At 63.8% G+C, this 54,678-nt stretch carries 55 protein-coding genes and 2 pseudogenes (2 of these 57 running past the window's edge); 26 read left to right on the top strand and 31 right to left on the bottom strand.

Translation table 11 applies throughout. From position 1 onward, the window contains the following. The 5 genes from ACMGG8_RS30900 to antA form a co-directional block, all read right to left on the bottom strand. Positions 1–1,072: the 5' portion of a benzoate/H(+) symporter BenE family transporter gene (locus tag ACMGG8_RS30900; protein WP_414158966.1), read on the bottom strand. Its footprint begins 137 nt before the window's first position; the window shows 1,072 of its 1,209 coding nt (coding positions 1–1,072); the start codon lies at positions 1,070–1,072; its stop codon lies beyond the left edge, outside the window. A gap of 183 nt (positions 1,073–1,255) precedes the next feature. Further along, a complete protein-coding gene (locus tag ACMGG8_RS30895; protein ID WP_060837414.1) occupies positions 1,256–2,656 on the bottom strand; it encodes an amino acid permease in 1,401 nt (466 codons plus the stop codon). Positions 2,657–2,735: 79 nt separating this feature from the next. Then, positions 2,736–3,758, bottom strand: coding sequence for an anthranilate 1,2-dioxygenase electron transfer component AntC (antC, locus tag ACMGG8_RS30890; protein WP_414158965.1), 1,023 nt, complete (start codon positions 3,756–3,758; stop codon positions 2,736–2,738). Between the two features lie 18 nt (positions 3,759–3,776). Continuing rightward, positions 3,777–4,268, bottom strand: a complete 492-nt coding sequence (gene antB / locus ACMGG8_RS30885; RefSeq protein WP_414158964.1) for an anthranilate 1,2-dioxygenase small subunit — start codon at positions 4,266–4,268, stop codon at positions 3,777–3,779. Positions 4,269–4,270: 2 nt separating this feature from the next. Further along, positions 4,271–5,659 carry an anthranilate 1,2-dioxygenase large subunit gene (gene antA, locus ACMGG8_RS30880; protein WP_414158963.1) on the bottom strand — a complete coding sequence of 463 codons (1,389 nt, stop codon included), beginning with the start codon at positions 5,657–5,659 and terminating at the stop codon, positions 4,271–4,273. A gap of 338 nt (positions 5,660–5,997) precedes the next feature. Between antA and ACMGG8_RS30875 the strand changes: the two genes are divergently transcribed. Continuing rightward, on the top strand, positions 5,998–7,011 hold the full coding sequence (locus ACMGG8_RS30875; protein WP_414158962.1) for a helix-turn-helix domain-containing protein: 1,014 nt from the start codon (positions 5,998–6,000) through the stop codon (positions 7,009–7,011). A 6-nt stretch (positions 7,012–7,017) separates the two neighbouring features. On the opposite strand, the gene ACMGG8_RS30870 is transcribed toward ACMGG8_RS30875, so the two are convergent. Further along, positions 7,018–7,491, bottom strand: coding sequence for an Lrp/AsnC family transcriptional regulator (locus tag ACMGG8_RS30870; RefSeq protein ID WP_414159997.1), 474 nt, complete (start codon positions 7,489–7,491; stop codon positions 7,018–7,020). Between the two features lie 188 nt (positions 7,492–7,679). Here ACMGG8_RS30870 and kynU point away from each other — a divergent pair, with 188 nt between their 5' ends. Together kynU and ACMGG8_RS30860 are read left to right on the top strand one after the other, a co-directional pair. Continuing rightward, positions 7,680–8,930: a kynureninase gene (gene kynU, locus ACMGG8_RS30865; protein ID WP_414158961.1), complete on the top strand. Its 1,251-nt coding sequence runs from the start codon at positions 7,680–7,682 to the stop codon at positions 8,928–8,930. Between the two features lie 110 nt (positions 8,931–9,040). Continuing rightward, positions 9,041–10,469: pseudogene (locus tag ACMGG8_RS30860) on the top strand (amino acid permease). On the opposite strand, the gene ACMGG8_RS30855 reads toward ACMGG8_RS30860, so the two are convergent. The 3 genes from ACMGG8_RS30855 to ACMGG8_RS30845 all read right to left on the bottom strand — a co-directional run bounded on the left by ACMGG8_RS30855 (position 10,466) and on the right by ACMGG8_RS30845 (position 12,415). Further along, on the bottom strand, positions 10,466–10,837 hold the full coding sequence (locus ACMGG8_RS30855; protein ID WP_414158960.1) for a MerR family transcriptional regulator: 372 nt from the start codon (positions 10,835–10,837) through the stop codon (positions 10,466–10,468). The pseudogene ACMGG8_RS30860 and the gene ACMGG8_RS30855 sit on opposite strands and share 4 nt — an antisense overlap. A gap of 64 nt (positions 10,838–10,901) precedes the next feature. After that, positions 10,902–11,477, bottom strand: a complete 576-nt coding sequence (locus tag ACMGG8_RS30850) for an NAD(P)H-dependent oxidoreductase (protein WP_060837422.1) — start codon at positions 11,475–11,477, stop codon at positions 10,902–10,904. Positions 11,478–11,533: 56 nt separating this feature from the next. Then, positions 11,534–12,415 carry a LysR substrate-binding domain-containing protein gene (locus ACMGG8_RS30845; protein WP_108544102.1) on the bottom strand — a complete coding sequence of 294 codons (882 nt, stop codon included), beginning with the start codon at positions 12,413–12,415 and terminating at the stop codon, positions 11,534–11,536. A 215-nt stretch (positions 12,416–12,630) separates the two neighbouring features. Here ACMGG8_RS30845 and ACMGG8_RS30840 point away from each other — a divergent pair, with 215 nt between their 5' ends. Beyond that, positions 12,631–13,395 carry a sulfite exporter TauE/SafE family protein gene (locus tag ACMGG8_RS30840; protein WP_414158959.1) on the top strand — a complete coding sequence of 255 codons (765 nt, stop codon included), beginning with the start codon at positions 12,631–12,633 and terminating at the stop codon, positions 13,393–13,395. A gap of 9 nt (positions 13,396–13,404) precedes the next feature. Here ACMGG8_RS30840 and ACMGG8_RS30835 read toward each other — a convergent pair whose 3' ends face one another. Further along, on the bottom strand, positions 13,405–13,719 hold the full coding sequence (locus ACMGG8_RS30835) for a putative quinol monooxygenase (protein ID WP_060837425.1): 315 nt from the start codon (positions 13,717–13,719) through the stop codon (positions 13,405–13,407). 203 nt (positions 13,720–13,922) lie between these two features. Here ACMGG8_RS30835 and ACMGG8_RS30830 point away from each other — a divergent pair, with 203 nt between their 5' ends. The 8 genes from ACMGG8_RS30830 to ACMGG8_RS30795 all read left to right on the top strand — a co-directional run bounded on the left by ACMGG8_RS30830 (position 13,923) and on the right by ACMGG8_RS30795 (position 23,913). Further along, positions 13,923–14,513 (top strand): NAD(P)H-dependent oxidoreductase, encoded by a 591-nt coding sequence (locus ACMGG8_RS30830; protein ID WP_060837426.1) that lies wholly within the window; start codon positions 13,923–13,925, stop codon positions 14,511–14,513. Positions 14,514–14,588: 75 nt separating this feature from the next. After that, the gene (locus ACMGG8_RS30825; protein ID WP_108544106.1) at positions 14,589–15,500 is read left to right on the top strand and encodes a LysR family transcriptional regulator; all 912 of its coding nucleotides are present in this window, start codon (positions 14,589–14,591) and stop codon (positions 15,498–15,500) included. 708 nt (positions 15,501–16,208) lie between these two features. Next, entirely contained in the window at positions 16,209–17,876 is a 1,668-nt protein-coding gene (gene ggt / locus ACMGG8_RS30820) for a gamma-glutamyltransferase (protein ID WP_060837428.1), read from the top strand. A gap of 212 nt (positions 17,877–18,088) precedes the next feature. Further along, complete coding sequence (locus ACMGG8_RS30815) at positions 18,089–19,534, top strand: SulP family inorganic anion transporter (RefSeq protein ID WP_060837429.1); 1,446 nt, start codon at positions 18,089–18,091, stop codon at positions 19,532–19,534. Between the two features lie 215 nt (positions 19,535–19,749). After that, the gene (locus tag ACMGG8_RS30810; RefSeq protein ID WP_060837430.1) at positions 19,750–21,099 is read left to right on the top strand and encodes a gluconate:H+ symporter; all 1,350 of its coding nucleotides are present in this window, start codon (positions 19,750–19,752) and stop codon (positions 21,097–21,099) included. Continuing rightward, positions 21,100–21,960 (top strand): MurR/RpiR family transcriptional regulator, encoded by an 861-nt coding sequence (locus ACMGG8_RS30805; protein ID WP_060837431.1) that lies wholly within the window; start codon positions 21,100–21,102, stop codon positions 21,958–21,960. 1 nt (position 21,961) lies between these two features. Beyond that, entirely contained in the window at positions 21,962–23,428 is a 1,467-nt protein-coding gene (locus tag ACMGG8_RS30800; RefSeq protein ID WP_414158958.1) for an N-acyl-D-amino-acid deacylase family protein, read from the top strand. A 116-nt stretch (positions 23,429–23,544) separates the two neighbouring features. Next, positions 23,545–23,913 carry a glyoxalase superfamily protein gene (locus ACMGG8_RS30795; protein ID WP_060837433.1) on the top strand — a complete coding sequence of 123 codons (369 nt, stop codon included), beginning with the start codon at positions 23,545–23,547 and terminating at the stop codon, positions 23,911–23,913. A 6-nt stretch (positions 23,914–23,919) separates the two neighbouring features. On the opposite strand, the gene ACMGG8_RS30790 is transcribed toward ACMGG8_RS30795, so the two are convergent. The 3 genes and pseudogenes from ACMGG8_RS30790 to ACMGG8_RS30780 form a co-directional block, all read right to left on the bottom strand. Next, positions 23,920–24,948 carry an AraC family transcriptional regulator gene (locus ACMGG8_RS30790; protein ID WP_060842417.1) on the bottom strand — a complete coding sequence of 343 codons (1,029 nt, stop codon included), beginning with the start codon at positions 24,946–24,948 and terminating at the stop codon, positions 23,920–23,922. Between the two features lie 319 nt (positions 24,949–25,267). Next, positions 25,268–25,972: a methyl-accepting chemotaxis protein gene (locus ACMGG8_RS30785; protein ID WP_409259064.1), complete on the bottom strand. Its 705-nt coding sequence runs from the start codon at positions 25,970–25,972 to the stop codon at positions 25,268–25,270. A gap of 201 nt (positions 25,973–26,173) precedes the next feature. After that, a pseudogene (locus ACMGG8_RS30780) lies at positions 26,174–27,052 on the bottom strand (methyl-accepting chemotaxis protein); the annotation flags it as partial. A gap of 494 nt (positions 27,053–27,546) precedes the next feature. Here ACMGG8_RS30780 and ACMGG8_RS30775 point away from each other — a divergent pair. Then, complete coding sequence (locus ACMGG8_RS30775; RefSeq protein ID WP_060837436.1) at positions 27,547–28,224, top strand: histidine phosphatase family protein; 678 nt, start codon at positions 27,547–27,549, stop codon at positions 28,222–28,224. Positions 28,225–28,270: 46 nt separating this feature from the next. On the opposite strand, the gene ACMGG8_RS30770 is transcribed toward ACMGG8_RS30775, so the two are convergent. From ACMGG8_RS30770 to ACMGG8_RS30760, 3 genes are all read right to left on the bottom strand, one after another. Next, positions 28,271–28,855, bottom strand: a complete 585-nt coding sequence (locus ACMGG8_RS30770; RefSeq protein ID WP_060837437.1) for a DUF2589 domain-containing protein — start codon at positions 28,853–28,855, stop codon at positions 28,271–28,273. 80 nt (positions 28,856–28,935) lie between these two features. Further along, positions 28,936–29,595, bottom strand: coding sequence for a DUF2589 domain-containing protein (locus ACMGG8_RS30765; protein WP_047283839.1), 660 nt, complete (start codon positions 29,593–29,595; stop codon positions 28,936–28,938). 82 nt (positions 29,596–29,677) lie between these two features. Then, a complete protein-coding gene (locus ACMGG8_RS30760; protein ID WP_016965010.1) occupies positions 29,678–30,061 on the bottom strand; it encodes a hypothetical protein in 384 nt (127 codons plus the stop codon). 168 nt (positions 30,062–30,229) lie between these two features. On the opposite strand from ACMGG8_RS30760, the gene ACMGG8_RS30755 reads away from it, so the two are divergent. After that, positions 30,230–30,787, top strand: a complete 558-nt coding sequence (locus ACMGG8_RS30755; RefSeq protein ID WP_414158957.1) for a pesticin C-terminus-like muramidase — start codon at positions 30,230–30,232, stop codon at positions 30,785–30,787. A 42-nt stretch (positions 30,788–30,829) separates the two neighbouring features. Here ACMGG8_RS30755 and ACMGG8_RS30750 read toward each other — a convergent pair whose 3' ends face one another. Continuing rightward, positions 30,830–31,288 (bottom strand): hypothetical protein, encoded by a 459-nt coding sequence (locus ACMGG8_RS30750; RefSeq protein ID WP_414158956.1) that lies wholly within the window; start codon positions 31,286–31,288, stop codon positions 30,830–30,832. Positions 31,289–31,374: 86 nt separating this feature from the next. Next, a complete protein-coding gene (locus ACMGG8_RS30745; protein ID WP_231979001.1) occupies positions 31,375–31,923 on the bottom strand; it encodes a hypothetical protein in 549 nt (182 codons plus the stop codon). A gap of 228 nt (positions 31,924–32,151) precedes the next feature. On the opposite strand from ACMGG8_RS30745, the gene ACMGG8_RS30740 reads away from it, so the two are divergent. Beyond that, a complete protein-coding gene (locus ACMGG8_RS30740) occupies positions 32,152–32,487 on the top strand; it encodes a lipoprotein (RefSeq protein ID WP_041115848.1) in 336 nt (111 codons plus the stop codon). Between the two features lie 55 nt (positions 32,488–32,542). Here the strand turns inward: ACMGG8_RS30740 and ACMGG8_RS30735 are convergent, their stop codons facing one another. The 3 genes from ACMGG8_RS30735 to ACMGG8_RS30725 form a co-directional block, all read right to left on the bottom strand. Next, positions 32,543–34,009, bottom strand: coding sequence for an ArnT family glycosyltransferase (locus ACMGG8_RS30735; protein WP_060842422.1), 1,467 nt, complete (start codon positions 34,007–34,009; stop codon positions 32,543–32,545). 162 nt (positions 34,010–34,171) lie between these two features. Continuing rightward, positions 34,172–34,660, bottom strand: a complete 489-nt coding sequence (locus ACMGG8_RS30730) for a hypothetical protein (RefSeq protein WP_414158955.1) — start codon at positions 34,658–34,660, stop codon at positions 34,172–34,174. Between the two features lie 83 nt (positions 34,661–34,743). Then, entirely contained in the window at positions 34,744–35,214 is a 471-nt protein-coding gene (locus ACMGG8_RS30725) for a hypothetical protein (protein WP_414158954.1), read from the bottom strand. 200 nt (positions 35,215–35,414) lie between these two features. Between ACMGG8_RS30725 and ACMGG8_RS30720 the strand changes: the two genes are divergently transcribed. Together ACMGG8_RS30720 and ACMGG8_RS30715 are read left to right on the top strand one after the other, a co-directional pair. After that, positions 35,415–35,576: a hypothetical protein gene (locus ACMGG8_RS30720; RefSeq protein WP_164990710.1), complete on the top strand. Its 162-nt coding sequence runs from the start codon at positions 35,415–35,417 to the stop codon at positions 35,574–35,576. Positions 35,577–35,581: 5 nt separating this feature from the next. After that, the gene (locus tag ACMGG8_RS30715; RefSeq protein WP_011059155.1) at positions 35,582–35,899 is read left to right on the top strand and encodes a hypothetical protein; all 318 of its coding nucleotides are present in this window, start codon (positions 35,582–35,584) and stop codon (positions 35,897–35,899) included. 26 nt (positions 35,900–35,925) lie between these two features. Here ACMGG8_RS30715 and ACMGG8_RS30710 read toward each other — a convergent pair whose 3' ends face one another. Beyond that, the gene (locus ACMGG8_RS30710) at positions 35,926–36,708 is read right to left on the bottom strand and encodes an AraC family transcriptional regulator (protein WP_108544124.1); all 783 of its coding nucleotides are present in this window, start codon (positions 36,706–36,708) and stop codon (positions 35,926–35,928) included. Positions 36,709–36,823: 115 nt separating this feature from the next. Here ACMGG8_RS30710 and ACMGG8_RS30705 point away from each other — a divergent pair, with 115 nt between their 5' ends. The 3 genes from ACMGG8_RS30705 to ACMGG8_RS30695 all read left to right on the top strand — a co-directional run bounded on the left by ACMGG8_RS30705 (position 36,824) and on the right by ACMGG8_RS30695 (position 40,523). Then, positions 36,824–37,708: an EamA family transporter gene (locus tag ACMGG8_RS30705; protein WP_414158953.1), complete on the top strand. Its 885-nt coding sequence runs from the start codon at positions 36,824–36,826 to the stop codon at positions 37,706–37,708. A 642-nt stretch (positions 37,709–38,350) separates the two neighbouring features. After that, positions 38,351–39,991, top strand: a complete 1,641-nt coding sequence (locus tag ACMGG8_RS30700) for an ArnT family glycosyltransferase (protein WP_414158952.1) — start codon at positions 38,351–38,353, stop codon at positions 39,989–39,991. A 70-nt stretch (positions 39,992–40,061) separates the two neighbouring features. Then, complete coding sequence (locus ACMGG8_RS30695) at positions 40,062–40,523, top strand: N-acetyltransferase family protein (protein ID WP_414158951.1); 462 nt, start codon at positions 40,062–40,064, stop codon at positions 40,521–40,523. Between the two features lie 177 nt (positions 40,524–40,700). On the opposite strand, the gene ACMGG8_RS30690 is transcribed toward ACMGG8_RS30695, so the two are convergent. The 3 genes from ACMGG8_RS30690 to ACMGG8_RS30680 form a co-directional block, all read right to left on the bottom strand. After that, a complete protein-coding gene (locus ACMGG8_RS30690) occupies positions 40,701–41,756 on the bottom strand; it encodes a hypothetical protein (protein WP_414158950.1) in 1,056 nt (351 codons plus the stop codon). Positions 41,757–41,855: 99 nt separating this feature from the next. Beyond that, the gene (locus ACMGG8_RS30685) at positions 41,856–42,233 is read right to left on the bottom strand and encodes a RidA family protein (protein WP_414158949.1); all 378 of its coding nucleotides are present in this window, start codon (positions 42,231–42,233) and stop codon (positions 41,856–41,858) included. Between the two features lie 26 nt (positions 42,234–42,259). Beyond that, complete coding sequence (locus ACMGG8_RS30680) at positions 42,260–43,396, bottom strand: NAD(P)/FAD-dependent oxidoreductase (RefSeq protein ID WP_414158948.1); 1,137 nt, start codon at positions 43,394–43,396, stop codon at positions 42,260–42,262. A 166-nt stretch (positions 43,397–43,562) separates the two neighbouring features. On the opposite strand from ACMGG8_RS30680, the gene ACMGG8_RS30675 reads away from it, so the two are divergent. The 5 genes from ACMGG8_RS30675 to ACMGG8_RS30655 all read left to right on the top strand — a co-directional run bounded on the left by ACMGG8_RS30675 (position 43,563) and on the right by ACMGG8_RS30655 (position 47,109). Continuing rightward, positions 43,563–44,192, top strand: a complete 630-nt coding sequence (locus ACMGG8_RS30675; RefSeq protein WP_052470386.1) for a helix-turn-helix domain-containing protein — start codon at positions 43,563–43,565, stop codon at positions 44,190–44,192. A 420-nt stretch (positions 44,193–44,612) separates the two neighbouring features. Further along, complete coding sequence (locus ACMGG8_RS30670) at positions 44,613–44,897, top strand: PqqD family protein (protein WP_060837450.1); 285 nt, start codon at positions 44,613–44,615, stop codon at positions 44,895–44,897. After that, positions 44,894–45,307, top strand: coding sequence for a lasso peptide biosynthesis B2 protein (locus tag ACMGG8_RS30665; RefSeq protein WP_082729164.1), 414 nt, complete (start codon positions 44,894–44,896; stop codon positions 45,305–45,307). The genes ACMGG8_RS30670 and ACMGG8_RS30665 overlap by 4 nt, the downstream gene beginning before the upstream one ends. A 10-nt stretch (positions 45,308–45,317) precedes the next feature. Then, positions 45,318–46,274 (top strand): hypothetical protein, encoded by a 957-nt coding sequence (locus tag ACMGG8_RS30660; protein WP_129405362.1) that lies wholly within the window; start codon positions 45,318–45,320, stop codon positions 46,272–46,274. 325 nt (positions 46,275–46,599) lie between these two features. Next, positions 46,600–47,109 carry a sulfotransferase domain-containing protein gene (locus ACMGG8_RS30655; RefSeq protein WP_414158947.1) on the top strand — a complete coding sequence of 170 codons (510 nt, stop codon included), beginning with the start codon at positions 46,600–46,602 and terminating at the stop codon, positions 47,107–47,109. Between the two features lie 31 nt (positions 47,110–47,140). Here the strand turns inward: ACMGG8_RS30655 and ACMGG8_RS30650 are convergent, their stop codons facing one another. The 3 genes from ACMGG8_RS30650 to ACMGG8_RS30640 all read right to left on the bottom strand — a co-directional run bounded on the left by ACMGG8_RS30650 (position 47,141) and on the right by ACMGG8_RS30640 (position 50,080). Then, positions 47,141–49,066 (bottom strand): asparagine synthetase B family protein, encoded by a 1,926-nt coding sequence (locus tag ACMGG8_RS30650; protein WP_414158946.1) that lies wholly within the window; start codon positions 49,064–49,066, stop codon positions 47,141–47,143. 37 nt (positions 49,067–49,103) lie between these two features. Beyond that, positions 49,104–49,262, bottom strand: coding sequence for a hypothetical protein (locus ACMGG8_RS30645; RefSeq protein WP_159426267.1), 159 nt, complete (start codon positions 49,260–49,262; stop codon positions 49,104–49,106). Positions 49,263–49,330: 68 nt separating this feature from the next. After that, the gene (locus tag ACMGG8_RS30640) at positions 49,331–50,080 is read right to left on the bottom strand and encodes a hypothetical protein (protein ID WP_060837454.1); all 750 of its coding nucleotides are present in this window, start codon (positions 50,078–50,080) and stop codon (positions 49,331–49,333) included. An 81-nt stretch (positions 50,081–50,161) separates the two neighbouring features. Between ACMGG8_RS30640 and ACMGG8_RS30635 the strand changes: the two genes are divergently transcribed. After that, entirely contained in the window at positions 50,162–50,878 is a 717-nt protein-coding gene (locus ACMGG8_RS30635; protein WP_181321570.1) for a class I SAM-dependent methyltransferase, read from the top strand. A 51-nt stretch (positions 50,879–50,929) separates the two neighbouring features. On the opposite strand, the gene wecB is transcribed toward ACMGG8_RS30635, so the two are convergent. The 3 genes in view from wecB to ACMGG8_RS30620 are tightly spaced (each overlapping or abutting the next) and all read right to left on the bottom strand, a layout consistent with a single transcriptional unit that may run on beyond the window. Further along, positions 50,930–52,024 carry a non-hydrolyzing UDP-N-acetylglucosamine 2-epimerase gene (gene wecB, locus ACMGG8_RS30630; protein WP_414158945.1) on the bottom strand — a complete coding sequence of 365 codons (1,095 nt, stop codon included), beginning with the start codon at positions 52,022–52,024 and terminating at the stop codon, positions 50,930–50,932. After that, complete coding sequence (locus ACMGG8_RS30625) at positions 52,015–53,799, bottom strand: ATP-binding cassette domain-containing protein (protein WP_414158944.1); 1,785 nt, start codon at positions 53,797–53,799, stop codon at positions 52,015–52,017. The genes wecB and ACMGG8_RS30625 overlap by 10 nt, the downstream gene beginning before the upstream one ends. Continuing rightward, positions 53,796–54,678, bottom strand: the 3' portion of a protein-coding gene (locus ACMGG8_RS30620; protein WP_414158943.1) for a glycosyltransferase. 869 nt of this gene lie beyond the right edge of the window; 883 of the gene's 1,752 nt are visible here — the last part of the coding sequence; its start codon lies off the right edge, out of view; it ends in the stop codon at positions 53,796–53,798. Before ACMGG8_RS30620 ends, ACMGG8_RS30625 begins: the two co-directional genes overlap by 4 nt.

Genomic DNA, 54,678 nt, shown 5'->3' with positions numbered 1-54,678 from the left:
TGATCAACGCGGTTTCCCGGGTGGCCGCGTCGGCCATGGCATTGGTCAGGCTGCCGCCGATCGCCCCCAATAGCGCCAGGCCCGCGAGGGTGCTGACAAAGGTCTTGGGCAGCACCATGAACAGGCTGGCCAGGGTCACGCCGAAGGTGCCCACCAGGATGTAGAACAGCCCGCAGGCGATACCGGCGATGTAGCGTTTTTTCGGGTCAGGATGGGCGTCCTTGCCGGTACAGATCGCCGCGGTAATCGCCGCCACGTTGAAGGCATGGGCGCCGAACGGTGCCATTAGCAGCGACCCCAGGCCGGTGACCGTGAGCACGGGATTGGCGCTGGTGCCGTAGCCGTCATTGCGCAACACCAGCATGCCGGGCATGTACTGGCCGGTGAGGGTGATGACGAACAGCGGCAAGGCCACTCCGAGCAAGGCCTGCAGGGAGAACTGCGGCGCGGTGAATACCGGCGCGGCCAGGCTCAAGTGCACTGCAGAAAAGTCGATCCGCTGCTGAGCGATGAGCAGCCCCAGGCCGATGACCAGGATGCCCACCACGGCAAAGCGCGAGGTGAAACGCCGCAGCAAGGCGTAGGACACCAGCAGCACGATCACCAGCAGCGGGTCGGCGCTGGCGCCGCCAAAGGCATTGATCCCGAACTGCAACAGAATGCCCGCCAGCAGGCCGGCGGCAATGCCCTTGGGGATCATCCGCACCAGTTTGTCGAAGGCCCCTGATGCGCCCAGCAGGATGAACCCCAGAGCCGAGATCAGATAGGCACCGATCACCTCGGCGTAGGGCGTGAATGGCATCACCGTGGCCAGGAAGGCCGCGCCGGGTGTGGACCAGGCCGTGATGATCGGCGCCTTGTAACGCAGGCTCAGCCACAGGCCGGAAAGCCCCACGCCCACCGACACCGCCCAGACCCAGGACGCGGTCTGGGCCGGTGACAGGCGCGCCAGTTCGGCGGCCTGGAACACCAGGACAAAGGTTCCGCCGTAGTTCACCAGCACTGAAATCAGCGCCGCCACGGTGGGTGAGAAAACATCGCTCCAGCGCAGGCTTGTCGCCGTTCTGTTCATCAGCCGCTCTCCATCCAGAAACAGGCTCCCAGGCTCGGGTGCCGGGAGGGAGTCGATTCTAGGGAACGGGTGGACTGTTGTTTCAGGCCGCATTTGCCATTGCTGGCAGACCGCTTTGCGAGCGCCGACAAAAAAGCCCGGCCTTGATTCAGGCCGGGCTTTGGGGTGTTGCAACCGTGCGGCTTAGTGCAGGGCGGGCTGCCCGGCCTTGCGCGCATGGCTCAGGCGGTAGAAGCCCCAGATCACCAGGACCCATACCGGAATCGCATACACCGAGGCGCGGATGCCCGGGATCATCCACATCACGCCGACGATCATCAGCATGAAGGCCAGGCACAGGTAGTTGCTCAAGGGCGACCAGAAGGCCTTGAACGACGGCACCACGCCACGCTCGGCCATGGCCTTGCGAAAGCGCAGGTGGGTCAGGCTGATCAGTGCCCAGTTGATCATCAGCGCGGCCACCACCAGGGCGAACAGCAGCTCCAGCGCTTCATGGGGCGCCAGGTAGTTGACCAGTACGCAGAGCAGGGTGATGAGGGCGGAGATGCCCAGGGCCAGGATCGGCACGCCTTGTTTGTTGAGCTTCATCAGCGCCTTGGGCGCGTCGCCCTGTTCGGCCAGGCCGAAGAGCATGCGGCTGTTGCAGTACACGCCGCTGTTGTACACCGACAGCGCCGCGGTCAGGACCACGAAGTTGAGGATCTGCGCCGCCGCATCACTGCCGATCAGCGAGAAGATCTTCACGAAGGGGCTGCTGCTGTAGGCGTCGCCGCCGGCATTCAGACTCACCAGCAGCTCGTCCCACGGGTACAGCGACAGCAGCACGGCCAGGGCGCCGACGTAGAAGATCAGCACCCGGTAGACCACCTGGTTGATCGCCTTGGGAATCACCTTGCGCGGCTCGGCGGCTTCGGCGGCAGTGATGCCCACCAGTTCCAGGCCGCCGAAAGAGAACATGATGAAGGCCATGGCCATCAGCAGGCCGGTGCCGCCGTTGGGGAAGAAGCCGCCGTGGGACCAGAGGTTGCTCACCGACGCCTGGCTGCCGCCGCTGCCGCTGAACAGCATGTAGCAGCCCAGAACGATCATGCCGACGATGGCCACCACCTTGATGATGGCGAACCAGAACTCGGCCTCGCCGAAGAACTTCACGTTCATCATGTTGATCAGGTTGACCAGTACGAAGAACACCGCCGCACTGACCCAGGTGGGGATTTCCGGCCACCAGAACTGCACGTATTTGCCCACTGCGGTGAGTTCGGCCATGCCTACCAGGACATACAGCACCCAGTAGTTCCAGCCGGCGAGAAAGCCGAAGTAGCCGCCCCAGTACTTGTGGGCGAAGTGGCTGAAGGAGCCGGCCACGGGTTCTTCGACGATCATCTCCCCCAGCTGGCGCATGATCAGGAAGGCAATGAATCCGGCAATCGCATAGCCGAGGATCATCGAGGGGCCGGCGGACTTGAGAACCCCGGCCGAGCCGAGGAAGAGTCCGGTGCCGATCGCCCCGCCCAGGGCGATCAACTGAATATGGCGATTCTTCAAGCCACGCTTGAGTTCACCTTGCTTCAAGGTTTGATCCACTAACTTGCGCTCTCTTCTAGTTGTTATCAGGACCGATCCCAGGGTGAATGGGAACGATCGCGGCTGAATGCTGACGGGATCAGATATTACTCTCGGTAAACCGCTCGTAATACAGCTGAACGCGGTTAAGTTGCTGTTCTTGCAGCCAGATTCGGATCGAATCGACCATCGGTGGCGGTCCACAGACATACAGGTCGCTGTCGTGGTCGCGCAGCTCGCTGCTGTCCAAGTGCTCGGTGATGTAGCCGCGCTTGCCCGACCACTGCGGGTCGGCGTCGCTGATCACCGGGGTGAAGCGGAATGCCGGCAAGCGTTCGCCCAGGGCCTGGATGCGCGCCAGTTCGCACAGATCGGCACTCTGGCGTACCCCGTAGTACAGGTGCACCGGTTGCTGGCAGCCCTGCTCGACGACCTGTTCGAGCATCGCCAGCAGCGCCGACAGCCCGGTGCCGCCGGCCACCAGCAGCAGCGGCCGGCTGATCTGGCGCAGGTAGAAAGCCCCCAGCGGCGCCTCCAGCTCGATGCTGTCGCCCACCAGGCAGCGCTCGCGAATGTAGTTGCTCATCACCCCGTCGGGCAGCAGGCGGATCAGGAACTGCAACTGGTTGTCCGCCCCCGGCCGGTTGGCGAAGGAGTAGGCCCGGCTGCTGTCGGTGCCGGGAATCCGCAGGCGGGCGTATTGACCGGGGAGAAACTCCAGCGGCGCCTCGTGGCGGCCCAGGTCCAGGTGCAGGATCGCGGTGCTGTCCGACACCTGGCGCACATCGATCACCGAGCCGGTGCGTCGCACCGGATCGGCGTTGTGGCACAGGCTGGAATCGAAGTCGAAATAGAACGCCGCGTCGGACTGCACCCGGGTCTGGCAGGTGAGCATCTTGCGTTGCTCCAGGTCCTGGGGCGAGAGGGCTTCCTCGTCCACGTAGTCCTGGCTGTACTGGCCCGATTCGCAACGACCCTGGCAGGTGCCGCAGACGCCTTCGCGGCAGTCCAGGGGAATCTTGATGCCGTTGCGCAGGGCAGCGTCGAGCAGTATTTCATTGGCCTTGACCGGGAAGAACAGGGTCTTGCCATCGGCAAAGCTGAACGCGACCTTGTGCGTCATGAAGGGATGTCCGTCGAGTCAGAGGTGGTAGAAGTCGAGCACCGAGTTGATCGTGTCGTTGAGCAGCAGCACGTGCTTGCGCTGGATCAGCCAGCTGTCGCCATGGGGCTTGAGGTCGTAGGTGGCGTGACCGTAGAAGTCCTCGGAGGTGGCCAGGCGATAGAACAGCGTGTGCCAGTTCAGGCGCACCAGCAGCAGCCCGTTGGCGCCCTCGCTGATGCGCAGGTTGCTGACCATGTGCAGGGTGCGCGGCATGGGAATGGTCGAGGCCGCCTTGCCGGTGCGCAGGCGGAACACCCGGTCTTCCAGCCCCGAACGGTTGGCGTAGTAGATCAGCGACATCTCGCGCTTCGGGTCCCGGGTGTAGACGTGTTCCGAGTCCCATTGCGGCAGGTGGAACTCGCTGTCCACGGCGAACAGTTGCAGGTAGGCGTCCCAGTCCTGGGCATCGCAGAGCTCGGACTTGCGATAGAAGAATTGCTCGATCTGGTACTGCAATTGCGCATTCATGTTCATACCTCACGCAGTTTCAGGGACTGGCGCTGCAGGCCGTCGAGGAGGAATTTCTGCCAGTTGCGGTGCTGGTTGACGTACAGCCCTTCATGGGTGATTTCGGTGCCGGTCATGGCCGGCTGGATGCCCAGGTTCTCGCTGTTGGCGGTGGGGCCGGTGGCCCAGCGGTGATGGCCGCGCGAGACATCGCTCCAGCGCTCCAGGCGTCCCTGGAAGCCGCGCTGGGCCTCGCGAAACTCCACCAGGTCATCCGGCGTGCCCATGCCCGAGACGTTGAAGAAGTCCTCGAACTGGCGGATGCGGTTTTCCCGGTCGGCGTCGCTCTCGCCCTTGACCCCGATGCACTGGCTGATGATCTCGGTCTTGTTCCAGGCGATGGGGCGGATGATCCGCAGTTGGGAGCTGATCTGGTCGAGGAAGAACAGGCTGGGGTAGATGTTCAGGTTGCGCAGGCGGTGCATCATCCACTCGGCCTTGGCCTGGCCGTGCTCTTGCACCAGGCGCGGCATGATGCTGGCGTAGCCGGAGCGCACCGCCGGGTTGGGCATTTCGCTGAACAGCACGCTGTGACCGTTGTTGAAGGCGAACCAGCCATCGTCGGTGCTGGCGTCGCCGGCGCCGAGCTTGCTGTAGTCCAGGGTGGCGCTGCTGCCGCTGCCGTTGTCGCGGTTGACCTGCTGGCGGTGCTGCACCGTGGCCACGTAGTTGTAGTGCACGGTGCTGACGTGATAACCGTCCAGGCCGTTCTCGTTCTGCAGCTTCCAGTTACCGTCGTAGGTGTAGGCGGACTTGCCCGGCAGCACCTCCAGCTCACCGTTGGGGGACTGGGCGACCATCATGTCGAAGAAGATCCGCGCGTCGCCCAGGAAGTCTTCCAGGCTGTTGTCGGCGGCCACGTCCAGGCTGATGAAGACAAAGCCCTTGTAGCTGTCGATGCGGGCCTTCTTCAGGCCGCGGGTGGCCTTGTCGAAGCCCTCGTCGTATTCCCCCGGGGCCTTGACCTTCACCAGGCGCCCGTCGCTCTTGTAGCACCAAGCGTGGAACGGGCAGGTGAAGGTCGACTGGTTGCCCTTGCCGACCCGGGTCAGGGTAGTGCCGCGGTGCTGGCAGGCGTTGATCAGGGCATTGAGCCGGCCCTCGCCGTCGCGGGTGATGATCATCGGCTGGCGCCCGGCGCGCAGGGTGATGAAGTCGTGATTGTTGGGCAGTTCGCTTTCGTGACAGGCGTAGATCCAGTTCTTCTCGAAGATCAGTTCCATCTCCAGATCGAACAGCTCGGGCTCGGTGAACATCTCCCGGGCGATACGGAACACTCCGTCCGCGGGGCGAAAATCCAGGCAGCCGTGGATGAAGTCCTGCCACTGCTCGACGCTTCTTGCACCACTCATGAGTCGGTACCTTTCTTATTCAGGTCAATCGGGTGCCGTCATTAGAGAGAGTGCGGGGCGCCGGTGGCTATCCGCTTAGTCGGCCAAGGCCATCCATAAAATTGCCTGGGTAGTTGCGACCCACCTTCGAGCGGATAAGCGATCGACGGCTGCATCCCGGGGCGCCGATCGGCTACTGTGAGCCCGACCAGATGAGGACGATGGGGTCGGGTTATCCACTTAGTCGGCGATTGCTATCCACTGGGTTGGCAGCGTTGCCGGCTGGCGCAAAACTTGCCCTGTCACACAAGACGCGCCGTCAGAGCGCGCTGAATAACAATTGCCGTGGGTGCGCCGTGATGAATAGCAAGGCTGATGGGCTGTTTCGCGAGATTCGTATCGATCGCTATGACCTTGAAGGGGCCAGGAGCTGGATGTCGGGTATCTGTGGGCCGCATCGCCTGGAAACCGCGACCCCCGAACGGATCCGTTTTCACCACAGTGCCAACGTGCTCAGGTCACGCTCCACGACCCTGGGCATCATCGAGTACGGCACCGATGTGACCGTCGATATCGAGGACACCGAGCGCTTCAGCAGCTACAGCCTGAGCCTGCCCCTGTGCGGCGAACAGGAACTGAGCAAGGACGGTCGGCTGCTGCGTTCGGACCGCGACCAGGGGGTGATCGTTGCCCCCAACGAAAGCCAGGTGCTGGCCATCTCCGGCGACTGCCGCAAGTTGCAGGTGGTGATTTCCCGGCCGGCCATGAGCGAAGCCCTGGAGGCCCTGCTGCAACGCCCGGTCGAGCAGCCGCTGCGCTTCGAAGCGGCGATGGACGCGCGGCAGGGGGCCACCGCGGCCTGGTGGCGCATGGCCCAGCACTTCATCGGCGAGCTGACCCAGGGCAACGAGCTCTATGAACAGCTGGCCTTCACCCGGGAAATCGAAAGCTCCCTGATCAAGGGCCTGATCCTGGCCCAGCCCAACAACTATTCCAGCGAGCTGCGGGCGATGCTCGGGGTCAAGCTGCCGCATTACCTGGTGCGAGCCCGCCAGTACCTGCACGAGCATGCCCGTGAAGCGGTGCACCTGGAGGACCTGGAAACCGCCGCCGGTGTCTCGCGCTTCAAGCTGTTCGAGGCCTTTCGCAAATACTTCGCCCTGTCGCCCATGGCCTATCTCAAGCGCCATCGGCTCAACGGTGTGCGCCAGGACATTCTCGAACACGGCGCGGCGCGCAATATTTCCGAGATCGCCCTGGGTTGGGGCTTCACCCACCTGGGACGTTTTTCCGCCGAGTACCGCAAGCTGTTCGACGAGGCGCCCAGCGCCACCGCGCAGCGCCATCCGGCACGGCGCCCGGTGGGGTTCTAGGGCGGACTACTTGCGCAGTACCAGGTCCAGCAGGCCGTCCTGCTCCTTGATCTTCTGCAGGACGATTTCCGAGCGGATGTCGGTGACCCCCGACGCGCGGTTCAGGTGATTGACGATGAAATCCGAGAAGTGCTTGAGGTTGCGCGCATGCACCCGCAGCACGTAATTGCTGGCGCCGGTGATCACGTAGGCGGCCACCACTTCCGGCCACTGCTGGACCTTGCCGATGAACGTCTCGTGCCAGCCTTCCACGTCCTGGCGCAGGGACACGTGGACGATGGCTTCCAGCTCGATGCCCAGGCGCTCGGCATTGAGCTGGGCGCGGTAACCGCTGATGATCCCGTCGCCTTCGAGCATGCGCAGGCGGCGCAGGCAGGCCGAGGGTGAAAGGGCCACTTTCTCCGCCAGTTCCTGGTTGCTGATACGTCCATCCTGTTGCAGGAAGTAGAGGATGCGCAGGTCGGTGGAGTCGAGGGTCATGGCTGGCATAAATCCGCGTTTTTTATTGGAGGATTAGAATTTTATTCGAGATTAGTACGGTAACGCGCTGCACTTTGCACGAAAATTCTAGCTGGCTTCGTCCATTATTTCCTGAGTTTGCGGGTCGTCCAGACCCCGTGCCCGGCCTGTTCCAGGCGGGCATGACCTTGACCAAGACAGGACTTCCAATGATCGATAAAAACCACTGCCTGCGTCTCGATGAACAGGACCCACTGGCGCCGCTGCGCCAACAGTTCGCCCTGCCCGAGGGGGTGATCTACCTCGATGGCAACTCCCTGGGTGCCCGCCCTGTGGCGGCCCTGGAGCGGGCCCGGCAAGTGATCGAGCAGGAGTGGGGCGACGGCCTGATCCGCAGCTGGAACAGCGCCGGCTGGCGTGACCTGTCCCAGCGCCTGGGGGACCGCCTGGCCCCGCTGATCGGCGCCGGCAGCGGCGAAGTGGTGATCACCGACACCACGTCCATCAACCTGTTCAAGGTGCTCAGCGCCGCCCTGCAGGTGCAGGCCGGGCGCGCCCCCGAGCGGCGGGTGATCGTTTCCGAGAGCAGCAACTTTCCCACCGACCTGTACATCGCCGAGGGCCTGACCCGGATGCTTGAGCAGGGCTATTCCCTGCGCCTGGTGGACAGCCCGGACCAACTGCCGGCGGCGATCGACCAGGACGTGGCGGTGGTGATGCTCACCCACGTCAACTACAAGACCGGCTACATGCACGACATGCAGGCCGTCACCGGACTGATCCACGAAGCCGGCGCCCTGAGCCTCTGGGACCTGGCCCACTCGGCCGGCGCGGTGCCGGTGGAGCTGACTCGCAGCGGCGCCGACTACGCCATCGGCTGCACCTACAAGTACCTCAATGGCGGCCCGGGTTCGCAAGCCTTCGCCTGGGTCGCCCCGGCCCTGTGCAACCTGGTGACCCAGCCGTTGTCCGGCTGGTTCGGCCATGCCCGGCAGTTCGACATGGCCACCCAGTACGAACCCGCCAGCGGTATCGCCCGCTACCTGTGCGGCACCCAGCCGATCACCTCCCTGGCCATGGTCGAGTGCGGCCTGGAGGTCTTCGAGCAGACCGACATGCAGAGCCTGCGGCGCAAGTCCCTGGCCCTCACTGACCTGTTCATCGAACTGGTGGAACAGCGCTGCGCCGGCCACGACCTGAAGCTGGTGACCCCGCGTGATCACGCCAAGCGCGGCAGCCACGTGAGCTTCGAGCACCCCGAAGGCTACGCGGTGATCCAGGCCCTGATCGCCCGTGGCGTGATCGGCGACTACCGCGAACCGCGGATCATGCGTTTCGGCTTCACCCCGCTGTACACCCGCTTCAGCGAAGTCTGGGACGCGGTGCAGATCCTCGGTGAAATCCTCGATCAGAAAACCTGGGCCCAGGCGCAGTTCCAGGTACGTCACAGCGTGACCTAAGGCGCGCTTCATCCCCTGGTCGCCGCCGCTCGCGGCGACCAGGCAAGCGGCACAAGGACGGGCCGTCACAACGATTCATACGTGCACACAACAATAAAGAGGCACTCAAAGTGACCACCTCCAACAAGGGTTTCGAAGCGATCTCCAATCGCGAGCACGGCCTCAGGCGCCAGCTGACCGCCGGCCAGATGAGCATGATCGCCATCGGCGGGGCCATTGGCACCGGCCTGTTCATGGGCAGTGCCTATGCCATCGGCTATGCCGGCCCCAGCGTGCTGCTGAGCTACGCCATCGGGGCCTTGATCACCCTGATCCTGATGGGCTGCCTGGCGGAAATGACCGTGGCCCACTCCACCTCCGGCTCCTTCGGCGCCTATGCCGAGTTCTACGTCAGCCCGCTGGCCGGTTTCCTGGTGCGCTACGCCTATTGGGCGGCCATCGTCCTGGCGGTGGGCGCCGAAGTCACGGCCATCGCCATGTACATGAAGTACTGGTTCGCCAACGTTCCGGAATGGGTGTGGATCATCTCCTTCTCCAGCGTGCTGATCCTGCTCAACGCCATCAGCGTGAAGACCTTCGGCAACTTCGAATACTGGTTCTCCACCATCAAGATCGCCGCCATCGTCGGCTTCATCATCCTTGCGGTGTACGTGGTGTTCGGTTCCGGCAACCCCGACTACGGGCTGCACAACTACAGCGCCCACGGCGGCTTCTTCCCCAACGGTTTCGAGGGCATGTGGATCGCGGTGATCGTGTCGATCTTCAGCTACCTGAGCGTGGAGATGATCGCGGTGGCGGCGGGGGAGGCCAAGGACCCGCAGCGCGCGGTGAAGCAGGCCTTTCGCGCGACCATCGTGCGCCTGGTGGTGTTCTACCTGCTGACCCTGGCGCTGATGCTGGCCATCGTGCCCTGGGTCCAGGCCGGCAAGGCCCAGAGCCCGTTCGTCACGGTGATGCAGACCATCGGTATTCCCGGGGCCACCGGGGTGATGAATTTCGTGATCCTGATCGCCGCGCTGTCGGCGATGAACAGCCAGCTCTACATCACCACGCGGATGATGTTCAGCCTGTCCCGCGCCGGCTACGCCCCCAAGTCCATGGGGGCCTTGAGCAAGAGCGGGATTCCGCTCAATGCCCTGTTGCTGTCCAGCTCCGGCATCGCCCTCGCGACCCTGGTCAACGTGCTGTACCCGGAAAGCTCGTTCACCCTGATGATGGCGATCTCGATGTTCGGCGCGATCTTCACCTGGTTCATGATCTTCCTCACCCACTACTGCTTCCGCCGCTATCACCAGCGCCATGGCGAGCAGCAGCTGTCGTTCCGCATGCGTCTGTTTCCCTACAGCACCCTGCTGGGGCTGGTGCTGATGGGGGCGGTGATGATCACCACCTTCTTCACCGAGGCGTTCAAGATGACCCTGGTGTTCGGCGTGCCGTTCCTGCTGTTGCTGACCCTGGTCTACTTCCTGTGTTTCCGTAAGCCGAGGACGGTCGCCGGGTTGTCCGAGGTCTGAGGCCACGCCTCCCGGGTCGCCCTAGAGGCTGCCCAGGGGGCACTCCTCGCGAGCCTGTTGCAGGCTGGTCTCGAAAATTTCGAGCCGGCCCTGCAACTGTTGCAAATCATCGATCTGCCGTTGCAGCTCGCGCCTCTTTTGCGCCAGGGCGGCCTGCGCGCGGTCCCAGGGAAAGGCCTGATCCTGGTGCGTGGCGAACACCTGCTGCAACTCCTTGAGCTTGAACCCCAACTGCTGCGCGCACTTGATGAACATCAACTGCTCGACGCTCTGCGCGTCATACAGGCGGTAGCGACCCTGGCGCGGAGCTGCGGGCAACAGGCCGATGGCTTCGTAATGACGGATACTCTTGACCGTGGTTCCGGACAGTTGCGCGGCTTGGCCGATGTACATGAAGGCTCCTTTTCCAGTACCGGGCCGTCCGGCGGTGGACGGCGTTGCGCATTATCCGGCGCTTTCACTGCCTGGCAAGGTACTGCGCCTGCATCAGCCAATCGGCCTTGCGTTCTTCGCTGGCGTCCAGCACCGGGCCAAAGGTCAGGGTGCGCAACGGCTTGATGCCGCAGAAATCCAGGGTGGTGCGGCGCATCTGCTGCAAGCCGGGCATGCGGTAGAACCAGCGGAAATACCAGGGCGGGGTGTCCATGGTCACCATCAGGTGGGCGGTGCGGCCCTTGAGCAGTTGCTCGGGAAAGGCCTTGCCGGGGCGGTACTTGAAGGCGAAGCCCGGCAGCAGCACGCGGTCGAGAAAACCTTTCATCAGCGCCGGAATTCCGCCCCACCAGATGGGGAAGACCCAGGTCAGGTGCTCGGCCCAAAGGATGTCGGCCTGGGCTTGGCGCAGGTCCTCTTCCAGGGGCTGGATCTGCCGGTAGCCTTCATGCAGGACCGGGTCGAAGTGCAGGTCGCCGAGCCTGAGCTGGCGCACCTCATGCCCGGCCTCCTGCGCCGCTTTCACGTAGCGCTCGCTCAATGCCGCGCACAGGCTGTGGCGCGAGGGGTGGCCGAGAATCACCAGGATGCGTTTGCTCATTACCGTGGTCCTTGAGGAATAAACCCCAAGGCTAAAGTCTGCCCCTAGGGGGAGAGTCAAGGTTCCAGCAGCGCGCGACACAAACCCTGTGCGTACAGCGGCAGGGCCTCGAAGTCGCGGGCGCACAGCAACAGCCGGCGCCGTGCCCAGGCCTCGTCCAGGGGGCGGCTGTGCAGTTGCAGATGCGGGTTGCGCTGCAGGGCGGCCAGGGGCACCAGGGCCAGCCCGGCGCCACGGGCGACCATGCGCAGCAGCGCGTCGAAACCCTCGGCGCGGATGCGCAATGGCATGCGCCGGCCCAGGTGCAGGGCCTGTTCCTCCAGGTACACCGCCAGGGCGCTGTGGCTGGCCAGGCCGACATAGTCGTAGGCCAGGCTGTCGCTGAAGCTGGGGGCCGGCTGGGCGCTCAAGGGGTGGTCCGGGGGCATCGCCAGCACCAGTGGATCGTCGCGAAATGCCCGGGTCATCAGGCCCTGGGTGTCGACCGCGTCGGAGACGATCCCCAGGTCCGCGGCGCCCTGGCGCAGGGCATGGGTGATGCGCTGGCTGGGCAGCTCCTGCAGCTCGATATCGACCTGTGGATGGCTGTGCAGGAAGTCCGCCAGCAACTCCGGCAGGTACTCGCTGAGGGCGGTGGTGTTGCACAACAGGCGCACCTGGCCCTTGACCCCCCTGGCGTACTCACCAAGGTCCTGTTGCAGGTGCTCGGCGTACAGCAGCAGCGTTCGCGCGTGCTGGGCCAGGGCCTTGCCGGCGGCCGTCGGACGGATGCCGCGACGCCCGCGTTCGAGAAACTCGATGCCCAGGGAGGCTTCCATGGCGCGGATTCGAGCGCTGGCGGCGGCCAGGGACAGATGGCTGCGAGCGGCCCCGGCGGTGATATTGCCGGCCTCCAGAATATTCAGGTACAGGCGCAGGTCGATCAGATCGAAGTGCATGGGACATCCCTCGGCGAACATCATCTCTGTAGGAGCCGGCTTGCCGGCGAAGAGGCCTTCGGATTTTGCATCGGGCTTGAGCGCGCCTTCGCTGGCAAGCCAGCTCCTACGGCGGTGGCGGGCAATAGGTTTTGGCATGTGCCTCTTGCTGGGCAAGAGGCTGGCTCAGTATATGGCAGATTTTCAGCACGCCGCTGCGGGTGCAGGATTGGCCCATGAACAGCTCACTCGCGTTTTATCAGCATCTCGGAATGGCCCTTTCACTGCTGGTCATCGGCACATTCTTGCTGGCCGGCATGGTCAAGGGGGTGATCGGTCTCGGCCTGCCCACCATTGCCATGGGGCTATTGGGGCTGGCTATGGCTCCGGCGCAGGCTGCGGCCTTGCTGATCATTCCGGCGACCCTGACCAATCTCTGGCAACTGGCCTTTGGCGGGCACCTGCCGGCGTTGCTCAAGCGTCTGTGGCCGATGTTGCTGGCGATCTTCGTCGGCACCGTCGCCGGTTCCCTGTGGCTGGGCATCGAGGGCGGGCATTGGGTGGTGCGCGGGTTGGGCGCGGCGCTGCTGCTGTATGCCCTGAGCGGCCTGCTGCTGCCGACCTTGCGGGTATCGGCGGCCCAGGAGCGCTGGCTGGCGCCGCTGTGCGGGCTGGTCACCGGGGTGATCACCTCTGCTACCGGGGTGTTCGTGATCCCGGCGGTGCCTTATCTACAGGCCCTGGGCTTGAACAGGGACTCACTGGTGCAGGCCCTGGGCCTGTCGTTCACCGTCTCGACCCTGGCCCTGGCCGGCGGCCTGCTATGGCGTGGCGCCCTGGGCGGCGCCGAACTGGGGGCGTCCGTGCTGACCCTGGCTCCGGCGCTGCTGGGCATGTGGCTGGGGCAATGGTTGCGCCAGCACATCAGCGCCGTGCTGTTCAAGCGGGTGTTCTTCATCGGCCTCGGGCTGCTGGGCGGGCACTTGCTGATCAGTGGCTAGAGCTTGTGCTCAGCGGCCAGCCGAGGCCGGGCTGAGCATGTCGATGGCGCGGATCTCGAAGTCGCGCTCCAGGTAGTCCATGCGCGCGGCGAGAAACTGCTGCATGTGCGGCAGGCCCGAGTGGCTATCCAGCGCCTCCTGGGAGGCCCAGACCTCGTAGAAGATAAACAGGCTCGGGTCTTCCCGGTCCCGCAGCATGTGGTACTCGATGCAGCCGGCTTCAGCGCGGCTGGCGGCAACGTGGCTCAGGAAAAACGCCTCGAAGGCGTCGGCGCGTTCGGCGCGGGTCTTGGCGTGGAGGATAAAGGCCTGGGGCGTGGACATGCACAAAGCACTCATTGACGGGAAAGGTGCTGAGAATCCTAAGGCAAAGATCGGCTGTCGATTCGTGCATTTTGGTCAAATGTATTTTGAGCAACCCGGGCTTATTCTCCGCGCCCTGCCTGATTAACCTGCCGCCATCGTTTGCAACCTTCACAGCCCGCCGCTGCCAATGCGCGATGGGGTGTCCCCGATGAGGCCGGATCATGAAAAAAGTACTGCTGCTCAATGGCGCCAAACAGTTCGCCCACTCCGATGGCCGCTACAACGCCACCCTGCACGACACCGCCCTGGCGGTGCTGGATCGCGGTGGCCTGGAGGTCAAGGTCACCCATATCGACGAGGGCTATGACATCCAGGAAGAAGTGGCGAAGTTTCTCTGGGCCGACGTGATCATCTACCAGATGCCCGGCTGGTGGATGGGCGCGCCGTGGATCGTCAAGAAGTACATCGACGAAGTCTTCACCGAAGGCCACGGCAGCCTCTACGCCAGCGATGGCCGGACCCGCTCCGACGCCTCGCAGAAGTACGGCAGCGGCGGCCTGATCCAGGGCAAGCAGTACATGCTGTCGCTGACCTGGAACGCGCCGCAGCAGGCCTTCGACGACCCGACCGACTTCTTCGAAGCCAAGGGCGTGGACGCGGTCTACTTCCCGTTCCACAAGGCCAACCAGTTCCTCGGCATGAGCGGTTTGCCGACCTTCCTCTGTGTCGATGTGATGAAACGCCCGAACATCGAAGGCGATGTGCAGCGTTATGCGCAGCACCTCAAGGCGGTGTTCAATCTCCAGGGCTGAATCCGGCTACTATTGAGCGCCTTGAAGCGGGCCTGCGGTTTATCCAGGGCCCACCTGCGCCGATAAAGGACTCCTGTGAAAGCCCGATCCGACGAGTTGCAAGTCTTGGTTTGCGTCATCGAGTGCGGTTCGATTTCCGCCGCGGCCGAGCAATTGGCCCAGACCCCTTCGGCGGTCAGCCGCAGCTTGTCGCGGCTGGAGGCCAAGCTCGAGACCACGCTGATCAACCGCACCACTCGACGCATGGACCTGACCGAAGAAGGGCGCTACTTCTTCGAACAGGCCAAGCGCATTCTCGATCAGATGGACGAGCTCGAAGAGCGCCTGTCGTCGCGCCAGCGCACCCCGTCCGGGCGCTTGCGGATCAACGCCGCAGCGCCCTTCATGCTGCATGCCATCGTTCCCCATGTGGCCGAGTTCCGCCGCCTGTACCCGGACATCCAGCTGGAGCTCAACAGCAACGACCTGATCATCGACCTGCTGGAGCAAAGCACCGACATTGCCATCCGCATCGGCGTGCTGGCGGATTCGACCCTGCATGCCCGCTCCCTGGGCTGCAGCCCGTTGCACATTCTTGCCAGCCCCGATTACCTGGCCCGCCACGGCACCCCGCAGAGCGTGGCGGAACTGGCCGGGCACACCTTGCTCGGGTTCACCCAGACCGAAACCCTCAACCACTGGCCGTTGCGCCATGTGCATGGCGACCGCTGGCAGATCCAGCCGGACATCAGCGCCTCCAGCGGCGAGACCTTGCGCCACCTGGCACTGGAGGGGCAGGGCATTGCCTGCCTGTCGCATTTCATGACCATCGACGACATCCGCGCCGGGCGCCTGCAACCGCTGCTGGCCGCGTTCAACAGCGGCTATCGCCAGCCGATCAACGCGGTGTACTACCGCAACTCGCAACTGGCCCTGCGCATCCAGTGCTTCCTGGATTTCATCCAGGGCAAGCTGGCCGATTACGCCCACCCCGAATTCCAGGGCTGAAAGCCCCGTTCCCCGCCTATCACCCGTAGGAGCCGGCTTGCCGGCGAAGGGGCCCCCGGTTTTGCGCACGTCTTGAAATCGCTTTCGCTGGCAAGCCATCTCCTACGGTGGCTGTGTGTATCGGGTCTGTCCGGCAATCGATCCCTTGTAGGAGCCGGCTTGCCGGCGAAGAGGCCCCCAGGTTTTGCGCACGTCTTGAAATCGCTTTCGCTGGCAAGCCAGCTCCTACGGTGGCTGTGTGCATCGGGTCTGTCCGGCAATCGATCCCTTGTAGGAGCCGGCTTGCCGGCGAAGAGGCCCCCAGGTTTTGCGCACGTCTTGAAATCGCTTTCGCTGGCAAGCCAGCTCCTACGGTGGCTGTGTGCATCGTGTCTATCCGGCAATCGACCCCTTGTAGGAGCCGGCTTGCCGGCGAAGGGGCCACCGGATTGGCGCCAGTCCCGAGATCGCTTTCGCTGGCAAGCCAGCTCCTACGGTGGCTGTGTGTATCGGGTCTGTCCGGCAATCGATCCCTTGTAGGAGCCGGCTTGCCGGCGAAGGGGCCAGCGGATTTGGCGCCAGTCCCGAGATCGCCTTCGCTGGCAAGCCAGCTCCTACGGTGATCCATGGCTGAGGCTTGGGACGTTCGTGCCACGATTGGCGATTGCTCAACCCCCCGTCTCGGGCCTAAGGTTCTTGCCGTTCAAAAACAAGAAAAGGAAGGACTTTATGCGCATTCTGTTGTTCAAGTCCCTGGCCCTGACGGCTGCCATCGCCGCCAGCGGTTCGGCCTTTGCCGTGACCCTGGAAGGTGGCGCGGTAGCGGCGCCCAACCAGTACGGCGCCGATGTCGCGGCGCAGATCCTGAAGAAGGGCGGCAACGCGGTGGATGCGGCGGTGGCCACCGCGTTCACTCTGGCGGTGACCTACCCCGAGGCCGGCAATATCGGCGGCGGCGGGTTCATGACGATGTACATCGACGGCAAGCCCTACTTCCTCGACTACCGGGAAACCGCGCCCAAGGCCGCGACCCGGGACATGTACCTGAATGAAAAGGGCGAGGTGATCGAGAACCTGAGCCTGGTGGGCGCCCGCGCCGCCGGGGTGCCGGGCACCGTGATGGGCCTGTGGGAAGCCCACCAGAAGTTCGGCAAGTTGCCGTGGAGCGAGCTGATCACCCCGGCCGTGGGCTACGCGAAAAACGGTTTCAAGGTGGCGGACAAGCAGTACCAGTACCGCGAAGATGCGCTGAAGCTGTTCAACGGCAGCACCAACTTCGGCGACTACTTCGGCAGCATGAAACCCGGTGAAACCTTCCGTCAGCCGGAGCTGGCCGCGACCCTGGAGCGCATCGCGGACCAGGGCGCCAAGGAGTTCTACAGCGGCAAGACCGCCGACTTGCTGGTGGCCCAGATGCAGGCCGACAAGGGCCTGATCACCAAGCAGGACCTGCAGGACTACAAGGTCCAGTGGCGCCAGCCGCTGCAGGTGACCTTCCGGGGCAACACCCTGTACACCGCGCCGCCGCCCAGCTCCGGCGGGGTCGCCCTGGCGCAGCTGATCAGCCTCAAGGAAGAGCGCGCCGCGGACTTCAAGGGCGTCGAGCTGAACTCGGCCAAGTACATCCACCTGCTGGCGGAAATCGAGAAACGCGTATTCGCCGACCGCGCCGACTACCTGGGCGACCCGGCGTTTTCCGAGGTGCCGGTCAAGCAACTGACCGACCCGGCGTACCTGAAAAAACGCGCCGCCGAAGTCAACCCGAATGCCATCTCGGCCACCGAGAAGGTGCGTCCCGGGCTTGAGCGGCACCAGACCACCCACTTCTCCATCGTCGATGCCCAGGGCAACGCGGTGAGCAACACCTACACCCTGAACTGGGATTACGGCAGCGGCGTGGTGGTCAAGGGCGCGGGCTTTTTGCTCAACGACGAAATGGACGACTTCAGCGCCAAGCCCGGCGTCGCCAACGCCTTTGGCGTGGTCGGCGGTGACGCCAACGCTATTGCTCCCGGCAAGCGCATGCTGTCGTCCATGAGCCCGAGCCTGGTGACCCGTGACGGCAAGGTCACCCTGGTGCTGGGCACCCCCGGTGGTTCGCGGATCTTCACCTCGATCTTCCAGGTGCTGAACAACCTCTACGACTACCACCTGCCCCTGGAGAAGGCCGTGGCCGCGCAGCGCGTGCATCACCAACTGCTGCCCAAGGACACGATCTACTACGACGCCTACGCGCCGCTCACCGGCAAGGTCGCCGACGAGCTCAAAGCCATGGGCTACACCCTGGAAGACCAGGGCTGGGAGATGGGCGACATCCAGGCGATCCGGGTCAACGGCACCGCGCTTGAAACCGCTTCCGACCCCCGTGGTCGTGGCGTCGGCAAGGTCGTCAAATAACCACTGAACCGCTGTAGGAGCCGGCTTGCCGGCGAACGGGCCCGTCAGCCTGGCGCCCGATCGAGCGCCGCTTCGCTGGCAAGCCAGCTCCTGCCTTTGTTGCTCACGCGCCGACGAGCGGCTGTTCGGCGGCGCTTCAATTCCGTACCATTGCGCGCCTTTTTCCGCTCTCCCCCAGGACCGCGTCCGCCGGTCCGTCGATCAGGTCAACCATGAAAGCAAAACGTCTGCGCGCCGATGTCCTGGCCGGACTCACCACGTCCTTCGCCTTGCTCCCCGAATGCATCGCCTTCGCCCTGGTGGCTCACCTCAACCCGTTGATGGGCCTGTACGGCGCCTTCTTCATCTGCACCCTGACCGCACTGTTCGGCGGTCGCCCCGGGATGATCTCCGGTGCTGCCGGTTCCATGGCGGTGGTGATCGTCGCCCTGGTGGTGCAGCACGGGGTGCAGTACCTGCTGGCCACGGTGTTGCTGGGCGGGTTGGTGATGGTCGCCTTCGGCCTGCTGCGCCTGGGCAAGCTGGTGCGCATGGTGCCGTACCCGGTGATGCTGGGCTTCGTCAACGGCCTGGCGATCGTGATTGCCCTGGCCCAGCTGGAGCATTTCAAGAGCGGCGAACACTGGCTCAGCGGCCGGCCGCTGTACCTGATGGGCGGCCTGGTGGCGCTGACCATGGCCATCGTCTATCTGCTGCCGCGCCTGACCCGCGCCGTGCCGCCGGCCCTGGTGGCGATCCTCGGCGTCGGTTTGCTGGTGTACCTGCTGGACCTGCCGACCCGCACCCTGGGCGACATGGCGCACATCGCCGGCAGCCTGCCGGGCCTGGCCGTGCCCCAGGTGCCGTGGAACCTGGAGACGCTGTCGATCGTCGCGCCCTACGCGCTGCTGATGGCCATGGTCGGCCTGCTGGAAACCCTGCTGACCCTCAACCTCACCGATGAAATCACCGAGAGCCGCGGCCATCCGGACCGTGAATGCGTGGCCCTGGGGGCGGCCAACATGGTCTCGGGGATGTTCGGCGGCATGGGTGGCTGCGCGATGATCGGGCAGACCGTGATCAACCTCAGTTCCGGCGGCCGCGGGCGCTTGTCCGGGGTGGTGGCCGGTGGCCTGATCCTGCTGTTCGTGCTGTTTGCGGCGCCGCTGATCGAAGGCATTCCCCTGGCGGCGCTGGTGGGGGTGATGTTCGTGGTGTCACAGCAGACCTTTGCCTGGGCCTCGTTGCGGGTGATCCGCAAGGTGCCGCTGAACGATGTGCTGGTGATCTTGGCGGTGAGCGTGATCACGGTGTTCACCGACCTGGCCATGGCGGTGTTCTGCGGCATTGTCATCGCCGCCCTCAACTTCGCCTGGCAGCAGGCCCGGGAACTGTATGCCGACGCTCACCTGGAGGCCGACGGCAGCAAGCGCTATCAGTTGCACGGCACTTTGTTCTTCGCCTCCACCACGCCGTTTCTCAACCAGTTCGACCCGGCGGGCGATCCGCAGCACGTCACCATCGACTGTCGCCACCTGAGCTTCGTGGATTACTCGGCCATCGCCGCCCTGAAAACCCTGCGCGAGCGTTATGCCAAGGCCGGCAAGCACCTGCAGGTGCTGCACCTGTCCGAACGTTGCAGGCAGCTGCTGAAACGGGCTCGGGTGCAGCCCGACTGAAGCCCTCGGGCGAGTCGTTCCGCTCGGCGGTTTGTCAGGGCCGTGGAGTGAAAATATCCACTGCCGATTTTCATCGAGCGGCGTTTTACTTAGCTGTTCGCGACAAGGCCTGCCTCTTTACGAAAATTAGTTTCACTGGGTTTGAAACCCGCCTCCTTAAGTGATTAAAGCGTTTCACAACCATTCGAAGTGACGCTGTCTTCAAGGAGGGTCCCATGGCTCCTGCATCGGGTTTTTGGCTGCTGGGCTACGCCGCAGTCGCCATCATTGCGTTGATCGTGTTGATCGCCCGCTACCGGCTCAATCCCTTTATCGTCATCACCCTGGTGTCCGTCGGCCTGGCGCTGATGGCCGGCATGCCGCCGTCCGGCGTGGTGGGTGCCTATGAAGCCGGGGTCGGCAAGACCCTGGGCCATATCGCCCTGGTGGTGGCCCTGGGCACCATGCTCGGCAAGCTGATGGCCGAATCCGGCGGCGCCGAACAAGTGGCGCGGACCTTGATCGACCGCTTCGGCGAGCGCAACGCCCATTGGGCCATGGTCTGTATCGCCTTTCTGGTGGGGCTGCCGCTGTTTTTCGAAGTGGGTTTTGTACTGCTCATCCCCATTGCCTTCACCGTGGCACGGCGGGTGGGGGTGTCGCTGCTGATGGTGGGCCTGCCCATGGTCGCCGGGCTGTCGGTGGTCCACGCCCTGGTGCCGCCGCACCCGGGGGCGATGCTGGCGGTGCAGGCCTATCAGGCCTCGGTGGGGCAGACCCTGCTGTACGCGATCCTGATCGGCGTGCCCACGGCGATCATCGCCGGTCCGGTGTATGCCCGGTTCATCGTGCCGCACATCCATCTGCCGGCCGAGAACCCCCTGGAGCGTCAGTTCATTGCTCGCGAACCCCGGGCGCGCCTGCCCAGCTTTGGCCTGACCATGTTCACCATCCTGCTGCCGGTGGTGCTGATGCTGATCGGCGGCTGGGCCAACCTGCTGGCCGAGCCCGGCACCGGGCTCAATCAGTTCCTGCTGTTCATCGGCAACTCGGTGATCGCTCTGCTGGTGGCGACCCTGGTGAGTTTCTGGACCCTGGGGCTGGCCCAGGGCATCAACCGTGAATCGATCCTCAAGTTCACCAACGAGTGCCTGGCGCCCACGGCCAGCATCACCCTGCTGGTGGGGGCCGGGGGCGGCCTGAACCGGATTCTGATCGACTCCGGGGTCACCGAGCAGATCGTCGGCCTGGCCCATGAATTCCAGCTGTCGCCGCTGTGGATGGGCTGGTTGTTCGCGGTGCTGATGCGGGTCGCCACCGGCTCCGCCACCGTGGCCCTGACCACCGCCTCGGGGGTGGTGGCGCCGGTGGCCGTTGGCCTGGGCTATCCGCACCCGGAACTGCTGGTGATCGCCACCGGCGCCGGCTCGGTGATTCTGTCCCACGTCAACGACGGTGGCTTCTGGCTGGTGAAGGAATACTTCAATATGACCGTCACTCAAACCTTCAAGACCTGGACCGTGCTGGAGACGCTGATTTCGCTGATCGCCTTCGGCCTGACCCTGGGTCTCGCGGAGCTGCTGTAGATGGACATTCTTTACAAGATCCGTTCGGGGCTGAACGACTTCAGCGCCGGGGAGCAGCGGATCGCCCGTCTGCTGCTGGACGACGTCGGCTTTGGCGCCTCCGCCAGCCTCGACGAACTGGCCCGACGCGCCGAAGTCAGCGCCGCCACCCTGTCGCGGTTTGCCCGCAGCGTCGGGTGCCGCGACCTGCGTCAACTGCGCCTGCAACTGGCCCAGGCCAGCGGCGTCGGCAGCCGCTTTCTCGACCCGGGCAGTACGCCCGAGCAGTCCGGTTTCTACCGGCAGATCGTCGGCGACATCGAGTCCGTGCTGCATCGGCACCTGGCCGGTTTCACCCAGGCGCAGTTCGCCGACGCGGTGCGCTTGCTGGGGCGCGCGCGGATGATTCACGCCTTCGGCAGCGGCGGCTGCTCGACCCTGTGCAGCGATGAACTGCAGGTGCGCCTGGTGCGCCTGGGCTACCCCATCGCCGCCTGTCACGACCCGGTGATGATGCGGGTCACCGCCGCCGCCCTGGGGCCGCAAAACGCGGTGATCGCCTGTTCCCTGACCGGCATCACCCCCGAGCTGCTGGAGGCGGTGACCCTGGCGCGCACCTACGGCGCGGGGATCCTGGCCATCACCTTGCCCGACTCGCCCCTGGCGCAACTGGCGGATGTGCTGCTGCCCCTGCACAGCGCCGAAACCCCGTTCATCTACAAACCCACCGCCGCCCGCTACGGCATGCTCCTGGCCATCGACGTGCTGGCCACCGAGCTGGCCCTGGCCCAGCCGGACGACAACCAGGAGCGCCTGCGGCGGATCAAGCTGGCCCTGGACCATTACCGTGGCGGCGAAGACTGCCTGCCCCTGGGAGACTGACATGCGCTACGACACGCTGATCCGCAACGCCCTGATCATCGACGGCAGCGACCGCCCGGGTTACCCCGCCGACCTGGCGATCGGCGACGGCCGCATCGCCTGTATTGGCGATCTGTCCACGGCCACAGCCGAGGTCGATATCGATGCCGCCGGGCGTGTGCTGGCCCCGGGTTTCATCGACGTGCACACCCACGACGACACGGTGGTGATCCGCCAGCCGCAGATGTTGCCCAAGCTCAGTCAGGGCGTGACCACGGTGATTGTCGGCAACTGCGGGATCAGCGCCGCGCCGGTGAGCCTCAAGGGCGACCCGCCGGACCCGATGAACCTGCTGGGCGAGCGCGGCATGTTTGTCTACCCGCGTTTTTGCGACTACCGCGCGGCGGTGGACCAGGCGCAGCCAGCGGTGAATGTCGCGGCCCTGGTGGGGCACACGGCGCTGCGCAGCAACCACCTGCCGGACCTGTACCGCAGCGCCAGCGCCGATCAGATCGCGGCCATGCGCGGGCAGTTGCGCGAGAGCCTTGAGCAGGGGGCCCTGGGCCTGTCCAGCGGGCTGGCCTACGCCAGCGCGTTTTGCGCCGACACCGATGAAGTGCTGCAACTGGCCCAGGAACTGACGGCATTCGGCGCGGTGTACACCACCCACCTGCGCAGTGAGTTCGAGCCGGTGCTGGAGGCCATGGACGAGGCCTTCCTCATTGGTCGCGCGGCCCGGGCGCCGGTGATCGTCTCCCACCTCAAATGCGCCGGGGCCGGCAACTGGGGACGCAGTCCGCAACTGCTGGCGGCCCTGGAGCGGGCGGCCCAGGATCATCCGGTGGGCTGCGATTGTTATCCCTACGCCGCCAGCTCTTCGACCCTGGATCTCAAGCAGGTCACCGATGCGTACCGCATCACCATCACCTGGTCCACGCCGCACCCCGAACAGGGCGGTCGTGATCTGAACGAGATTGCCGACGAGTGGGGCGTCAGCCTGCTGGCCGCCGCCGAGCGCCTGCAACCGGCGGGGGCGGTGTACTACGGCATGGATGAAAGCGATGTACGGCGCATCCTCGCCCATCCGCTGTCGATGATCGGCTCCGATGGCCTGCCGGACGATCCCTTCCCCCATCCGCGCCTGTGGGGCGCCTTTCCCCGGGTGCTCGGGCACTTCAGCCGCGACCTGGGCCTGTTCCCGCTGCACACCGCGGTGCACAAGATGACCGGGCTTTCCGCCGCGCGCTTCGGCCTGCAGCAGCGCGGCGAGATCCGCGAAGGGCACTGGGCGGATCTGGTGCTGTTCGACCCGGCGCGGGTGCGCGACGTGGCCGACTTCAAGCACCCGCAGCAAGCGGCGCAAGGGATCGACGGGGTTTGGGTCAACGGGGTGTGCAGTTATGCCCAGGGCCGGGCCAACGCTCAGCGCGCCGGGCGCTTCCTGCCGCGGGAGGGGGATTTGCGCCGGGGCTTTCGTACCGCGGGCTGATTCTTTGATCTTCGTCACAGTGATGGCGCGGTGCTATTAAAGAATCCCTGAGTGGCGCCGAAGTGCTGGGAACCGCCGTCGCTACAGGCGGCTTATTTCGGTCAGGGAGTCGTGCAATGAGCTTTGGCAAAACCACCCCCATCCTGCGGATCTTCGATGAAGCCAAGGCCCGGGAGTTTTACCTCGACTTCCTGGGGTTCAACCTGGATTGGCAGCATCGTTTCGAGGATGACTTTCCGCTGTACATGCAGGTGTCCCGGGGCGAATGCGTGCTGCATCTGTCCGAGCATCACGGCGATAGCACCCCGGGTGCGGCGCTGCGGATCGAGACCGACGAGCTGGAAGCCTTCCAGCAGCAATTGCTGGCCAAGAACTACCGTTTCTCCCATCCGCAGATCCAGGCCATGCCCTGGGGCAGCCAGGACATGACCGTCAGCGATCCATTCGGCAATCGACTGGTGTTCACCAACGCCATTTGCGTCTGAGGGGGCTCAGGCCTTGCCGGTGCTCAGCGTGGCCTGACGGAATTGCCCCGGGGTCAGCCCGGTGCGGTTCTTGAAGCTGCGGTGAAAGGAACGGGATTCGCTGTAGCCCAGGCAATCGGCGATGTCCTGGATCGACAGGGCGCTGTGGCGCAAGTGGTGCTCGGCCAACTCCTGGCGCAAGTCATCGAGAATCTGCTGGTAGGAGGTGCCGGCCTGTTGCAGCTGGCGCTGCAGGGTGCGTTCCGACATCTGCAACTGCTCCGCCACCTGCTCCTTGCGCGGCAGACCGTCCTTGAGCAACTGGCGCAACAGGTTCTGCACCTGCAACGCCAGGGGCGCATCGCCCAGGGACGCCATCATCGCCTGGGCATGTTCTTCCAGGGTCTTGAGCAGGCGTGCGTCGGCCTGGCGCAGGGGCAACTGCAGGTAGTCCAGTGGCGCCACCAGCGCTGAGCAGGGTTGCTGGAACAGCACCGGGCAGCCGAACAACGCCTCGTACTGCGCCGCCTCGGCCTGGTCCGGCAGGGCGTGCTCGAACCACACTGCGCTGGGCGACAACTGCGAGTCGGCGATCCAGCGCGCGTACAACAGCCAGGAGGCCAGGACGTTTTCCACCAGGTGCCGGCGAATGTCCGGGCGCTGATGGCGGCAATTCCAGATCAGCCGCACCTGATCGCCTGCCGCCTCGGCGCGACTGGTGCCCATGTCCCCCACCAGTTTTTCGAACGGCATGATGCGGCCCATGGCTTCGCCCAGGGTCGCGCAGTTCATGGTGATGTAGCCCAGCACGTTCCAGGAGCTGGGTTTGACGAAGCGCGCCGAATTGAGCCCGAACAGCGGATCGCCGGAGTGCTGGCAGAAATAGTCCAGCAGCCGTTCATGCACCTCCATGGGCAGGCGCAGGCTGGTGTCGTTCAACTGCGCGGCTTGCAGCCCGGCCGCCGCCAGCGCCGGCTCGGTGGCAATACCCAGTTGCTCGGCATAGAGCAGGTATTTCAGCAGGGGCGGGACCGAAGTAAAACCGAGGCTGGGCATGTACGGGTTCCTGGTGACTAATCCCTAGGACAGCAGGACGAAGAGCGGGAAAGGTAAGGGCAAACCCCAAGGGCTGTAAATGGCCGGCGCCCCCGCTTCTTGTAGCCGCTGCCGCAGGCTGCGACCGGCCCCGAAGGGGACGCCGCTCTTGAGGGCCCAGGAAGGCCCTGCGGGCCTTGTCGCAGCCTGCGGCAGCGGCTACAGAGGTAGGGCGTCCATGCGCGGGGCACCTTGCGTGCGCCGGTTGTCTGGAGTACCGGTCTACCAACCCGCGTGTGGCCGCCACCCTGGTTCAAGGGGGGCGGCGACGGGGCGCAAATCAAACGCGGAAGTGGCTGACCATCATCTGCAACTGGCCGCCCAGGCGCGCCAGTTCAACACTGGAGGCCGCGGTTTCATCGCTGGCGGCGGCGGTCTGTTCGGACACGTCGCGCACGTTGATGATGCTGCGGCTGATCTCTTCGGCCACGGCGCTCTGCTGTTCGGCGGCGGCGGCGATCTGCTGGTTCATCGATTGGATGTTGGACACGGTGCGGGTGATGCTTTCCAGCGAGGCACCGGCCTTGCGGGTCAGCTCGACGCTGCTGTCGGTCAGGCTGCGGCTGTTGTTCATCACCGTGGCCACTTGCTGGGTGCCGTTCTGCAGGCCGGCCACCAGTTCCTCGATCTCTTCGGTGGACTTCTGGGTGCGCTGGGCCAGGGCCCGCACTTCGTCGGCGACCACGGCAAAACCACGCCCGGCTTCACCGGCCCGGGCGGCTTCGATGGCGGCGTTCAGCGCCAGCAGGTTGGTCTGTTCGGCCACGGCCTTAATCACGTCCATGACGCTGCCGATCTTGTCGCTTTCCTGTTGCAGCACGGTCATGGCGTCGGTAGAGCGCACCACTTCGCTGGCCAGGCGCTCGATCTGTTCGATGGCCTGGGCCACCACCTTGTCACCCTGGCGGGCTTCGCCGTCGGCGGCGGCCGCGGCCTGGGAGGCCTCTTCGGCGTTGCGTGCGACTTCCTGCACGGTGGCGGTCATCTCGTGCATGGCGGTGGCCACCTGGTCGGTCTCGACTTTCTGGCTGTTGACCCCGGCGCTGGTTTCCTCGGTCACGGCCGACAGTTCTTCGGCGGCGCTGGCGATCTGGGTCACGCCGTCGCGGATGCCGCCGATCAGCTCGCGCAGGGTCACGCCCATGCGGGCGATGCCCTGTTGCAGCACGCCCAGTTCATCGCGACGGGTAACCCGCAGGTTTTCGGTGAGATCGCCGGAAGCGATGCGCTCGACCACGGCCAGGGTTTCCTGCAGCGGGCGGGTGATCTGCCGGGTGATGATCACGGCGGCCAGTACGCCCACCAGCAGCGCCAGCAGGGTGCTGATCAACTGCAGGCTGCGGGCCTGGGCGCTTTCGATGTCGCGACGGTCCAGCTGGATCTGGTACAGGGCGTCGCTGCGGCTGACGATGTCGGCGCCCTGGTCGGTCATTTCCTTGCGCGCCTGCACGGCATCGCTGAAGGCCAGCTTGAAGGCCTGCAGCGAACTGCGGTAGCCGCTCAGGGCCGCTTCCAGCTGTTTCATGGCGTCGCGCTGGGTGCTGCCGAAGTGCGCATTGAGCTGGTCCAGCTCGGCAATCGCCGCATTGAGCTGGGTCGCGGCTTTCTGTTCGGTGTCCGGGTTGTTGGTGGTGACGTAGCCGCGCACTTCATAGCGGGCCAGCTGGAAGGCGTCCTTGGCCTGGGTGATGGCCTGGAACTGCTCGAAGCGCTCGTCGCTCAGGGGCATCTGCTTGACCCGGGCGTTGATGGCGTTGATCAGGTCGTTGGCGCGCTCGGCGTTTTGGTTCATCGCCTGGCGCGCGGCGTCGCCGGTACGGTAGGCATTGCGCATCTTGTTCAGCGAGTCCTGGTAGGCGCTGATGGTCGTGCCCAGGCCTTGCAGGAGCTTGATGTTGTCCGGGCTCTGGAACGAGGCCAGGAGCTTTTTCTGCTGCGCGCTGAAATCGTCCAGGGTGCTCTGCACGCCTTGGGCGGCGGTTTCGTCGCCGTTGGCCAGCATGTACTGCAGGCGGGTGACCCGCAGTTTGGTCAGGCCGCTGTTGAGCTGGGTGATGTCGCTCATCCAGTTGCTGCGGTCGATCAGGTTGCCCAGGCTGGTCCAGCCGGTCAGTGCAAGGACGGTGGTCAGGGCCAGGACGAGGCCGAAACCCAGGCCCAGCTTAAGGTTGACGCTGATGTTGGCAAACCAACTACTCATTGAATTCCTCCAGGAACGTAGCTCTTCTTGATCTTGAGTTGGCTGGAAGATTGTTGTTGTTGGTGACCAGCAAGGTGTTTTGTAGGGGGTGTATCGGCGGGACGTTCCATAGCTGAAACGATTTCGTCGGTATTGTCCCAGGACAATGTTTGATGCGATGGACGGTCATTTTGCGGGATCACCGTCGGTCCGTTGAGCTTTTTTTCACATTCATTTCACCCGCGCCCCACGCTTGCCGCCCTAGAGTCCGACGAGTCGATGCCGCCGGCATTCGGCGGCGCTCGTTTGTCATCAGCAGGCGCTAGCCTGATGGCGCGTCGCTCAACACATCGGATCATTCTCAGAGGGGCGGTTGGACAGTGGCCACAAGACTCGCTTTGCCGCCGGTCAAACGCTCATTCGCGATGGGCGGCCTGACGCGTTACAAGAACCGCCTGGGGTTGCTGCTGGCGGCCTTTTTGCTGATTCCCCTTGGCCTGCTGCTGTTGCAGCCGACGGCGGTGCCCGACCTGGCTCACGGCAATGTGGCCGGGATCAAGGCGGTGACCAGCAGTTGGGCCAAGGGCGACACCATTGTCCTGGTGCGGCATGTGGAGCGCTGCGACCGTTCCAGCGCGCCCTGCCTGGGGCCCGCCGATGGCATTACCGATCGTGCCCGGGAGGTGGCGGTAGCCATCGGCGCGCGATTCGAGCAGTTGGGCCTGGAACGCACCGACCTCTACAACAGCCCCATGACCCGTACCGCGCAGACTGCGGGCTACATGTTCAGCAAGGTCAGCAGTGGCGATGGCTGGCTGTACGACTGCAAGGGCAATCTGTTGCGCGACGTGCTGGCACACAAGGTGGCCGGGCGCAATCTTGTGCTGGTGACCCACAGTGAATGCATGGATGAACTGGAGCAGGAACTGAAGCTGGCGACCCCGACCCTGGGCTATGGCGCTTCCCTGTTCATCACCACCGATACCCTCAATGGCGCGCCGAAGATGCTTGGCATGATCGAGGCCAGCGACTGGCGTTCGGTGAACCTCAAGCCTTGAGGCGCCTCGGGGCTGACCGCTGCGGTCAGCCGGGCGCGCCCCGGGCTCAGGGGGCCAGCAGGTCCGGATCGGCTGGCGGGCTGCCGGCGGGCGCGATCGCCGTCGGCGCGGGGCCGTCCTCGATCCGTTGCGGACTGATCAGGTTGGTGAACTCTTCGATCAGGCGCTGGATCGCTTCCGGCGGCTCGCAGTCGCGAAACTCCATGCTGATCTGCACTTCGTCCGGGTCGCGTTCCTGGCCCTCGCGCTTGCCGCTGCCGAAGGTGACGAAGAACTTCTCGCTTTGCAGTTCGCCATTCTCCAGGTCGTGGCTGGCCTTCTGCAGTTCGGTGCCATGCATGCGTACCGACAGGTCGACGGTCATCTTGTGCAAGGCCAGGCCCTTGGGCGAAACCAGGGCGATCAGCGGCACATTGATGATGTGCTGCTCGTTGAGCGCCACCTCGACCATCTTGGCCTTCATCGGCGTGCCCAGGTCGTTGACGTTGTAATCGAAGAACTGGTCGAACAGCTTGATGTACTGCTGGGCGATCAGGTTGTGGGTGGCGGCGGCGGCCTGGTGCATGCCCCGGGTGATGTGGCTCAGGTCGCTGGCCGACATGGGCTCCTTGCGGCGGGAAAAGAATGCCATGGATCACGCTCCTTGTTCGGTGGCTGGAGAACCCCGCCGTGAAGGCGGGGCGGGTTACTGGGTCGAAGGTGCCGCGTGGATCAACCGCCGGTGCCGGTTTTCTTCTCGGCCGCAGCGCCCGGCATTGCCAGCGTATTAGCGGTTGGCAGCTTGTCCGGGTCGGTCGGTTGAGTGCTCGGCAGCCGCACCGGCTTGGTGGCGGCGTCGGTGAGGAAGTCGATGACGCGCATCAGGGCTTCCGGTGGGTCCTGGCGGACGATCTTGGTGCTGATGGCGTAGCGCGCGCGGGTGTCGGTCTTGCGGGTCTGGGTGGATTTGTGGCTTGCCGCACCCTTGACCGACACACTGAACGGGCCCCAGCCCAGCTTCGCCTCGAAGCTGCCGGAGGCTTCGGTGGAGCTGGTGTCCTCGGCCATCTGGCTGATGGTCAGCTCGAACTCGATGGAGCCTTCCTCGATGGTGATGTTGGGGTGACTGATGGCCGCCAGCAGCGGAATGCGCATCGACTTCTTCACCGTGCCCTTGTAGACGCCCTGTTCATCCACCAGGGTTTCGTCGTAGTCGAACTGCACCGATACCGCCTGGCCGTCCTTGATGCACACACCCATGAGGAAGTCCGCATAGGCTTTGCTCGCGGCGACCTGCGCCTGAATCATCGCCATCAGTGGGCCGGTGATCATCTTGTCCAGGGGCAGCGCGGCAATCACGCCGCCGATCAAGCCCTTATCAATATCTGCCATGGTCTAGCTCCTTGTTCTTCGTTGCGCGAAATGCGCCCCTGCACCTTAAGAAAGCCGTGACGGCCGATTCAGCGGGAATCGATTACCGGTGAGTGTTGGCTTCCAGGCGACGGATATTGCCGATCTGCCGCAGGCTCAGGCCGTACTTGTCCGCCAGCACGCTGCGGGAGATGCCGCCCAGGCTCTCCAGCTGGATGTGCTGGTTGCGGATCTGCCGGCAGAAGTGATCGGCCTTGGGGATTTCCAGGGCCAGGCCGGCAAAGCGTTCGATCAGGGCGTTGAGGGCGTCGGGGGGCAGGATCAGGGCCAGCGAGGTGCGTTCGGCGTGCTTGGGAATGTACTTGGGACGGCCGCCGTATTCCCGGGTCAGGCGGTAGGCGTTCTCCAGGCCGATGCAGTCGATGAGGGCCTGGAGCGAGTGGGGTAGTTGGCGAACATCAATGAGACTGAGGTCTTTCACGTCCATTTGGTACCTCCTTGGAATTATGGATAACGCTGGTTCGATCCTAAGGAGGTGCCTCGTCCGTTGTTCAGTGGGAAATTTCCCCCCTATTAAAGGGAACTATTACATTCTGATGTTGTATCGGTCGCGGGTGGTGCACTGGATTTTCTTCAACCGTTGGAGGAAATATCCATGTCACGTTATGCGATTGATTTCAGTTTTATCGCCGCCCTCGAAGGCGGTGCCATGACTCGCGGTTATGTGCCCGATGCGGCCAACAGCAAGAGCGGGGTGACGGTGGGCACCGGGTTCGACCTGGGGCAGCGCGGGGTCCAGGATCTGCAGGCGCTCAACCTGCCGGCGGATCTGGTGCGGCGGCTGACGCCCTACCTGGGGCTGACGGGACTCAAGGCCAAGCAGTTTCTGGTTGACCAGCCCCTGAGCATCAGCAGCGCCGAGGCCGAGCTGATCGATGAGGCGTACAAGGCGCCCTTCGTCGATCGCCTGGCCGCGGCCTACACCCAGGCCAGCGGGGTGGATTTCGCCCAGCTGCCGGCGCCGATGCAGACCGTGATCGCCTCGGTGGCCTTTCAGTACGGCAGCCTGGCCAGCCGCACGCCGAAGTTCTGGGCCCAGGTGGTGGCCCGCGACTGGAAGAGTGCCCTGGTCAACCTGCGCAATTTTGGCGACAGCTACGGCACTCGGCGGCGCAAGGAGGCCGATCTGCTGGCCTCGCAGCTCGGCTCATGAGCGGTTGCCGCCCAGGCCCCGGGCCTGGGCGGCTGGCCGGTTTCAAGGGCAGGGGTAGGTGTGCAGCAGGCTCACACTGCCCATGTAGTGGGTGTCATCGGGCTGGGTATTGCTGGGCAGCGTACGCCAGTCCACCAACAGGCACATGGCCCTGAGGGAAATGCCCTTGGCCTGGCCGATGGGGTTGGAAAACTCGTAGCGGTACAGCGCCTGAGTGGTGTTTTGCGGGGTGACGCTGCCGGCGTTGAGCAAGGTGCTGCGGGCCATGTCCGGCAGTTTGTCCTGGCTGACGGTAAAGCGCGGTTGCTCGCCCTGGTGGACGAACACGCCCTGGTCACGAGAGCGTTTCCACAGTTGCTGCCACTGGCTACTGCCGGCGACGGTGCTCAGGGTGGCGGCGTAGGCCTTGAGGGTGGCGGGCGGCACCTGGGCGGTTTCCAGGGCGTGGGCAGCGCTGGCCAGCAGGCTCAGGCCGATGATCAGTGAACGCAGAATCAACATGGGAATAACTCCTTTTCCAGGCCGCACGGCCCGACACGAACACGGGGGAAGTCCCCCGGCGACAGGCTGTCGCCGGGGAGCAAGGCTTAGCGGGCGTCGAGGTAATCCCAGCGCAGGCCTTCCTTATTGTTTTTAGCGGTCAGTTCCTTGGCCACGGTGTTCTCGATGGCGTTGACGTTGATGTTTTCCACTTCGAGGATGTTTTTGTTCGCCAGTTGCTGGCGGAACTCGGCCTTGTTGGTGAGGAACTGGCAGGCGTGTCCCAGCTCGTGCATCAGCACCAGGGCCGGGGACAGGCGCTCGACCCGGTCGCTGCTGAACAGCGCGAGGAATTTCTGGAAATTGCTCAGGTCCGGCTGCTTGTATTTTTTCTCGATGGCGTACACCTGGGACTTGAGGTTCCACACCACGCGCCCGGCGGAAGTGGTGGAGTTGGCAGCCGGAGGAATCCAGCGGTCGGTCTTGTCCGCTGCCGACGAGTTGGTGACTTCCACGATCAGCTCTTCCTTGACGGCGATCAGTTCGTCGATCAGGAAGTTGGCCAGGTCGGATTGGCGCAGATAGTGGCAGGCATCGTCGAAACGCTTCTGGGCGACGGCCTGGTCCAGGGTCGTGGTGGTAACGGTGATGGTCATGACTGACTCCTTTGAGGAAATGCCCGTCAATGGGCAGGAGTCATGGTTTCAAGGGCGGTGAGCGGGTATCAGCGGGAAAGGATTCAAGGGGTAGCGTTCAAGGGGTGGCGTTCAAGAGGTGGAGCTCAAGGGATGGCGGGGCGAATGGGATGGGCATTTCAATGTCCCGCGAGTAAAGTGCCGCGCCCGGGAAATGAATCCCGGACGCTTTTTCCATGGAGTTACGTCGTGAAGCACATCAGCAAAGTCGTTGCCTCTGCCTGCCTCGGTCTGGTTCTTGCGGGCTGCACCGGCACCCCGATGAAAACCCAGCAGTTGGACAGCAGCCAGTACACCGTGATCGGTCACAGTGAAGCGACCGCCACCGGCATCATGTTGTTCGGGGTGATCCCGATCCAGCAGAACAGCCGTTTCGTCCGCGCGCAGACTGCGGCGATCAAGGCCAAGGGCGGCGACGCCCTGATCAACACCCAGGTCCAGGAAAACTGGTTCTGGGCCTGGGTCCTGAGCGGCTACACCACCAAGGTCTCCGGTGATGTGGTCAAGCTGAAGAACCCTCAGTAAGCCTCGCCCGGATAGACAAACGGCACCTGATTCAGGTGCCGTTTTCGTTGGCGGGTCAGTGGCCCGGTGCGAGGCTGACGAAGTGGTAGGCCTGGCGGCTGACCATGAGGGTCTTGAGGATCTGCAATGGCGGCTTGGGCGTCTGGTCACCGCCGATGACGGCGACATGCTGCGGCGACTCGGCGAGAAAGGCCTGCAACTGCGCTTCGGTCTGCAGGTCCTTGAGCAGGCTCTGGGTGTAGAACACGCTGGCCCCGGCAATGCGCTCGTTGGCCTGATACAGCGCCAACTGATGCCCGCTGGCCTGCAGCGCCATGATCTGGTCGGTCACCGGGACGAACGACAGCTCACGGTCGGCCCGGGGCGCGGCCCATTGGGCGTTCACCAGATAACCGCCGATGATCAGGCTCATGAGGGCGATCGCCAGGCCCTGGCGCCGACGCCCCACAGCACTCCAGAAACCGCTGCCCGCAGCCCGCTGCGCGAGACGCTGGTACAGCACCGCGCCATATTCCGCCGCCAGCACCGCCGCTGCCGGGGTCAGGGACATCAGGTACACCGTGCGTTTGCTGGAGGCCAGGCACAGCAGGGTGAACTGCGCCAGCAACCAGAGGCTGAAGAACAGCAGGTAGCGGTTTTGCACCAGGGTTTTGCGAAAGTGCCACAGGCCCAGGTAGACCAGGATGTTCCACGGCAGGAAGGCCTGGGGCAGCTTGGCCAGGTAGTAATAGAAGGGCTCGTAGTGCCCGGCCTCGACAAATGAGCCGTCGAAGCGCCCGACACTGTTGGTCCACAGCACTTCGCCCAGGGCTTGCAGGCCGCCGCGCTGATAGAGCATGTACAGCCAGATCATCAGCGGCACCAGGCCCAGCAGGGTCAGCAAGCCGGGGCGCAGCCACTGGCCGAAGCTGAAGCGTTTTTCGATCAGGCTGTCGGCCAGCAGGTAGGCGAAGATCACCACCCCCGGCATGGCCAGGCCCAGCACGCCCTTGCTCAGGGTGGCGATGGCAATGCCGCCGGCGAAGGCCAACCAGGCCAGCAACGCCGGTTGCTGTTCGGCCTGACGGCGCTGGGCCTGAAAGAACGCCAGCAGGGCCAGGGTCACTCCGAGGCTGAGCAGGGCATCTTCACCCACGCCACGCACGTTGCTCCAGTAACTGGCCATGGTCGCCAGCATCAGTCCGGCCACTGCCGCCAGGGTGGCCGGGCGGCCAAAACGGCGCAGCATGGCGTATAGCAGCATCACGCTGAACAGCCCGGCAAAGGCCGAGGCCAGGCGCACCGCCAGGGGCGTGCCGCCGAAGGCGCGGATGGCGCTGGCGTCGAGCCACAGGCTCAGCGGTGGTTTTTCCAGGAACGGCGTGCCGAACAGGCGCGGCGTGACCCAGTCATCGTCCAGGTGCATTTCCATGGCGATCCCGGCGACCCGGGCCTCGGTGGAGCCTTGCAACTGGTGATTGCCCAGGGCGAAGAAGAACAGCAGGCAGGCCAGCAGGAACAGCAGCGGAGCGGGTCGTGACATGAGTTGTGCGCCGGCAGATCAAGAGGCGCAGCCGGAAGGCTGCGGGCAAGCGCCAAAGTATACGGAGGCAAGTCTTAACAAATTGTGAACAAGTAGGGGGAAAAGGTGCGGTTCGGTCTTGAGGGCTCAGTCGGACCGGATCGGGTGGTGTAGGGGCGTTGATCAGCGCAGGTGACGGCCGCTGCGCCACCAGAAAACCAGCCCCAGAAAAGCCCCCGAGCAGCCGAACAATGGCGCCAGCGGCAGGTAGCGCGGCAAGCCCTCGGGTAGCGGTTCATCCTCGTAGCGGTCGGTATAGAAGCTGGAGGGCGCCAGGCTTGCGACCACGGGAATGGTCGGCATGGCGGCCACAGCGCCGCTGAACAGGTAGATCAGCACGTTGCGCCAGGCAAAGCGCTGGGCCAGCCAGAAGAACAGGGCGCAGGGCAGGGCTGTGATAATGCCGGTCAGCACGCCACTGACCACCAGGGTCAGCAGGCCCACGAACAGCGTCTGCAGAATGATGTCGCCGTTCAACGAACCGGCGCTGGCCAGCATCGTCAGCATCAGCAGCAGGGCCAGCACCGTGGCCAGGGCCGTGACGCCGATGAAGTAGGCGGCGAACCAGTCTTCCGGCTGCACGCTGCGTGGGGGTGGAGTGGTTACGGACATGGCAAAGGTCGCTATATGGGTGGCTGCTCTGGCCCTGCTCAAGGGTGCCTTGGCGTCGGGCCGCTGGTGAATAAAGGCTCGGCTCAGCGCAAGTGACGCCCGCTGCGCCACCAGAACACTACCCCCAGAAACACCCCACAGCCGCCGAACATCGATGCCAGCTGCAAATAGTGCAGCGCAGCGCTGACGCCGTGCGGGAGGTTGAAGAGTTCAGGGAGCAGTTGGGTCATCACGGGTATGGCGAACTGCGCCGCCAGGGCTCCGCTCACCAGGTAGATCCACAGGCGGCGCCAGGTAAAGCGCTGGGCCAGCCAGAAGAACAGGATGCACGGCAAGGCGGCGATCAGGGTAATCAGCACCAGGCTCACCATCAGCACCGCCACGCTGAACGACAGGGAGTCGAGCAGCGCCCTCCACGGGTGCTGGCTGGTGGTCAGCAGTATCAGGTTGACCACCAGCACCAGGGACAGGGCCAGCCCGGCGACGCCGATGAAATAGGTGGCGATCCAGTGACCGCGGTTCAGGGTGCGAACGGATTGGGGCGCTTGGGACATGGTGGGCACGGGCTTCAGGCAGAGGATGACCGGACCCAGGCTATCGGCAAGCAGGCGGTTTGATTGTGGAGTTTGCGTGGTTTTTTTGCGGTCAATGTTCTTTGGTGGATGACGTCGGGGCAGAAAATCCCTTATACAGGCAGCGGCCCGTCGACTGTTCACGGGCCCGGCTTGCGTCACCCACCCAGAAGGAGATGGACATGTTCAAGTTCCTGACGATTACCGAGTTGCCCCGTACCCCTGCGCATCGTGATTCCGGCTCCATCAGCGGAGCGATCAATGCCTGGGAGCTGAAAAATCGGGCTCTCAATACCAAGGGGTTTGTTACATGTCCAAAGAATTACTCGGAGTTTCTGCTGTAGGGCTGATGGTGCTGGGCGAGTTCTGCGCCATCTACAGTGAAGTGGTGGTGGCGCGGCTGGCCCATTCCGGCAACACCTCCGGTGCCGAACTGGCGCTGCCGGTGCTGATCATGTGCCTGGGCGGTATCTGCCTGCTGGCGGCCTACTGGCTGGGTTACGTGGCGGTGGGCGATATCTGGATCATCACCGTGGTCTCGGTGACCTCGCTGCTGCTCCTGGAGCCGCTGGTGATCTGGGCGCTGTTCCAGCAGGCGCCCGGGCGCGGTGCCTTGATCGGTTTCTGCCTCGGTGCGCTGGGGATGTTGTCCGCCGTGTTCCTCTAGCACGGCCTAGCTCTGGCTCGGGTCCTTCAGGCCCGGGCCCGGGCAAAGTAACGGCTGGGCGCCTCGCCCAGGACCTTGCGAAACACACTGCTGAAGGCGCTCGGGCTGCTGTAGCCCAGGTCGCTGGCGACCCGGGTCACGGCCTCGCCACGGCCCAGGCGCACCACGGCCGCCAACAGGCAGGCCTGCTGGCGCCATTCGACGAAACTGATGCCGGTGTGCTGGCGAAACAGCCGGGTGAAGGTGCGACGGCTCATGCCGGCGCGCTCGGCTATGGCATCGATCCCCAACTCCAGCGACGGCTGTTCCAGCAACGCGCGACAGACCCTGGCCAGCCGCGGCTCGTCCGGCAGCGGGGCGTTGAGGGTCAAGGCCGGCATGCTGGCGATTTCATGCAGCAGCAGGTTCATCAACTGCCCCTGCACGCCGTCCCTGGCGTAGAGCGCGGGGAGGTGCATGGCCCGCAGCAGCAGTTGGCGCAGCAACTCGGACACTTCCCGTACCTCGCATTGCGCCGGCAAGCCCAGGCGCAGTGCCGCCCGGGGGCGCACATAAGTGTTGAGCAGGGTCACCGGGCCGCGCATGTGCATGGCGTGGGTCACCCCGGCCGGCACCCAGATCGCCCGTTGCGGCGGCACCACCCAGTTGCCCTGTTCGGTGTAGACGCTGATCACCCCGGTGGCGGCGTAGGCGAATTGCCCGCGTCGATGCTGGTGTTCGGCGAAGTGCTGGCCGTCCGCATAGTCGACGGCCGTGACCCGCGCGTCTCGGGGGATGTTTTCGTAGGGATCGATAGCGATAGATTGCATGGCCCGAATCTACTGATAGTTGACCTGATACTGCAAGCGGGCCATGGCATGCTGCGGCGATAGTTCGGTCCCGGCCGGGGATTTGCTCGCGGCCGCCTTTCCTGGACCGCGCGACATGCAGAAAAAACACCTGTTCCTGGCCCTGCTGGTGACCGCCTTGTGGGGCCTGAACTTTCCCATCACCAAGCTTGGGCTGGCGAGCATCGATCCGTTGCTGCTCACTGCCTTGCGCTTCACCCTGGCGGCCTTGCCCTGGGTATTTCTGGTGCCGCGCCCGCCGGTAGGGTTTGGCTGGCTGGCGGCCTACGGGCTGATATTCGGCGTGGCCATGTGGGCCCTGATCAACCTGGGGATCGATCAGGGCGTGGCGCCGGGCACGGCGTCGCTGTTGATCCAGTTCAGCGCCTTTTTCTCCCTCGGCTGGGGCGTGCTGCTGTTCGGCGAGCGCCTGCGCTGGCAACAGGTTCTGGCCACGGCCATTGCGCTGTGGGGGCTGCTGCGAATCATCGGCGACAGCCCCGGGCACGCCACCAGCCTGGGTTACGCCTTGCTGCTGGTGAGCGCCTTCAGCTGGAGCGTGGGCAACGTCATCATCAAGCGCTGCGGGGTTCGCGAGGTGTTCGCCTTCGTGGTCTGGGCCAGCCTGTATGCGCCGTTGCCGCTGCTGGCGGTGACCTGGGTAAGCCACGGGAGTGCGCCGTTTCTGCAACTGGCCGGGCAGGTGTCCGTCAGTGCGCTGCTGTCGCTGATGTTCCAGGTCTATGCGGCAACGCACTTCTGTTACTGGGGCTGGAACCTGTTGCTGCGCGAGTATCCGGTCTCTCGGGTGGCGCCCTTGTCGTTGCTGATCCCGGTGTTCGGCATGGCCGGGTCGGTGTTGATCCTGGGGCAGCGGGTCGGGGTCGATGAGGCTGTATCCATGGGTCTGATCCTGCTGGCGCTGGCCGTGGGGCAGCTCGACTGGCGCCGGTTTTCAGCCCTGGGGCGGCGGTCTCTGTAGCCGCTGCCGCAGGCTGCGAACGGCTCCGGAGGAGACGCAGCGATCTTGAAGGCGCCGGAGGTTCGTCGGTCAATCGCCAAGCAAGGCCCTGCGGTCCTTTTCGCAGCTTCGCGGGCTCAGCAGCGGCTACAGGCGGCTTTGTGTAGCCGCTGCCGCAGGCTGCGAACGGCTCCGGAGGAGGCGCGGAGATCTTGAAGACGCCGGAGGTTCGTCGGTCAAACGCCAAGCAAGGCCCTGCGGTCCTTTTCGCAGCTTCGCGGGCTCAGCAGCGGCTACAGGCGGCTTTGTGTAGCCGCTGCCGCAGGCTGCGAACGGCTCCGGAGGAGACGCGGCGATCTTGAAGGCGCCGGAGGTTCGTCGGTCAATCGCCAAGCAAGGCCCTGCGGTCCTTTTCGCAGCTTCGCGGGCTCAGCAGCGGCTATAGGCGGCTTTGTGTAGCCGCTGCCGCAGGCTGCGAACGGCTCCGGAGGAGACGCGGCGATCTTGAAGGCGCCGGAGGTTCGACCGGCAATCACCCAGTCGCTGACAGTCGGTGGGGCAGGCGGGTTTTTTATCCTCGTTCAGTCACCGTTCAGGGGGTGCGCGCGCACCATGTTCAGCCTTACGCCGGGCCATGGCGCGGCACTTTCTGACGGGGCGAAGATGGTTCGAGAAACGCGTTTCGGGATTGAGTCCTGGGGGATCTACCTGGCGGCCCTGCTGCTATTCACCTTTGGCATCTGGGACCAGCAGCCCCAGGGCTTCGATGGGCGCTGGGCGCTGTTTCTGCAGGAGATGTTCCGCCACGGGCCGAGTCTGTTCCCCACCACGTATGGCCAGCCGTATCCGGATTACCCGGGCACGGCGACCTATTTCAGCTACCTGTGCGCCCAGCTGTTCGGCGCGCCCAACCACCTGGCCAATGTGCTGCCCACGGCCCTGGCCTCGGCGGGGGTTCTGGCGCTGCTGTACCGCTTGCTGGCGCCCATGGGTCGCACCTGGGCGCTGCTCGCGGTGCTGCTGACGGCGCTGACCAGCCAGCTGTTGGACAAGTCCCGTTCGGTGTGCCTGGACCAGATGATCTCGCTGCTGTGCCTGGGGGCCTTCTACCTGCTGCACAGCGGCGAGCAGCGCGGCTCGCGACTGCGGCCATGGCTGGTGCTGCCGCTGTTCGTGCTGGCCTTCGCCATTCGCGGACCCCTGGGGCTGGTGGAAGTCTGCGGCGTGGTCTGCACTTACTGGCTGCTGGGAGACAGCCGCACCCAGGAGGCGCGCCGCACCTTGTTCAAGCGCGTGCTCGGCTACGGTTGCGGCGGCCTGCTGGTGCTGGCCGGCTGTTGGTGGCTGTTGATGCAGCTGGCCTATGTCAGCGGCGGCGAGGCCTTTGTCCATCAGGTCTACAACATGCAGGTGAGCGGGCGCCTGGATGAAAGTGGCGAGCCGTTCTACTTCTACTTCCAGCTGGCGCTGTACCGCTATTTCCCGGTGGTGCCCCTGGCCCTGGTGACCCTGTGGATGCTGCGCAGCCAAGTGTTCCGGCGCCATGCCGACCCGCAACTGCGTCTGGTGCTGCGGCTCGGCGCCTGCGGCCTGATGATCCTGCTGGGCTTGTCGGTGCCGCACTTCAAGCGCGCCTATTACATCCTGCCCATAGTGCCGATGTTCGCCGCGGTGGCCGCCTACGGCCTGCTCATGGTTCGGGGCCAAATGGGCAAGGTGCGCAGTGCCTACCTGTGGCTGGTGGGTGTGCTGCCGGGGCTGTGCATCCTGGTGCTGTTCGTGCTCAAACACAGCTGGCACAAGCACGGCTATTGGCCGCCGGTGTCGATGCCCTTGCTGATCGCGATCTTTGCCCTGCTGCAACTGCTGGCGCTGTACTGCTGGCGCCACACCCGGGGCAGCTTCGGGCGGCGCCTGGTGTTGCTCAGCGCCCTGGCCCTGGCGGCGCAATGGACCCTGCTGGTGGCGGTGGTGGACCCGGCCAAGGACCGGCAATTCGACACCCAGGGCTTCGTCAGCGACGTGGAGCAGCTGCGCGCGGCCGAACACGGTCCCCTGGTGTTCTTCAACCTGGGCCAGGACACCTGGGCGGTGCGCTACATGATGAACCTGGACCACGACGAACAGCCGCTGTTTGTCGCCGGCGACGCCCCCGGGCAACTGGACGCGCTGCCCCACGGCTCCTGGGTGATCGTGGCGCGCAAGGATCGAGAGAAGCTGTTGGGCACCTCGCTGGAAAACCAGCAGCCGGTGTACGAGGGGCGCTTGAATGACAATCCCTGTTTGGTGTTTCAGTTGCAGTAAGTCCTTGGCAGCGAGGGGGGCGGGTCGTATTTTTGGCCCCTGCGATCCGCGTTGAAACCAGGGAGTGGTCATGGAATGCCAAGTTCGTCCGGCCCTAGAGGCCGATGCCGCGAGGGTCAGCCAGGTGATCCTGGCGGCCCTGCTCACCAGCAATGCCCAGGACTATCCCGCCCATGTGATCGAGCGGGTGCAAGACAGCTTTACCCCAGACGCCGTCCTGCAACTGATGCGGCGTCGGCAAATGTTCGTCGCCCTGGTGGACGGGAAACTGCTGGGCACCGCCAGCCTTGACGGGCGCGCGGTGCGCTCGGTGTTTGTCGATCCGGCGTACCACGGCCATGGCCTGGGCCGGCAACTGATGGCCGCGGTCGAGCAGGCGGCGCTGGACTCGGGTTTGACCTCGCTGGTGGTGCCCTCGTCGGTTACCGCCGAAGGCTTTTATGCACGCCTGGGGTTCGTTCGGGTACGCGAGCATTACGAGGGTGAGGAGTTGACGCTGATCATGGAGCGGGGCCTGTCCGGGCTGGCTTGACCTTTCCCGCCATGAGCCTTGTAGGAGCGCGCTTGCTCGCGATGGACGTCAGCGATAACGCGCGTTCGCTGGAGGAATGCGGCGCTCTTGGGAGCTTCGCGAGCAAGCTCGCTCCTACAGGGCTGGGTTGAGCTCAAGGCACCTGGATACCTCCCGGGTGCCAGAGCCATCAAGTGCTTATGCCACCGCCAGCCGCCGGGGCCGCAGCCAGCCGATCACCACCGCGGCAATCAGCAGGACCCCCAGGTAGCCGAAGAACGGATAGACCTGCCCCACCAGGCTGATAAAGCCCACCAGGCTGCCGACAAACGCCAGGGCACCGGCGGCAATGGAGCCGAGGCGGAACTGCCGGGTGCCGGCCGGCAACAGCCGCGCGGAGAAGGAGTACAGGGTGCCCACGGCGGTGTTGAGGATCATGCAGAAGATGATCAGCGCCATCAGCAGCCCCAGGGCCGGGGAGACTTCGCCGGCGATCGACAGCATGGGCATCGGCAGGTCCGCCACGCTGTCCAGGCGCGACAGCAGGCCCAGGCTCATCACCAGCATCAGCAGGCCCAGCAGCGCGCCGCCGAGAATGCCGCCCCACATCGCCTGTTTCTCGCCCTTGGCCGCGCCGCCCATGATCGCCAGGATCGGCACACCGGCCACGATGTTGTAGGACACATAGAGCAAGGCCCCCAGCAGCCAGTGGCTGGCGCCGGCTTCTTGCTTGGCCGCCAGTTGATTGAGTTCACCGAAGCTCAGGTCGCGGGTGGCGGCGCCATACAGGGCCACGCCCACCGCGGTGATGATCAGGAAGGGCGTCACCGCGCCGATCATGCCGATGACCTTGTGCACGTCCAGGCACACGATGGCGACCACGATCAGGGTCACCAGCACGCTGCCGGCAATGGCTGGAATGCCGAACTGCTGCTCCAGCAAGGCACCGCCGCCGGCCAGCATCACCACGGTCACGGCGAACATGAAGAAGGTGATCATCAGGTCCACCAGCGCGCCCAGGTGCTTGCCGCACAGGGCTTGCACCACGTCCTTGTGCGACGCTGCCCGCAGGCGGCTGCCCATGCTGGCCAGGGCCATGCCGAGGAAGGTGAACAGCGCCGCGCTGACCACCGCGCCCGCCAGGCCCCAGGCGCCGAAGTCGACGAACATCAACAGCAATTCACGACCGGAGGCGAACCCCGCACCGACAATCACACCGACGAAGGCGCCGGCGATCTTCAGACTTTCTTTCATGACGATTAGCCTCGATTTGTTGTTGTTATGTGGGGTGGACGGCCGCGTCATCTGGCGTGGCGGTCCTGGGCATCGCACTTGAGGGCTGGGGCGGGTGACTCAGCTTTCGCCGACCCAGGCCTGGACTTCGATCTCGACATCGACCCCCAGCGCCAGTTGCGCGCTGACGGTGGAGCGCACCGGGAAACCGATCTTGAAGTGACGCTGGTAGACCTCGTTGAAGCCGGCGAAGTGCTGCATGTCGGTGAGCCAGACGGTGCTCTTCACCACCTGGTCGAAGCTGGCGCCGCACGCGGCCAGGGTCTCGCCGATGCGCGCCATGGCGGCCTCGGTCTGCACGCGGATGTCGCCGTGCACCACTTCGCCTTCGGCGCTCATCGGCACCTGGCCGGAGAGGAACAGGAAGCCGCCGACGCGGATCGCCCGGGAGAAGGGGTAGGGCAGGTGGCTGGGGTAACGCTGGATATCAGTGGACATGGCAAGGGCCTCGTGGGCTGGGTGGGTTAACGCAAGCGAGCGGGGGCCAGGGCCTGGGCATCGACGCCCTGGCTCAGCAGTTCTTCGGGGACCGGGTGGCCCAGCAGCAGGGCGCAGGCCAGTTGCGAGACGCCGGCCGCCGACTGGATGCCGTAGCCACCCTGGGCGGCGAGCCAGAAAAAGCCTTCGCAGTTGTCATCCCAGCCCACCACCAGATCGCCGTCGGCGACGAAGGAACGCAGGCCGGCCCAGCTGTGGCGCGGGCGGCGGATGCTCAGGGAGGTGACGTTCTCGATGTGGTAGATGCCGGTGGCGATGTCCAGCTCTTCGGGCATCACGTCCTGGGGCGGCACCGGGTCGGCATTGGCCGGGGAGCCGAGCAACTGGCCGGCGTCGGGCTTGAAGTAGAAGCTTTCGTCGATACCGATCACCGCCGGCCAGCGGCTGAAGTCTTCATCCGGTGGGCCGTCGAAAGTGAAGGCGCTGCGCCGGCAGGGTTGCAGGCCGATGGGGGCCACGCCGCACAGCTGGGCCACGTCATCGACCCAGGCGCCGGCAGCGTTCACCAGATTGCGCGCCTGCAGGGAACGGCCATCGCTGAGTGTGAGGTTCCAGTGGCGGTCTTCGCGGCTGGCTTCGACGATGTGCGTGTCGCACTCCAGCTGCCCACCGGCGCGGCGCATGGCCCGCAGGAAACCCTGGTGCAGGGCGTGCACGTCCAGGTCCTGGGCGGCGGTTTCCAGCATCGCCCCGGCAACGGCGTCGGGGCGCAGGCAGGGCACCAGGGCCCGGGCCTGCTCGGCCGTGATCAGGCGCACGTTGGCGGAGCGGGCGCGGGTTTCGTCGTAGGTCTGCTGCAACTGGTCCAGCTGTTCCTCGCTGGCCACGTACAGGCAGCCACGGGGCTCCATCAACGGGTGTTCGCAGAAACCCTGCGGCGGCCGCTGGTAGAACGCCCGGCTGGCGCGAGTCAGGGCCTGGATCTGTGGAGTGCCGTAGGCCTCCATGAACATCGCCGCAGAGCGCCCGGTGGCGTGATAGCCCGGCTGCGATTCACGTTCCAGCACCAGCACGCTGGCCTGCCCGGCCAACCGATAGGCCAGGGAAGCACCGGCAATACCGGCGCCGATGATGACGAAGTCGAAGCATTGGTTCGCGTGCATGCCGGGGTTCCTGAATCACTGGAAAATGACAGGGGTTGAAAATTCTCACATACGAGAAATGTAAGATATGAGAATTTTCCAGTCAACCCGGGGTCATGGGTTAATATTTCGCCACGTGCCCCGGCCAGCGTCGCGGTTGCCCTTATTTGCCTGACAGAGAGCCCCAATGAGTTCCGACCGAGCCCAGCCCGCCTCGAGCTCCCACGCCCATCCACTGATCGACCGGACCCAGGTCGGCGCACGCCTGCGGACCATCCGCAAAAACCAGAAGCTGACCCTCAAGCAGCTCTCGGAACGCTCCGGCGTCGCGCTGTCGACCCTGTCGAAAATGGAGCTGGCCCAGGTTTCGGTCAGCTACGAGAAACTCGCCGCGGCGGCACGCGCCCTGGGCGTCGACATCGCCCAGCTGTTCACCCCCGCGCCGAACCTGACCCAGACCCGCAGTGCCCAGGTGCAACCGACCGTGGTCAGCACCACCATCGCCGACGCCCCCGGCTACAGCACCGGCAACTACGACTACCACCCCATGGCCGGCGACTTTCCCGGGCGCAGCATGACCCCCATGTACGCGCGGATCTTTGCCCGCGAGCTGCAGCAGTTCGAGGACTACATCCGCCACCCGGGGCAGGAATTCGCCCTGGTGCTGTCGGGGCGGGTGCGGATTCAGTTTGAGACCGGGGAAGCCGTGAGCATTGGCCCGCAGGAGACCGCCTACTTCAACAGCAGCGTCGGCCATATCTACCTGGCGGAAGGGGAGGAGGATGCGGAAGTGATGGTGGTGATGTCGGAGCGCTGAAGCCCTTCATCATCAAGCAACAGCGCGACAGGTCCAGCTGCCGCGCCGTGCTTTCGTGGGGTGTTCTACTTCAGCGTTGGCGTGTGGCGACTGCCATCGAGCAAGGCATCCACCACGGCCCGGGCCATCTTCACTGAGTGCACCTGATACCGGGGGAGTGCTTATCGCTGCGCCATCTGCCTTGGCAATTTGGGCTTCCATGCATGTGGATGTATGCCCCTGGATAGCACCTAATCCCGGAATTTGTCCCCCTCTGTTTATGGGCAAGATCGACACCGCGGCATAGCGCTCTTGTCCGCTGATCTTGAGACGTAATCTGGCCAGCGTTGACAGACCCTGGCTCGGCCAGTCTGCGGGCTTGTAGATACATGGAAGGCTCGGCATTATGAGCTGCGTTTGACTGGGGCGACGGAGCCAAGAATGAGCGATATCACGGGAGAGGCGACTGTCATCAGGAATGCCAGCGTGCTGGCAGCCGAAATCGGTGGAGAACTGGTGCTAATGAGCGTGTCCCAGTGGCATTACTTCGGCCTTAACTCCGTGGCCAGCGATATTTGGGAGCGACTCGCATCGCCTGTGCGTGTAGATACCTTGTGTGAGGCACTGGTAGCCGAGTATGACGCAGACATCCAGGTGATTCGCCAGGATGTCATGGAGTTGCTGAGCAAGCTGGTGAGTCGTGAGCTCATTGAGGTCCAGGCTTGATCAGCGCTCACCGTCTTCGTGTCATTGAAGCCGCCCTCTTTTTTTCGCTCACGCCTATCTTCTGCCGACTGTTTTCGTGGCGCCTTTTGCTGAGTTTGAGTGGCGCCCGCATTGAGCCGGCATCGTCTGATTTGAATCCCGCCTTGTCGCCCATGGCTCGTGCAGTGGGAGATGCGGTAGCCGTCGCGGCCAGGCGCCTTCCCTGGAAACCTCTTTGTCTGCGCCAAGCGTTGGTGGCGGCCTGCATGTTGCGCCTGCGGGGGAAGCGTTCCGTACTATGCCTGGGTGTACGCAGAGACGGTGAATCTATAGGCGCACATGCATGGCTGGTGTTACCGGGGCAAGACGGTGGGATCGTTTGCGGGGCGGAGAATATTGGCAACGTTCGCGCTTTGCGGCGGCAAGACTAGGTGTCACACCATGTATGACGATTACTCTCTTTGCGGCTGGCGTGTGCGCAGTGATTTGCCGTTGCCGGAGCTACTGCCCTGGACAGGGGACCTACAGGCTCCGATAGACCTGAATATCGAACTTGGAGCAGTTGAGGCGCGACTGCTGGACCCTCAATACGAAGGTCCGGTTCTGCAAATGAGCACTGATGGAACCTGTCGTTTCACTATCGAGTCAGTTGCGACTTACCGAATAGCACACGATGGCCGTACGATTCGGGTACAGCCCAGCCTCTCTGCGGATCTCCCTGCAGTAAGGACATTTTTGTTCGGTACCGTGTTTGCAATTGTTTGCCAGCGCCGTACCGTCTTACCTTTGCATGCCTGTTGCGTGAAACTGCCTTCTCCCCAGGGGGATATTGCAGTTGCCTTCACGGCGCCTTCGGGAACAGGTAAATCGACCCTGGCATCTGCCTTCATGCGGCGGGGTTACCCGATTCTGGCAGACGATGTCACGGTGGTCAGCCTCGACCAGGAGCGAGGTGCTGTTGCGTTGCCCACCTTCCCCAGGGTCAAGCTCTGGCGGGATGCAATGAGCCAGTTTGGCCATGGCATGGGTGACGCAGAGCGTGTACGCCAGGATATGGACAAATTCTCCGTTGGCTTAGGGGCCGAGCACTTCGCCGTAGGCGCTCCTCTGAAGCTGGCAGCGTTGTACCACCTTGAGCGAGTCGAAGATGCCAGGCATGCAGGTCTGGAAGAGGTCGGCGGTTTACCCGCCTCGGTTCGGTTCTCCAAGGCCCTGTATCAGGAGCGGATTCTCATGACGGTTGCCTCTGGTAAGGGCGCCCACTTCTCACTGGCAATGCGATTGGCGGCTGGCGTTGCGCGACATGTTCTGGTTCGACAGCTTTCTGGCTTTGAACATTTGGATGAACTTGTCCAGCGCATCGTCGCGTTTCACGCCGGGACGGCCCATCAGGCATGAGTGGCTTTTACTGGCTGGCGTCCTACCCCAAGTCTGGCAACACTTGGCTGCGCTTGGTCCTCAACAGTTATCGCCTCGGCGGATCGAAGCCAGACTTCTCGCAGAAGCAGAACTTCGCTCCTATCGCCAGCAGTCGTCGCCGCTTCGACGAGCTTCTGGGCGTCGCCTCGTCTGACTTGCTGCCTGATGAGTTGTTGAGATTGCGTCCGCGCATGTATGAGCTGCAGGTGACAGAGGCCCGCGAACCTTTGTTCAACAAGGTGCATGACGCCTGGCAATTGACCCCTGGGGGGAGCCACTGTTCCCGGCCACCAATACCCTGGGAGTGGTCTATATCGTGCGTGATCCTCGAGATGTGGTGTTGTCGCTGGCCGGGCACATCGGTTTCAGTGTGGATAGGGCGATCGACCTTCTCCTGGACGAGACAGCTATCCTGTGTGACCAAAAGCTCGGACTCATGGATCAGCTGCCGCAACGACTGGGGAGTTGGAGTCAGCATGTACTGAGCTGGATCGATCTGCCCGCGCCTTGGAGTCCTTTGCTCATTCGCTATGAAGACATGTTGGAGAAGCCCTGGGAAAGCTTTGCCTGTGTCATCAAATATTGTGGTTGGCCGTTAGATGACGAGCGCCTGGAGCAAGCCTTGGATGCCACTCGCTTCGACCGGCTGCAGGCTGCGGAGGCCAGCCATGGTTTCAGTGAGCGGCCGCAACGCGCCTCTCGCTTCTTCCGAGAGGGGCGTGCTGGAGGGTGGCGTGAGCGATTGAACGATGCGCAGCTACGCCGTATTGAAGAGGCCACCGAGTCGGTCAGAGCGCGCCTTGCTTATTGTTAGACAAGGGCCTGGGCGCTTGAGTCGATGAAGGTCAACCCTGGAACTGGCGGCCAGTTTCGATCCAACGCAGGAATGCGCCAAAGTGAAGACCTCGGTGTAGAACGATCAGATGCTCAGGACTCGCTGGTCGGTTCGGCCAGTTCGAAAGGAGGGCCTTCATTCGTTTAAGGTCCAGCAGGCGTTGGGCCAGCGGGGAAGCCTCCAGCTCTTCGAGTCGTTCGCCGAGGAAAGGGCGCACCATACTCATTCGATGAAGGTATTCAGGACATTGCATGCCGCGTTTGCGGTTGTTGACCACCTCGCCAGGCAGGCGATCCGCTGTGACTCGACGGGCGAGTAGACGAGTTACGCCACCTTGCAGGTAGAGGCTATCGGGAAGTGAAAAGCAGAATTCCAGCAAGCGCCGATCAGCCATCGGATCGCGAACCTCGAAGCCATGCAGGGCACGTACAAGTCCCGTTGCCTGTAACGCTGACTGGCGCTCCCGGAACCACGCCTGGCGTAGCTGCCAGCTAGCCATAGAAGCCATTTGCTTGCGCCGCTTGGCCCCCTCTTCGGTTCGAATGCGCGCCTTTATCATCGGGTCAATTGGATAGAGATGCCCCCACTCGGAAGCGCTCGACCTGGCTTGCAGTTTTGCTATTGACTGCTGAATGATCTCTGGCGCGAACGGGGCCAGGGTGGAGCGCCATATCTGGCGCGCAATGGCCGCGTTTTGTCCGCTCGTGCGGGCCAGGGCGAGTGATTCCTGAAAGGCCTTCAGCCAGCGGCCATCCCTCATCAAGCCAGTAAGGGTGCCCTGTCCATCCCAAGACAAAGTCACATTGCCGAGCGCTCCGGTCAGCAGCACACGCCCACCTTGCCGCCTTATGTGATCCCGGGCGGAGCCCATCCAGGCCAGGTTCATCACATTTCGCCAAGGGACGCCTGTCAGTTGGAACATCTGTAGCCAGTCGGTATCCCATCGATGCTGCACTGGCCCATTGAAAAACAGAGGCTGCAATCCGGGTGTCTGTTCGCAGATGCTCTCTACATAACGTCGCTCACTCATGTAGTGCTGATTTGAATCCAGCAGCTCGGTGTTGGCGGCGGGCAGGCAGGTGATGGTGGTCAATGAGTTGCCTGGCAGGTGTTTCACGGCCGTCACCGACACGGCGGAGGAGTCCAATCCTCCTGTGAGCGAGGAAAATGCCGGGCCTTCGATCCTCAGGCAGTCTTTGACTGCACGCTCGAACAATTCGCGTGCTGCCTCGACGTATTCCTCTTCTCTGGGCAAGCGGAGCTCGGTTCGTTGCTCAGGCGTCCAGTAGAAATGTTGCTTGAGTTGGCCCGAGCGCAGTATTGCCACCGAGCCTGCAGGTAGAAGGCGCAGATGCTTGTAAGGTGTGCCGTTGTCGGCCACGGGCAAGTCCGAGAGCAGGGCGACGAAGTGCTCTTCGTTTAGCTCGCGATCGATGCCGGGAACTGCCAGTAGGGCTGCCGGGTTCGTGGCGAAAGCAAAGAGCCCGTCCTTCTGGTGATAGTACAAGGGGCGCTGACCAACTGCGTCACGTGCGAGCAGTAGACTACGATCAGCAACATTCCACACCACTAGCGCAAAATCTCCGAGCATGCGCTCGGGACCGCGCGCTCCCCAGCGCGCCATTGCTTCAAAGGCAATGGCGCTGTCGGCCCAGCCATGTGCTTCCCTGGGTAGCGCCAGAGCGTCTATCAGCTCGATGCGATTAATCAGGTAACCGTCAAATACCAACACCAGAGGGACATCATGCCGAAGTGCGGGCTGATGATCCTGATGATCTTCCGGGGCTGTTATACGTAGACGATGGGTAAAGTGAAGGCCCGGGTGAGACCAGTGCCGGGATTGCTCGAGCCCTGGCGCATCCAGTGCTGCTGCAAAATGCTCAGGTAGTTCCGCAGGGATGGCCTGAGCGGAAAGCAGACCGGCAAATGCGCTCATCGATGAGCCAGGGATTTACAGTGACGGAGCATGCCGGTCAGGAGACGTTCGAAAAGCCAACCGTACCGTCATTGCCGCTTGTGGCGAAAATAGAGGTGGTCACATCCGATATGGAAACTTCAACGATTTCTGGCTTCTCCCAGGCTTTACGTTGGGACTCGGTTTCGTTGGATTCATTAGTGTCTTGTTCGGCCATCTTCTTGCTCCTGTAAGTCCGGTGATCAAGCTATATCAACTGCTCGCATTTTGGCAATTGGGGATTGGCTAAGGTTTTGCCGAGTAACAGACAGGCTCAGGGTACAAAGGTCTGCCCTGGGTGAATTTCTTGTAGCTTTCGTCACCTAACTGATAGGCAACCTGCATCCAGTTCATCATCGTCAGTGTGTGCTGCTTCGGCTTTGGCGGAGCAGGCTGACGCAGTCGCTTCAGCAACTCCAACTCGGCGGCGGCGAGATCATCGCTGAAGGTGAATTCGCTTGAAGGGCCGCAATGGACCTCATATTCGGAGCAGCCACGCTTTATGCTGACCGAGACGCTGGCGCCAAGCTCAGGTGTATCGAGTACTTTCTCAAGTACCTGCTGGTAAGCTTCGCGGGCATTCTGCAGTCCATCCAGATGGAACAGGACTCGGTAGGGACCGGCCTGGTAGCGTGCATTCAGGCTGGCGCCGGCCTTGTAGGCATAGGGTAGGTCATGCGCGATCTTCTGGGTCGCAATCAGCTGTTCCAAGTTGGCTGGGCGTATCTGGACCTTGAAGCAGTGGCGGCAGCCTACCGGGACGGCCGCTCGACCGTAGGCCTGACGGAACAGGAAGCCCAGGAGCTTCCCGCAGGGGAATGGTGTGCGGATGGGACCAACTACCCAGGTTTCATTCAATTGGACAGGACGCGACAGTTCCCAGGTGTCATCTTCATGCAGAACTACATCGCCTCTTTCGCGTGCGATCAGGAGATTTTGCCCAATAGTGGACTTACCCAATTTGAGGTTCAGAAAGTCCGTGCTGGTGGTGGTCAAGGTAACCCGCTCCGCATCGTTTGTTGGTGGACAGTTTCCTTGTCGTGGAGATTACGGTAAAGCGAAATGAGGAGTCTTTGGTTGTTTCACGAATGGGTGCGTTTCTTGGTGCAGGTTTTGCGCGGCGGTGAACGACGGAGCTCTGCACTCCTGATGCGACGGCGTCCACAAGGCTTGTTTCAGCCATACGGCACGACGCGAGAAGATCGCTACCCCGAGTTGTTCCAGTCAATTCGCCAGGTACTGGCAGACACTCCGCAAACGCGCCTCCTATCGTTCGGCTGCTCTACCGGCGAGGAAGTGTTCAGCCTGGCCCGCTATTTTCGACAGGCCCATATCCGTGGCGTGGATATCGATGCGGGCCGTATTGGCCGGTGCCGGGCGCGATGGCAGCGTGAGGGGCGAGAGCCCCGCCTGAGCTTCTTATGTGCAGGTGACGTTGCGCTGGAAACGACCGCCAGCTATGACCTGGTGATGGCGATGGCCGTCTTCCGCCATGGCGCGTTGGGCGAGAGCCCCACCGACTGTTCTGCCTGGATTCGCTTCGCTGACTTTGATCGCGTGCTTGGCGACCTGGCCAGGGTGCTCAAGCCGGGTGGTTTGCTGGTGATCCGCCACGCCAACTTCCGTCTCGGCGACACGGGCGCGGCGGGTCTGTTCGAGTGCCTGCACGGCGAAGCGGCGCAGGCTTCGCCGATCTATGGACGGGACGACCGCTTGCTGCCCGGCGTACCGGGGGACGACGGCATCTACCGCAAGCGAACAGCGCTCCTTGCCTCATCGAACATGACGCGCTAGCGCTTATCTGCAGTCTGGACCCGCGGGGTTCGCTGCGGGCCTTCACTGGCGTTATGCCCGGCGTGTGCCGAAGTCATCTCGCAACACCTGCAAAATCCGTTGCCAGGCCTGACCGTCGCCAAATGGATTGCTCCAGGTAACGCTTGAATGACGCAGTTCATCTGCAGCATCGATCAAACTGTTTTGCGTCACCACGGGCGCCAGTCTGGAGCCCCCGCTGTCCAGGCTTTCCGGGCGCTCGGTATTGGCTCGCAGCACCAGGCAGCGGCGCTGCAGTACGCAGGCCTCCTCCTGCAGGCCGCCACTGTCGGTCAGTACCAGGTCGGCGCCTTGTAGCAAGGCCAGCATGTCGATATAGCCAAGGGGATCTGTGGTCTTTATAGGCAACGAGCTGTCGATGATTTTCCAGTGCTCCCGGCCCAGCCGTGGGTGGACGGGGAAAATCACTGGCCTGTTGCGCGCTTCAGCCAAGCGCTGAACGGCTTCGATCAGTCTGGCGAAATGCGCGATGTCGTCGGTATTGGAAGGCCGGTGACAGGTCAGCAGCAGGTAGCCTTCGGCTTGCACCCCCAGCCTTTCCAGGATTCCCGAGCGTGCCCGGGAGCTGTGCACATAGCGCAGGGTGGCATCGATGCCGGTGTTGCCCGTGATATGCACATTGGCGCCGTGGATGCCCTCATTGGCCAGTAGCTCGACCTGCAATGCCGAGGGGCAGAACCAGAAGTCGGACATGTGGTCCAGCTGGATTCGATTGGTTTCTTCCGGCATAGATTTGTCGAAACTGCGTAAACCAGCCTCGACATGGGCAATCGGGATATCAGCCTGGCGCGCAGCGAGCCCTCCGGCCAACGAGCTGTTGGTGTCGCCCTGGACAATCACATAGTCCGGCCTAACGGCCTGCAGTACCGGTTCGATTCCCATGACCATGCGCGCCACTTGCGAGCCCGCGACATCAGACCCCACCCCTAGATTGAAATGCGCGAGAGGCAGCTCGAGTTCGTCGAAGAACAGCTTGTCCATGGCCGCGGCGTAGTGCTGGTTGGTGTGGATCAACGTATAGCGGATACCTTGCCGAATGCAGGCACTAATCAGCGAGGAAAGCTTGATGATTTCGGGGCGCGTGCCCAGTACAAAGGCTAGATGCATGAGTGGGAACGCCCTGCAAAATCGATAGTCGGCTCCGGCTCGGGCGGACAAATGAAGTCCTTGAGCGCGCCGTCGACCATCAGCACGTTACGGTCGGTATGGCGCAAAGCGGTGAGGCGATGGGTGATCAGCACCACGGCAAGCTCGGGCCTTGCGGCGCGCAGGGCTTGCAGAAAGCGGCTCTCGCTCAGTTGGTCCAGGGCTGCCGTGGCTTCGTCCAGAACCACCAGCACCTGGGCGTGGGCAACCGCGCGAGCAAGCCCGATGCGTTGCCGCTCGCCGCTCGATAGCTGTTGCTCGAAGGCCTCCACCGGAGTGTCCAGGCCTTGGGGAAGGCGGTTCAGCAGAGCGTCGACACCGGTAATGGCCAGTGCGTCGTTGAGCGTCTGCTCTGCACCGGAACCCAGAAAGGCCACGTTGTCGCGCAGCGTACCTGGAATCAGCGTGGTGCCGGAGGAGGCGTAACCGATGGCCCGGTGCTCCGCTGGCAGGTCGAGCCATTGCAGCGTGCCCTGGTTTGGCTGCAGCTCACCAATCAGAACATCCACCAATGTCGATTTGCCCACGCCCGACTCGCCGACCAGACCCAGCCACTCCCCTTGGCCGATGCTCAGGTTCAGGTTGTGGATCACTGCCTGGCTGGCCTGGGGGTACCGGTACTCCAGTGCCTCGCACAGCAGCACTGGCTGGAGTGGGGTGCGAGCAGGTGCCATGTGCTGCTGGACGGCCTCCGGGGCTGTTCGGGAGGGCGAGTCGGGCGAGGTCAACTCCTCAAAATACGGGCGGGACAAGCGCAGCGTCTGCAGGCTGAACAGCACCCGCCGAAAACCTGGCAGCAAACGCAAGCCCACGGCTGAAAACAAGGCCATTGCATGCAGGTCCGTTTGCCCGCTTCCCTTGCTGGCTACCAGTACGCACAGCACCAGCATCATCAGGAAAAACAGCTCCATGACGGGGGACTGGACCTCCATCAGCGTGCGTTCCCGGGCCGTGGCTCTGGCGAAGCGTTTGGCCACTGGGTAATAGCGCTCCAGTACCGCCTGTACGCGGCCATACAGGTGTATCTCGCGCAGGCAGGCAATGCTGTCGGCGACCCAGCGCTGCATCAGCACCTGGCTTTCGCCCCTGCGCGTTTCCCTGATGTCGTTGAGCACCACAGACAAGGCGCCGCCAGCGCCGGCGGCCAGCAGCAACGCACCGAGCAGCATCGCCGTCGCCAGGGGCTCCAGAGCCAGCAACACACAGAGCAGCAGAGCGACCACCAATACTTCGGTGAGCAGCTCCAGGCTGGGCAGGAGGGTGCCTATGACGATTCTGGGCGCCATGTAGTTGACGGCCACATTGCTGCCCTGCGCCGTTGTGTTTGAGAGCTGGGCAACGGGGCGGTCCAGTTCGTGCTGGAAAATGCTCAACGAGATCATCAGTGTCCAGGCGTCGATCAGCCGGCTGCGCGCGGCAGACATCAGCGGCGCCAGCACGCCCTTGCCCAGCACCAGGGCCACCACCAGCAGGGGCAGCGCGGATACGCCGCTACCGGCAAACGCCGACCACTGCATTTCGAGCTGCGCATACCAACCGGAGGAGGTACGCACCGTCGGTAGCAGCGAGCCCAACAGGATCGCCACCAGCAGCGCACAGAGCGTATCGATGGCGGCCTTGCCCAGCAGCAGCGCCAGCATCGACACAATGCTGGACGTGCTGGCGCCACAGCGTCTGACGAAGGCCAGTGCCCGCGGTGGAAGGTCGAACAGTGCAAAGGGTTTCACAAGTTTCATGGGCCTACGGCGATCAAGGATTTGGGCAAGCCCAGGATTCGTTCGCGGATGATACGGGCAGTGGGAAACAAAACCTGCATCTGCCGACGGGTCAGCAGGCGGACGCTATCGACGAGAAACTCGGCCTGTTCGTGGTTCGCGGCGCGTTGCCAGTGCCCCAGTGCCACTTGGCGTACCAGTCCGACCCTGAGGCGACGCGGCAGCCAGTGAAAAAAGGGCGTCATGCAGTGCGGTTCGAGTGGAAACCAGAAATCCGGTGTCTGGATAAAGTAGCGTTCGGCGACGCGCACAAGCTCCCGGGCAAAACGTTCGACACGCTCCGGACTGCCCACATGCTCGATCACGGAGTTGGAATGCACGATATGGAAGACACCGTTCTCGAACTGGCTCAGGTCACAGCCATCAGCGCACAGTGCACTGAAGGGGTGCAGGGGGGGCTGACGTACGGGCTGAGTGTTGAGCAGCGTGATGGATACACGGCGTGAGGCCAGGTAGGTCGCCGGCAAAATTTTCCAGTATTTTTGTGTCCCTCCCACATCCAGCAGATTGACATGGCCATGCCGGGCGTATGCCTGCTCGATCATGTCCCGCAGTGGCCCGATACGCCGGCTGCGCAGCCGCGTAGCGAGCGCGCGCGGGTTGTCGTAGTCGGTCAAATAGCGCACCAGCCTTTTCATCCAGCCGGTAGGCCGCGATCGCTGCACGGCCTGCTGGTAGAAGATCACCAGCTCGGCGGCTTTGCGCTGCCAGGTGAAGCCCTGGCGAACGGCCTCTACCACACTGGCCGGTACTTGGCTTTGCGCGCACTGGGCGGCACGCGCGCCCAGGGCCGGGATGTCGCCCAGGGCGAACACGCCGTTCCAGCCAACGGCGTCGGTG

This window comes from Pseudomonas sp. BNK-45 (assembly GCF_047456255.1).
In the GTDB taxonomy this organism is placed as follows: domain Bacteria; phylum Pseudomonadota; class Gammaproteobacteria; order Pseudomonadales; family Pseudomonadaceae; genus Aquipseudomonas.
The sequence above is the reverse complement of the archived record's forward strand: the minus strand, read 5'-3'. Positions and strand labels throughout refer to the sequence as shown.

What these genes read in the sequence shown, in the direction of transcription:
- antC (WP_414158965.1), bottom strand. Translation starts at nt 3,758, where the DNA reads ATGACGCACAAGGTCGCGTTCAGCTTTGCCGATGGCAAGACCCTGTTC.
- antB (WP_414158964.1), bottom strand. Translation starts at nt 4,268, where the DNA reads ATGAATGCGCAATTGCAGTACCAGATCGAGCAATTCTTCTATCGCAAG.
- antA (WP_414158963.1), bottom strand. Translation starts at nt 5,659, where the DNA reads ATGAGTGGTGCAAGAAGCGTCGAGCAGTGGCAGGACTTCATCCACGGC.
- ACMGG8_RS30875 (WP_414158962.1), top strand. Translation starts at nt 5,998, where the DNA reads ATGAATAGCAAGGCTGATGGGCTGTTTCGCGAGATTCGTATCGATCGC.
- ACMGG8_RS30870 (WP_414159997.1), bottom strand. Translation starts at nt 7,491, where the DNA reads ATGACCCTCGACTCCACCGACCTGCGCATCCTCTACTTCCTGCAACAG.
- kynU (WP_414158961.1), top strand. Translation starts at nt 7,680, where the DNA reads ATGATCGATAAAAACCACTGCCTGCGTCTCGATGAACAGGACCCACTG.
- ACMGG8_RS30855 (WP_414158960.1), bottom strand. Translation starts at nt 10,837, where the DNA reads ATGTACATCGGCCAAGCCGCGCAACTGTCCGGAACCACGGTCAAGAGT.
- ACMGG8_RS30850 (WP_060837422.1), bottom strand. Translation starts at nt 11,477, where the DNA reads ATGAGCAAACGCATCCTGGTGATTCTCGGCCACCCCTCGCGCCACAGC.
- ACMGG8_RS30845 (WP_108544102.1), bottom strand. Translation starts at nt 12,415, where the DNA reads ATGCACTTCGATCTGATCGACCTGCGCCTGTACCTGAATATTCTGGAG.
- ACMGG8_RS30840 (WP_414158959.1), top strand. Translation starts at nt 12,631, where the DNA reads ATGAACAGCTCACTCGCGTTTTATCAGCATCTCGGAATGGCCCTTTCA.
- ACMGG8_RS30835 (WP_060837425.1), bottom strand. Translation starts at nt 13,719, where the DNA reads ATGTCCACGCCCCAGGCCTTTATCCTCCACGCCAAGACCCGCGCCGAA.
- ACMGG8_RS30830 (WP_060837426.1), top strand. Translation starts at nt 13,923, where the DNA reads ATGAAAAAAGTACTGCTGCTCAATGGCGCCAAACAGTTCGCCCACTCC.
- ggt (WP_060837428.1), top strand. Translation starts at nt 16,209, where the DNA reads ATGCGCATTCTGTTGTTCAAGTCCCTGGCCCTGACGGCTGCCATCGCC.
- ACMGG8_RS30815 (WP_060837429.1), top strand. Translation starts at nt 18,089, where the DNA reads ATGAAAGCAAAACGTCTGCGCGCCGATGTCCTGGCCGGACTCACCACG.
- ACMGG8_RS30810 (WP_060837430.1), top strand. Translation starts at nt 19,750, where the DNA reads ATGGCTCCTGCATCGGGTTTTTGGCTGCTGGGCTACGCCGCAGTCGCC.
- ACMGG8_RS30805 (WP_060837431.1), top strand. Translation starts at nt 21,100, where the DNA reads ATGGACATTCTTTACAAGATCCGTTCGGGGCTGAACGACTTCAGCGCC.
- ACMGG8_RS30800 (WP_414158958.1), top strand. Translation starts at nt 21,962, where the DNA reads ATGCGCTACGACACGCTGATCCGCAACGCCCTGATCATCGACGGCAGC.
- ACMGG8_RS30795 (WP_060837433.1), top strand. Translation starts at nt 23,545, where the DNA reads ATGAGCTTTGGCAAAACCACCCCCATCCTGCGGATCTTCGATGAAGCC.
- ACMGG8_RS30790 (WP_060842417.1), bottom strand. Translation starts at nt 24,948, where the DNA reads ATGCCCAGCCTCGGTTTTACTTCGGTCCCGCCCCTGCTGAAATACCTG.
- ACMGG8_RS30785 (WP_409259064.1), bottom strand. Translation starts at nt 25,972, where the DNA reads ATGACCGCCACCGTGCAGGAAGTCGCACGCAACGCCGAAGAGGCCTCC.
- ACMGG8_RS30770 (WP_060837437.1), bottom strand. Translation starts at nt 28,855, where the DNA reads ATGGCATTCTTTTCCCGCCGCAAGGAGCCCATGTCGGCCAGCGACCTG.
- ACMGG8_RS30765 (WP_047283839.1), bottom strand. Translation starts at nt 29,595, where the DNA reads ATGGCAGATATTGATAAGGGCTTGATCGGCGGCGTGATTGCCGCGCTG.
- ACMGG8_RS30760 (WP_016965010.1), bottom strand. Translation starts at nt 30,061, where the DNA reads ATGGACGTGAAAGACCTCAGTCTCATTGATGTTCGCCAACTACCCCAC.
- ACMGG8_RS30755 (WP_414158957.1), top strand. Translation starts at nt 30,230, where the DNA reads ATGTCACGTTATGCGATTGATTTCAGTTTTATCGCCGCCCTCGAAGGC.
- ACMGG8_RS30750 (WP_414158956.1), bottom strand. Translation starts at nt 31,288, where the DNA reads ATGTTGATTCTGCGTTCACTGATCATCGGCCTGAGCCTGCTGGCCAGC.
- ACMGG8_RS30745 (WP_231979001.1), bottom strand. Translation starts at nt 31,923, where the DNA reads ATGACCATCACCGTTACCACCACGACCCTGGACCAGGCCGTCGCCCAG.
- ACMGG8_RS30735 (WP_060842422.1), bottom strand. Translation starts at nt 34,009, where the DNA reads ATGTCACGACCCGCTCCGCTGCTGTTCCTGCTGGCCTGCCTGCTGTTC.
- ACMGG8_RS30730 (WP_414158955.1), bottom strand. Translation starts at nt 34,660, where the DNA reads ATGTCCGTAACCACTCCACCCCCACGCAGCGTGCAGCCGGAAGACTGG.
- ACMGG8_RS30725 (WP_414158954.1), bottom strand. Translation starts at nt 35,214, where the DNA reads ATGTCCCAAGCGCCCCAATCCGTTCGCACCCTGAACCGCGGTCACTGG.
- ACMGG8_RS30720 (WP_164990710.1), top strand. Translation starts at nt 35,415, where the DNA reads ATGTTCAAGTTCCTGACGATTACCGAGTTGCCCCGTACCCCTGCGCAT.
- ACMGG8_RS30715 (WP_011059155.1), top strand. Translation starts at nt 35,582, where the DNA reads ATGGTGCTGGGCGAGTTCTGCGCCATCTACAGTGAAGTGGTGGTGGCG.
- ACMGG8_RS30710 (WP_108544124.1), bottom strand. Translation starts at nt 36,708, where the DNA reads ATGCAATCTATCGCTATCGATCCCTACGAAAACATCCCCCGAGACGCG.
- ACMGG8_RS30705 (WP_414158953.1), top strand. Translation starts at nt 36,824, where the DNA reads ATGCAGAAAAAACACCTGTTCCTGGCCCTGCTGGTGACCGCCTTGTGG.
- ACMGG8_RS30700 (WP_414158952.1), top strand. Translation starts at nt 38,351, where the DNA reads ATGGTTCGAGAAACGCGTTTCGGGATTGAGTCCTGGGGGATCTACCTG.
- ACMGG8_RS30695 (WP_414158951.1), top strand. Translation starts at nt 40,062, where the DNA reads ATGGAATGCCAAGTTCGTCCGGCCCTAGAGGCCGATGCCGCGAGGGTC.
- ACMGG8_RS30690 (WP_414158950.1), bottom strand. Translation starts at nt 41,756, where the DNA reads ATGAAAGAAAGTCTGAAGATCGCCGGCGCCTTCGTCGGTGTGATTGTC.
- ACMGG8_RS30685 (WP_414158949.1), bottom strand. Translation starts at nt 42,233, where the DNA reads ATGTCCACTGATATCCAGCGTTACCCCAGCCACCTGCCCTACCCCTTC.
- ACMGG8_RS30680 (WP_414158948.1), bottom strand. Translation starts at nt 43,396, where the DNA reads ATGCACGCGAACCAATGCTTCGACTTCGTCATCATCGGCGCCGGTATT.
- ACMGG8_RS30675 (WP_052470386.1), top strand. Translation starts at nt 43,563, where the DNA reads ATGAGTTCCGACCGAGCCCAGCCCGCCTCGAGCTCCCACGCCCATCCA.
- ACMGG8_RS30670 (WP_060837450.1), top strand. Translation starts at nt 44,613, where the DNA reads ATGAGCGATATCACGGGAGAGGCGACTGTCATCAGGAATGCCAGCGTG.
- ACMGG8_RS30660 (WP_129405362.1), top strand. Translation starts at nt 45,318, where the DNA reads ATGTATGACGATTACTCTCTTTGCGGCTGGCGTGTGCGCAGTGATTTG.
- ACMGG8_RS30650 (WP_414158946.1), bottom strand. Translation starts at nt 49,066, where the DNA reads ATGAGCGCATTTGCCGGTCTGCTTTCCGCTCAGGCCATCCCTGCGGAA.
- ACMGG8_RS30645 (WP_159426267.1), bottom strand. Translation starts at nt 49,262, where the DNA reads ATGGCCGAACAAGACACTAATGAATCCAACGAAACCGAGTCCCAACGT.
- wecB (WP_414158945.1), bottom strand. Translation starts at nt 52,024, where the DNA reads ATGCATCTAGCCTTTGTACTGGGCACGCGCCCCGAAATCATCAAGCTT.
- ACMGG8_RS30625 (WP_414158944.1), bottom strand. Translation starts at nt 53,799, where the DNA reads ATGAAACTTGTGAAACCCTTTGCACTGTTCGACCTTCCACCGCGGGCA.